The 56,181-nt window shown below is 66.2% G+C and carries 53 protein-coding genes and 1 tRNA gene (1 of these 54 only partly in view); 12 read left to right on the top strand and 42 right to left on the bottom strand.

The features are described from left to right. A protein-coding gene (locus NX780_RS20200; RefSeq protein WP_258829677.1) for a sigma-54-dependent transcriptional regulator crosses the window boundary here: on the top strand, nt 1-589 show its final stretch. It extends 809 nt beyond the left edge of the window; the window shows 589 of its 1,398 coding nt (coding positions 810-1,398); the start codon falls outside the window, past its left edge; it ends in the stop codon at nt 587-589. Next, the gene (locus NX780_RS20195) at nt 586-1,962 is read left to right on the top strand and encodes a sensor histidine kinase (RefSeq protein WP_258829676.1); all 1,377 of its coding nucleotides are present in this window, start codon (nt 586-588) and stop codon (nt 1,960-1,962) included. Before NX780_RS20200 ends, NX780_RS20195 begins: the two co-directional genes overlap by 4 nt. A 54-nt stretch (nt 1,963-2,016) precedes the next feature. On the opposite strand, the gene NX780_RS20190 is transcribed toward NX780_RS20195, so the two are convergent. From NX780_RS20190 to NX780_RS20150, 9 genes are all read right to left on the bottom strand, one after another. Then, the gene (locus NX780_RS20190; RefSeq protein ID WP_258829675.1) at nt 2,017-4,152 is read right to left on the bottom strand and encodes a S46 family peptidase; all 2,136 of its coding nucleotides are present in this window, start codon (nt 4,150-4,152) and stop codon (nt 2,017-2,019) included. An 85-nt stretch (nt 4,153-4,237) separates the two neighbouring features. Next, a complete protein-coding gene (locus NX780_RS20185; protein WP_370663631.1) occupies nt 4,238-5,638 on the bottom strand; it encodes an efflux transporter outer membrane subunit in 1,401 nt (466 codons plus the stop codon). Next, the gene (locus NX780_RS20180; protein WP_258829673.1) at nt 5,638-8,886 is read right to left on the bottom strand and encodes an efflux RND transporter permease subunit; all 3,249 of its coding nucleotides are present in this window, start codon (nt 8,884-8,886) and stop codon (nt 5,638-5,640) included. The genes NX780_RS20185 and NX780_RS20180 overlap by 1 nt, the downstream gene beginning before the upstream one ends. Then, nucleotides 8,883-11,981 carry an efflux RND transporter permease subunit gene (locus NX780_RS20175; protein ID WP_258829672.1) on the bottom strand — a complete coding sequence of 1,033 codons (3,099 nt, stop codon included), beginning with the start codon at nt 11,979-11,981 and terminating at the stop codon, nt 8,883-8,885. Before NX780_RS20175 ends, NX780_RS20180 begins: the two co-directional genes overlap by 4 nt. Before the next feature lie 58 nt (nt 11,982-12,039). Continuing rightward, a complete protein-coding gene (locus NX780_RS20170; RefSeq protein ID WP_258829671.1) occupies nt 12,040-13,371 on the bottom strand; it encodes an efflux RND transporter periplasmic adaptor subunit in 1,332 nt (443 codons plus the stop codon). Nucleotides 13,372-13,639: 268 nt separating this feature from the next. Then, nucleotides 13,640-15,496 (bottom strand): signal peptide peptidase SppA, encoded by a 1,857-nt coding sequence (gene sppA / locus NX780_RS20165; RefSeq protein ID WP_258829670.1) that lies wholly within the window; start codon nt 15,494-15,496, stop codon nt 13,640-13,642. A 30-nt stretch (nt 15,497-15,526) separates the two neighbouring features. Next, nucleotides 15,527-16,996 (bottom strand): sodium:solute symporter, encoded by a 1,470-nt coding sequence (locus NX780_RS20160; protein ID WP_258829669.1) that lies wholly within the window; start codon nt 16,994-16,996, stop codon nt 15,527-15,529. A gap of 108 nt (nt 16,997-17,104) precedes the next feature. Beyond that, nucleotides 17,105-17,557, bottom strand: a complete 453-nt coding sequence (locus NX780_RS20155; protein WP_258829668.1) for a hypothetical protein — start codon at nt 17,555-17,557, stop codon at nt 17,105-17,107. A gap of 115 nt (nt 17,558-17,672) precedes the next feature. Continuing rightward, nucleotides 17,673-19,112, bottom strand: a complete 1,440-nt coding sequence (locus NX780_RS20150) for an NYN domain-containing protein (RefSeq protein WP_258829667.1) — start codon at nt 19,110-19,112, stop codon at nt 17,673-17,675. Between the two features lie 164 nt (nt 19,113-19,276). Between NX780_RS20150 and NX780_RS20145 the strand changes: the two genes are divergently transcribed. Next, on the top strand, nt 19,277-21,184 hold the full coding sequence (locus tag NX780_RS20145) for a PAS domain-containing hybrid sensor histidine kinase/response regulator (protein WP_258829666.1): 1,908 nt from the start codon (nt 19,277-19,279) through the stop codon (nt 21,182-21,184). Nucleotides 21,185-21,199: 15 nt separating this feature from the next. Here the strand turns inward: NX780_RS20145 and NX780_RS20140 are convergent, their stop codons facing one another. Further along, nucleotides 21,200-21,607: a DUF1810 domain-containing protein gene (locus tag NX780_RS20140; protein WP_258829665.1), complete on the bottom strand. Its 408-nt coding sequence runs from the start codon at nt 21,605-21,607 to the stop codon at nt 21,200-21,202. Nucleotides 21,608-21,671: 64 nt separating this feature from the next. Between NX780_RS20140 and NX780_RS20135 the strand changes: the two genes are divergently transcribed. From NX780_RS20135 to NX780_RS20100, 8 genes are all read left to right on the top strand, one after another. Then, on the top strand, nt 21,672-21,893 hold the full coding sequence (locus NX780_RS20135; RefSeq protein ID WP_258829664.1) for a DUF3820 family protein: 222 nt from the start codon (nt 21,672-21,674) through the stop codon (nt 21,891-21,893). A 156-nt stretch (nt 21,894-22,049) separates the two neighbouring features. Next, nucleotides 22,050-22,736, top strand: a complete 687-nt coding sequence (ribA, locus tag NX780_RS20130) for a GTP cyclohydrolase II (protein ID WP_258829663.1) — start codon at nt 22,050-22,052, stop codon at nt 22,734-22,736. Between the two features lie 265 nt (nt 22,737-23,001). Then, nucleotides 23,002-24,462, top strand: coding sequence for a S1 family peptidase (locus NX780_RS20125; protein ID WP_258829662.1), 1,461 nt, complete (start codon nt 23,002-23,004; stop codon nt 24,460-24,462). Next, nucleotides 24,459-25,415: an FHA domain-containing protein gene (locus NX780_RS20120; protein WP_258829661.1), complete on the top strand. Its 957-nt coding sequence runs from the start codon at nt 24,459-24,461 to the stop codon at nt 25,413-25,415. Before NX780_RS20125 ends, NX780_RS20120 begins: the two co-directional genes overlap by 4 nt. 70 nt (nt 25,416-25,485) lie before the next feature. Beyond that, the gene (locus NX780_RS20115; protein WP_258829660.1) at nt 25,486-26,547 is read left to right on the top strand and encodes a sensor histidine kinase; all 1,062 of its coding nucleotides are present in this window, start codon (nt 25,486-25,488) and stop codon (nt 26,545-26,547) included. Continuing rightward, nucleotides 26,535-27,278, top strand: a complete 744-nt coding sequence (locus tag NX780_RS20110) for a LytR/AlgR family response regulator transcription factor (RefSeq protein ID WP_258829659.1) — start codon at nt 26,535-26,537, stop codon at nt 27,276-27,278. The genes NX780_RS20115 and NX780_RS20110 overlap by 13 nt, the downstream gene beginning before the upstream one ends. A 1-nt stretch (nt 27,279) precedes the next feature. Then, nucleotides 27,280-27,735, top strand: coding sequence for a hypothetical protein (locus NX780_RS20105; protein ID WP_258829658.1), 456 nt, complete (start codon nt 27,280-27,282; stop codon nt 27,733-27,735). A gap of 236 nt (nt 27,736-27,971) precedes the next feature. Further along, nucleotides 27,972-29,183: an acyltransferase family protein gene (locus NX780_RS20100; RefSeq protein WP_258829657.1), complete on the top strand. Its 1,212-nt coding sequence runs from the start codon at nt 27,972-27,974 to the stop codon at nt 29,181-29,183. 25 nt (nt 29,184-29,208) lie between these two features. On the opposite strand, the gene NX780_RS20095 is transcribed toward NX780_RS20100, so the two are convergent. The 5 genes from NX780_RS20095 to NX780_RS20075 form a co-directional block, all read right to left on the bottom strand. Then, nucleotides 29,209-29,778 (bottom strand): phasin family protein, encoded by a 570-nt coding sequence (locus NX780_RS20095; protein ID WP_258829656.1) that lies wholly within the window; start codon nt 29,776-29,778, stop codon nt 29,209-29,211. A 136-nt stretch (nt 29,779-29,914) separates the two neighbouring features. Continuing rightward, nucleotides 29,915-30,805 carry an ion transporter gene (locus tag NX780_RS20090; RefSeq protein WP_258829655.1) on the bottom strand — a complete coding sequence of 297 codons (891 nt, stop codon included), beginning with the start codon at nt 30,803-30,805 and terminating at the stop codon, nt 29,915-29,917. Continuing rightward, nucleotides 30,802-31,224: a VOC family protein gene (locus NX780_RS20085; RefSeq protein ID WP_258829654.1), complete on the bottom strand. Its 423-nt coding sequence runs from the start codon at nt 31,222-31,224 to the stop codon at nt 30,802-30,804. Before NX780_RS20085 ends, NX780_RS20090 begins: the two co-directional genes overlap by 4 nt. Beyond that, a complete protein-coding gene (locus tag NX780_RS20080; RefSeq protein ID WP_258829653.1) occupies nt 31,214-31,768 on the bottom strand; it encodes an NADPH-dependent FMN reductase in 555 nt (184 codons plus the stop codon). The genes NX780_RS20085 and NX780_RS20080 overlap by 11 nt, the downstream gene beginning before the upstream one ends. After that, nucleotides 31,758-32,414 carry an HD domain-containing protein gene (locus NX780_RS20075; RefSeq protein WP_258829652.1) on the bottom strand — a complete coding sequence of 219 codons (657 nt, stop codon included), beginning with the start codon at nt 32,412-32,414 and terminating at the stop codon, nt 31,758-31,760. Before NX780_RS20075 ends, NX780_RS20080 begins: the two co-directional genes overlap by 11 nt. A gap of 125 nt (nt 32,415-32,539) precedes the next feature. Here NX780_RS20075 and NX780_RS20070 point away from each other — a divergent pair, with 125 nt between their 5' ends. Beyond that, entirely contained in the window at nt 32,540-33,034 is a 495-nt protein-coding gene (locus NX780_RS20070) for a nuclear transport factor 2 family protein (RefSeq protein WP_258829651.1), read from the top strand. 3 nt (nt 33,035-33,037) lie between these two features. Here NX780_RS20070 and NX780_RS20065 read toward each other — a convergent pair whose 3' ends face one another. From NX780_RS20065 to NX780_RS19935, 27 genes are all read right to left on the bottom strand, one after another. Then, entirely contained in the window at nt 33,038-33,310 is a 273-nt protein-coding gene (locus NX780_RS20065; protein WP_258829650.1) for a hypothetical protein, read from the bottom strand. Between the two features lie 38 nt (nt 33,311-33,348). After that, nucleotides 33,349-34,653 (bottom strand): MFS transporter, encoded by a 1,305-nt coding sequence (locus tag NX780_RS20060; RefSeq protein ID WP_258829649.1) that lies wholly within the window; start codon nt 34,651-34,653, stop codon nt 33,349-33,351. A 77-nt stretch (nt 34,654-34,730) separates the two neighbouring features. Next, nucleotides 34,731-35,249 (bottom strand): 2-C-methyl-D-erythritol 2,4-cyclodiphosphate synthase, encoded by a 519-nt coding sequence (ispF, locus tag NX780_RS20055; protein WP_258829648.1) that lies wholly within the window; start codon nt 35,247-35,249, stop codon nt 34,731-34,733. A gap of 2 nt (nt 35,250-35,251) precedes the next feature. Further along, nucleotides 35,252-35,974, bottom strand: coding sequence for a 2-C-methyl-D-erythritol 4-phosphate cytidylyltransferase (gene ispD / locus NX780_RS20050; RefSeq protein ID WP_258829647.1), 723 nt, complete (start codon nt 35,972-35,974; stop codon nt 35,252-35,254). Between the two features lie 11 nt (nt 35,975-35,985). Next, nucleotides 35,986-36,684, bottom strand: a complete 699-nt coding sequence (locus tag NX780_RS20045) for a hypothetical protein (protein ID WP_258829646.1) — start codon at nt 36,682-36,684, stop codon at nt 35,986-35,988. A gap of 4 nt (nt 36,685-36,688) precedes the next feature. Beyond that, nucleotides 36,689-37,240, bottom strand: coding sequence for an NUDIX domain-containing protein (locus tag NX780_RS20040; protein WP_258829645.1), 552 nt, complete (start codon nt 37,238-37,240; stop codon nt 36,689-36,691). A gap of 32 nt (nt 37,241-37,272) precedes the next feature. Continuing rightward, nucleotides 37,273-37,611 carry a DUF2818 family protein gene (locus NX780_RS20035; RefSeq protein ID WP_258829644.1) on the bottom strand — a complete coding sequence of 113 codons (339 nt, stop codon included), beginning with the start codon at nt 37,609-37,611 and terminating at the stop codon, nt 37,273-37,275. Between the two features lie 9 nt (nt 37,612-37,620). Continuing rightward, a complete protein-coding gene (gene nuoN, locus NX780_RS20030; RefSeq protein WP_258829643.1) occupies nt 37,621-39,126 on the bottom strand; it encodes an NADH-quinone oxidoreductase subunit NuoN in 1,506 nt (501 codons plus the stop codon). Between the two features lie 16 nt (nt 39,127-39,142). Continuing rightward, entirely contained in the window at nt 39,143-40,639 is a 1,497-nt protein-coding gene (locus NX780_RS20025) for an NADH-quinone oxidoreductase subunit M (protein ID WP_258829642.1), read from the bottom strand. Between the two features lie 25 nt (nt 40,640-40,664). Beyond that, a complete protein-coding gene (nuoL, locus tag NX780_RS20020) occupies nt 40,665-42,749 on the bottom strand; it encodes an NADH-quinone oxidoreductase subunit L (RefSeq protein WP_258829641.1) in 2,085 nt (694 codons plus the stop codon). A 39-nt stretch (nt 42,750-42,788) separates the two neighbouring features. Beyond that, nucleotides 42,789-43,097 carry an NADH-quinone oxidoreductase subunit NuoK gene (gene nuoK / locus NX780_RS20015; protein ID WP_027863874.1) on the bottom strand — a complete coding sequence of 103 codons (309 nt, stop codon included), beginning with the start codon at nt 43,095-43,097 and terminating at the stop codon, nt 42,789-42,791. Next, nucleotides 43,094-43,762: an NADH-quinone oxidoreductase subunit J gene (locus tag NX780_RS20010; RefSeq protein WP_258829640.1), complete on the bottom strand. Its 669-nt coding sequence runs from the start codon at nt 43,760-43,762 to the stop codon at nt 43,094-43,096. The genes nuoK and NX780_RS20010 overlap by 4 nt, the downstream gene beginning before the upstream one ends. An 18-nt stretch (nt 43,763-43,780) precedes the next feature. Further along, on the bottom strand, nt 43,781-44,269 hold the full coding sequence (gene nuoI / locus NX780_RS20005) for an NADH-quinone oxidoreductase subunit NuoI (protein ID WP_231059987.1): 489 nt from the start codon (nt 44,267-44,269) through the stop codon (nt 43,781-43,783). Nucleotides 44,270-44,283: 14 nt separating this feature from the next. Further along, a complete protein-coding gene (gene nuoH / locus NX780_RS20000) occupies nt 44,284-45,372 on the bottom strand; it encodes an NADH-quinone oxidoreductase subunit NuoH (RefSeq protein WP_258829639.1) in 1,089 nt (362 codons plus the stop codon). Further along, nucleotides 45,372-47,711, bottom strand: coding sequence for an NADH-quinone oxidoreductase subunit NuoG (nuoG, locus tag NX780_RS19995; protein WP_258829638.1), 2,340 nt, complete (start codon nt 47,709-47,711; stop codon nt 45,372-45,374). The genes nuoH and nuoG overlap by 1 nt, the downstream gene beginning before the upstream one ends. Before the next feature lie 20 nt (nt 47,712-47,731). Further along, nucleotides 47,732-49,027, bottom strand: a complete 1,296-nt coding sequence (nuoF, locus tag NX780_RS19990) for an NADH-quinone oxidoreductase subunit NuoF (RefSeq protein WP_258829637.1) — start codon at nt 49,025-49,027, stop codon at nt 47,732-47,734. Further along, a complete protein-coding gene (gene nuoE, locus NX780_RS19985; protein ID WP_258829636.1) occupies nt 49,024-49,500 on the bottom strand; it encodes an NADH-quinone oxidoreductase subunit NuoE in 477 nt (158 codons plus the stop codon). Before nuoE ends, nuoF begins: the two co-directional genes overlap by 4 nt. Nucleotides 49,501-49,534: 34 nt before the next feature. Continuing rightward, nucleotides 49,535-50,788, bottom strand: coding sequence for an NADH-quinone oxidoreductase subunit D (locus NX780_RS19980; RefSeq protein WP_258829635.1), 1,254 nt, complete (start codon nt 50,786-50,788; stop codon nt 49,535-49,537). Next, nucleotides 50,788-51,381, bottom strand: coding sequence for an NADH-quinone oxidoreductase subunit C (locus NX780_RS19975; protein WP_258829634.1), 594 nt, complete (start codon nt 51,379-51,381; stop codon nt 50,788-50,790). The genes NX780_RS19980 and NX780_RS19975 overlap by 1 nt, the downstream gene beginning before the upstream one ends. Nucleotides 51,382-51,396: 15 nt before the next feature. Then, on the bottom strand, nt 51,397-51,873 hold the full coding sequence (locus NX780_RS19970; protein ID WP_036249088.1) for a NuoB/complex I 20 kDa subunit family protein: 477 nt from the start codon (nt 51,871-51,873) through the stop codon (nt 51,397-51,399). A gap of 3 nt (nt 51,874-51,876) precedes the next feature. Next, complete coding sequence (locus NX780_RS19965) at nt 51,877-52,236, bottom strand: NADH-quinone oxidoreductase subunit A (RefSeq protein ID WP_258829633.1); 360 nt, start codon at nt 52,234-52,236, stop codon at nt 51,877-51,879. A gap of 179 nt (nt 52,237-52,415) precedes the next feature. Next, nucleotides 52,416-52,500 (bottom strand) — tRNA-Leu (locus NX780_RS19960). 249 nt (nt 52,501-52,749) lie between these two features. Next, nucleotides 52,750-53,235 (bottom strand): preprotein translocase subunit SecG, encoded by a 486-nt coding sequence (gene secG, locus NX780_RS19955; RefSeq protein ID WP_258829632.1) that lies wholly within the window; start codon nt 53,233-53,235, stop codon nt 52,750-52,752. A 50-nt stretch (nt 53,236-53,285) separates the two neighbouring features. Then, nucleotides 53,286-54,047 carry a triose-phosphate isomerase gene (gene tpiA / locus NX780_RS19950; protein WP_258829631.1) on the bottom strand — a complete coding sequence of 254 codons (762 nt, stop codon included), beginning with the start codon at nt 54,045-54,047 and terminating at the stop codon, nt 53,286-53,288. Nucleotides 54,048-54,142: 95 nt separating this feature from the next. Continuing rightward, entirely contained in the window at nt 54,143-55,123 is a 981-nt protein-coding gene (locus NX780_RS19945; protein WP_258829630.1) for an NAD(P)H-quinone oxidoreductase, read from the bottom strand. Nucleotides 55,124-55,192: 69 nt separating this feature from the next. Then, nucleotides 55,193-55,648: a hypothetical protein gene (locus NX780_RS19940; RefSeq protein WP_258829629.1), complete on the bottom strand. Its 456-nt coding sequence runs from the start codon at nt 55,646-55,648 to the stop codon at nt 55,193-55,195. Nucleotides 55,649-55,675: 27 nt separating this feature from the next. Beyond that, nucleotides 55,676-55,900, bottom strand: coding sequence for a hypothetical protein (locus NX780_RS19935; RefSeq protein WP_258829628.1), 225 nt, complete (start codon nt 55,898-55,900; stop codon nt 55,676-55,678). Nucleotides 55,901-56,181 lie beyond the last annotated feature (281 nt).

The raw sequence follows: 56,181 nt of genomic DNA, 5'->3' as shown, positions 1-56,181 counted from the left end.
CTACCAGCCGGTCGGCGCCAGCCGCAGCGAGCAGGCCGACATCCGCGTGGTCTCGGCCACCAACCGCGAGCTGGCCGAACTGGTGGCGAGCGGCGACTTCCGCGAAGACCTGTTCTACCGCCTGAACCTGATCACGATCCGCCTGCCGGCGCTGCGCGAGCGGCGCAGCGACATCCCGATGCTGGCGCGCCACATCGCGGCCACGGTGGCGGAGAGCTACGGCCTGGGTGAGGTCACGCTCACCAACGGCGCCCTGGACTGGCTCAGCGCCCAGTCCTGGCCCGGGAATATCCGCCAGCTGCGCCAGACCATGGAACGCACCCTGCTCCTGTCAGGCTCCTCCCAACTGGGCCAGGCCGACTTCGCCGCCGCCGGGCGTCTCGACGATGGCGTCGGCCCGTCCTCCCAGCGCCTGGGCGTGGACGGCATGACGCTGGAACAGGTCGAACGGCGCATGATCGAACAGGCCCTCGACCAGCATGGCGGCAACATCACCCGCGTGGCCAGGGCCCTGGGCCTGTCGCGCACCGCCCTGTACCGGCGCCTGGAGCGCCACGGCCTGGCCGAACCCGGCGGCGCAAGCGAATGAGCCTGCGCCACCGCCTGGGCGGCTACCTGGTGCTCCTGCACCTGCTGCTGTTCGCGGCGGCCGCCCTGCTCCTGAAGGACCAGCCGCTGCTCTTCGTCGGCCTCGAGACGCTGCTGCTGCTCAGCCTTGCGTTGGGCTTCGCCCTGCTGCGCCAGGCCCTCGAACCGCTCGGCTACACGCGCCGCTTCCACGACCTGCTGCAGGACCAGAACTACGCGAACCAGCTGGCGGCGCCGGCCTCGCGCGAGCTCGACGAGCTGGTCACCCTGTTCAACACCATGCTCGCCGCCCTGCACCGCGAGCGCCTGGCCGCCGGCGAGCAGCAGGGCTTCCTCGACCGCCTGCTGGAGGCGACGCCGAGCGCCGTGCTGGTCTTCGATTTCGATGGCGCGGTCAGCCTGGTCAACGCCAGCGCCGTCTCGCTCCTCGGGCTGCACGACGCGCAAGGCAAGCCGCTGAAGGCATGGGTGGATGGCGCGGCCCACTATGCCCCGGGCCTCGATGCACGCGCCCGGGCACGCAGCCGCGACCTGGTCGCCCAGCTCGACGCCCTGCCCGCGGGCGACACCGGCTTGCTCACCGATACCGAGGGTCGGCGCTACCGCGCCCAGCGCGGGCACTTCTTCGATCGCGGCTTTGCCCGCCACTTCCTCATGATCGAGGAACTGACGGCCGAACTGGAAGATTCGGAACGGGCCACTTACGCGAAGCTGGTGCGGGTGCTGGCGCACGAGGTCAACAACACCGTCGCCGCCACCCGCTCGGTGCTCGACTCCCTGCTGTTCTACCGCAGCCAGCTGGGCGAATCTGACGCCGCCGATTTCACGACCGCGATCGAGGCAGTCAAGCGCCGCAACGTCAGCCTGGGCGAATTCATCGAGCGCTTCACGCGCGTAGTCAAGATGCCGGCGCCGGAACTGCGCCCGGCCAGCCTCAAGGCCATGGTCGACGACATCCTGTGGCTCAACCGGGAGCAATGCGCAAGGAGTGGCATCCGGCTCGGCTGGCGCCGCTGCGACGAGACCCCGGCCCTGCCGCTGGACGCCGGCCTGATGGAAGGCGCCTTGCTCAACATCGTCAAGAATGCGATCGAAGCGGTGGTGGAAAAAGGAGCGACCGGCGGCCATGTCGAATTGTCGCTGGAAAGGCATGGAGCAGAAGCAGTGCTGGCCGTGATCGATTCCGCCGACCTGCTCGGCGCCGTGGCGCCGCGCCGGCTGTTCACGCCCTTCTTCAGTACCAAGCAGGGGGGCCAGGGCATCGGCCTGATGTTCGTGCGCGAAGTCCTGACCCGTCACCGCTTGACATACTCGCTCGCGTCGACCGGCCAGGGCGAAACGCGCTTCGAAATCCGCTTCCCGGACGTCCCGTAAAAAAGCCGCCGCGGGATCGCTCCACGCGGCGGCCTTCTCTTGTGATCCCCCGGCTTACTTCTTCGGGTACTTGATCGTCATTTCCTTCAGCAGGTTGTCGGCATGGTCGACTTCCTTCATCAGCCACAGCATGTAGCGGATGTCGACGTGGATGGCGCGTGTGATCTCGCTGTCGAAGTACCAGTCCTTGGTGATCGACTCGTAGGTCGAGTCGAAGTTCAGGCCCACCAGTTCCCCGCGCTTGTTCATCACGGCCGAACCCGAGTTGCCGCCGGTGGTGTCGGCGCTCGACAGGAAATTCACCGGGACGGTGTTCAGCACCGGATCCTTGAACACGCCATAGCGCTTGGCCTTGATGGCGTCCAGCAGCGCCGCCGGCACGATGAACGGATCCTTGTTCGTCGCCTTCTCGACAATGCCTTCGACCGTCGTGAACGGGCCCTTGACCAGGCCGTCGCGCGGCGCGTACGGCGACACGGTGCCGTAGGTCACGCGCAGGGTCGAGTTGGCGTCCGGGTAGACCGGCTTGCCCTGCGACTTCTTCCAGGCGATGACGGCAGCCATGTATTGCGGGATCACGCGTTCCAGGTTGCCGTCGATCTCGTTGCGGCGGTTCTCCAGGCCGAGGCCCGTGTCATGCAGGCGCACGGCCAGCTGGATGAAAGGATCGCTGGATTTGCGGAAGGCCTCCGGATCCTTGCCGATCCAGGCCAGGCGCTTGGCCGTGTCGTCCAGGTCGGTCGCCTTGTACATGGCGTTCAGCGCGGTGGGCGCCGGCAGCAGCGCGTCCAGCCCCTGCGGACGCAGTTTCGCGTCGATGCGGGCATAGCGCGCCAGGGCCGCGCCGTAGCGGGCCTCGTCGACCTGGGGCACGAAGGATTGCTCGAGGCGGGTCAGGCGCGCCTTGATGAAGGACAGGTCGCGCTCCTGGTAGCCGGCCTCGCGCTGGGCGTCCGGCTTCTGGCGTTCCAGCGCCAGGCGGTACAGGGTGCGTGCGCTTCTCAGCAGGTCGCTGTGGGTGGCTTCGAGCCAGGCGCCTTCCTGGCGCGACTGCGCCATGTCCTGGGCGATCACGCCGTCCAGCTCGGACAGCAGGTTCTTCGCCCCGTTACCCTTCTGCTTGTGCCAGGCGCGGAACCCGGCATCCTGCACGTCCTTGATCGCGGCGATGTCCTTGCGCGCGAAGCCGTCGATCAGGCCTTGCGTCTTCTTCAGCACGTTGTTCAGGCTCTTGGCCACGCTCGCGTAGCGCACGTCCCAGGCGGCGTTGCCCATGGTGGCGGCCGAGATCACCGACAGGTCGGCCGTGATGCTGGCGGCGCGGCCCGGCAGTTCGACGTCGCGCGCGAAGCGGATCTCGGTCGGCAGCTTGTAGCGGCTGGTGCGGCCCGGGTAGCCGGCCAGCAGGATCGGATCGCCGTTCTTCAGGCCTTCGGCGGAAACGACCAGGAAGTCCTTCGATTTGTAGGGCACGTTGTTCGGCGACGGGTCGGCCGGTCGGCCGTCCGGGCCGACGTAGGCGCGCAGGAAGGAGTAGTCGCCGGTCTGGCGCGGCCACTCGTAGTTGTCGATGTCGCCGCCGAAGTTGCCGATGCGGTCGGACGGCGCGTACACCAGACGCACGTCGCGGATCATCAGCTGCTTGATGCGGTAGTACTCGAGGCCGCGGTGGAAGGCCGGCACCGAGCAGCGGGTCGACTTGTCGGTTTCGCATTCGGCGATCAGGGACTTGATGCGCGATTCGACCAGCTCATGGCGCTCGCGGCCCGACATCGACGGCGACAGGCCCTTGAGCACGCGGTCGGTCACGTTCTCGACCTTCTCGGTCACGTAGACCAGGGTGTTCGGGCCGCCCGGCAGCTCCTCGGCGCGGGTCTTGGCCAGGAAGCCATTGACGATGTAATTCTTCTCGGGGGTCGAATTGCGCTGGATGGCGCCGTAGGCGCAGTGGTGGTTGGTGACGACCAGGCCGTCAGGCGAGACGAAGGAAGCGGAACAGCCGCCCAGCGAGACGATGGCGCTCATCGGATGCTTGGCCAGGTCGGCCAGCTTCTCGGCCGGGATGGTGATGCCGATGCGCTTGAGTTCGGATTTCAGTTGCGGCAGCTGGTGCGGCTGCCACTGGCCTTCGTCGGCGCCGGCCAAGGCCGAGACGCCCATCAGAGCGACGGGCAGGAACGATTTGAACATGTGACCCCAGGTGAAAAAAATGCAGCCCGGAGTATAACTTTGTTACGTCTGCATGCGGTCGTTTTTCGGCGTAATGACAAGCTGATTACATCGGGTCCTGGCCCACGCGCCACCCGCCTCCGAGCGCCTGGATCAGGCTCACGGCCGCGCCCTGCCGGTCCGCCTGCACCTGCACCAGCGAGCGGCGCGCATTGAGCGCCGTGTTCTGGGCCTGCACCACCTCCGAGTAACTCACCTGTCCCGCGCGGTAGCGGTTCAGGATCTGCTGCTCGACCTTGTCGGCCGCTTCGGACGCGACGCGGCGCAGCTCCTGCTGCTGTTCCAGTACGCGCACGGCGGTGAGCTGGTCTTCCACGTCGGCGAAGGCGTTCAGCACCGTCTGGCGGTAGCGTGCGACTGCCGCCTGGTGGCGTGCCTCGGCCCCGGCCACGCCGGCGCGGGTGGCGCCGGCATTGAAGATCGACTGCGCTGCCGACAGGCCGAGGGACCAGGCCGCGTTCGAGGCCGAGAACAGGTCGGAGAAGCGCGCGCCCCCGCTGCCGAGCGAAGCGCTCAGGCCGATGTTCGGGAAGTAGGCCGAGCGCGCGATGCCGATCTCCGCGTTGGCGGCCGCCACGTCGCGTTCGGCGGCGGCGATGTCGGGGCGGCGCTGCAGCAGGGTCGCCGGCACACCGACCGGGATCGCGGGCACGTGTACCTGCCATGCCGCGGCCGGAGCGAGGGTGAACTCGCTCGGCGCCTTGCCGACCAGGACCGCGATCGCATGCTCGAACTGCGCGCGCTGGCGCTGCAGGGTCAAGGCGTCGTTGCGCGCATTCGCCAGCTGGGTCTGGGCCTGGAGCACGTCGGTGCGGGCCACGATGCCGACGTTGTAGCGGTTTTCGGTGATGCGCAGCTCGCGCTCGTAGCCGGCGATGCTGCTCTCGAGCAGGGTGCGCTGGGCGTCGAGCGCGCGGATCGTGAAGTAGTTGGCCGCCACCTCGCCCTGGGCCGACAGGCGCGCGCTGGCAAGGTCGGCGGCGGTCGCTTCCGCGCTGGCTTGAGCGCTGGTGACGCCCGCACGCAGCCTGCCCCACACGTCCGGCTCCCAGTCGCCGCCCAGGTTCAGGCGGTAGGCCGTGCTGGCGCCCCCGTTGCGCACGCCCGAGCGGTCGGCGCTCAGGCCCAGCGACACGGACGGGAACAGCGCAGCGCGCTCCTGCGCGACGATGGCGCGCGCCTGGGCATAGGCGGCAACGGCCGCCGCCACGTTCTGGTTCGAGACCTCGACGCTGGCGGCCAGTTCGTTAAGAACCGGGTCGTTGAACAGCTGCCACCACGGTCCGCGGTCGAGGGCGTCGGCGGGCGCCGCCGGCACCCAGCCCTGCGCTTCCTTGAAGGCGGCCGGTTCGGGCGTCGCGGGCCGCTCGTAGGCGGGCCCCACGGCGCAGCCGGACAGGGTGGCGGTGACGAGCAGAGCGATGGAATGGAGTCGCATAGTCTTCATTATTTTGCAGGGATCGGGTCTGGTACGTCGGCGTGCCGGGTCAGCTCGTGTTCGTCGGGCTTCCTTGTTCTCAGCTTGTCGAGCAGGACGTAGACGACCGGCGTGGTGAGCAGGGTCAGGAGCTGGCTGGCGACCAGGCCGCCGATGATGGCGATGCCCAGCGGCCGGCGCAGCTCCGAACCTTCGCCGAAGCCGATCGCCAGCGGCAGCGCGCCGAGCGCCGCCGCCAGGGTCGTCATCAGGATCGGGCGGAAGCGCAGGATGCAGGCCTCGCGCACAGCCTCCGTGGCGCTCAGGCCCCTCGCCCGCTCCGCTTCCAGGGCGAAGTCGATGATCAGGATGGCGTTCTTCTTGACGATGCCGATCAGGAGGAAGACGCCGATCAGCGCGATGATCGAGAACTCCATCTTGAACATCAATAGGGCCAGCACCGCGCCCACGCCGGCCGAGGGCAAGGTGGACAGCACCGTCACCGGGTGGATCAGGCTTTCATACAGGATGCCGAGCACGATGTAGATGACGATGATGGCGGCGGCGATCAGGAAAGGCTGTTCCTTGCTCGATTCCTCCGCCGCGCGCGCCGTGCCCTGGAAGCTGCCGCGCACGTTGGCCGGCATGGCGATCTCGGCCTCGGCCGCCTTCACCGCATCCTGGCCGTCCTCCAGGTTGTAGCCGTCGGCCAGGTTGAAGGACACCGTGGTCGCGAGCTCCCCGTCCTGGTGGTTGACCGAGGTCGGCGTCGAGCTCTCGGCGAAGCTGGCGATCGCCATCAGCGGCACCATGCGCGTGGCGCTGGTCGACAAGGCCGATCCGCTGGACGGGTCGCGTGCGGCGGTCAGGTTGCCGGAGGTGGAAGACGTGCCGGTGGACGAGGCGCCGGCGCCTGCCGTCGAGGTGGCCGTGCCGGTGCCGCGCGCCGGCACGTAGACGTCGCGCAGCGCTTCCGGCGACTGGGCATAGCGCTGGGCCACGCCCATGATCACGTGGTACTGGTTCAGCTCATCGTAGATGTTGGCGACCTGGCGCTGGCCGAAGTTGTTGTACAGGGCGTTGTCGACCTCGCGCGTGGTGATCCCCAGGCGCGATGCCGTTTCCTTGTCGATGGTGACGAAAGTCTCGACGCCGTTCTCGGCCTGGTCGGTGTCGACGTCGACCAGGGCGGGCTGGCGCTTCATCGCCTCGGCCAGGCGCGTGGCCCACTGTTTCAGGTCGCCGGCATTGTCGCTCTTGAGCGTGTATTGGTAAGTGGAATTGCTCGAACGCCCGCCCATGCGCAGGTCCTGCACCGGGTTCAGGAAGATCGAGACGCCGGTCACCTTCGCCAGCTGGGGACGCAGGCGGGCGATCACGGCCTGGCCCGACTCGCCTTCCTTGCGCTCGTCGATCGGCTTCAGGTTCATGAACATGAAGCCGCCGCCCGCGCGCCCGCCCCCCGTGAAGGCGACCACCGTGTCGACCGCCGGGTCCTTGCGGATGATGTTGACCAGCTGGCGCAGCTTGCCCTGCATGGCCTGGAAGGAGATGCTCTGGTCGGCCCGGATGCCGCCGTTGATCTGTCCCGTGTCCTGCTGGGGGAAGAAGCCCTTCGGCGCGGCCGAGAACAGATAGACGTTCAGCCCCACCACGAACGCCAGGATGATCATCACGAGGAGTTTGCTGTCCAGCGCCCAGTCGAGCGCGTGTTCGTAGCTGCGCAGCACGCCGCCGAAGCCCTTCTCGGACCAGCGCGCCAGCCTGCCCTGCTTCTTTTCCTTGTCTTCCTTGCGCAGCAGCCAGGCGCACATCATCGGCGTGGTGGTCAGCGAAATCACCAGCGAGATCATCACGGCGGCCGACAAGGTCACCGCGAACTCGCGGAACAGGCGGCCCACCTGCCCGCCCATGAACAGCAGCGGAATGAACACCGCCACCAGCGACAGCGAGATGGACAGGACCGTGAAGCCCACTTCGCGCGCGCCCAGCAGGGCCGCCTTCATGCGGTCCATGCCGGACTCGATATGGCGCGCGGTGTTCTCCAGCACCACGATCGCGTCGTCGACCACGAAACCGGTCGCCACCGTGATCGCCATCAGCGACAGGTTGTTCAGGCTGAAGCCCAGCAGGTACATGACGCCGAAGGTGCCCAGCAGCGACACGACGGTGGCCACGGCCGGCACCACGGTCGCCCGTATGCTGCGCAGGAAGACGCTCACGACCAGCACCACGAGGACGATCGAAAGCACAAGGGTGAATTCGATCTCATGTAATGAGGCGCGGATCGAGTTGGTGCGGTCCGAGGCCACCTGCAGGGTCACGTCGCCCGGCAGCTGCGCCTGCAGCGAGGGCAGCAGCGCGCGCACGCCGTCCACCGTCTCGATGACGTTGGCGTCCGGCTGGCGCGTCACCAGTACGATGACGGCCGGCTGGCCGTTGAACAGGCCGAGGGTATTGATGTTCTCGACGCCGTCGATGACTTCCGCCACGTCCTGCAGGCGGATCGCGGCGCCATCGCGCCAGGCGACCACCAGGTCACGGTACTCGGCCGCGGTGCGACCGCCCTTGCTGCCGGCCGGCTGGGAATAGATCTGGAAACGGTTGCCCGCGCCCTCGATCGCGCCCTTGGGACGGTTGGCATTGGTCGACTGGATGGCGGCGCGCACGTCTTCGCTCGAGACGCCGTATTTGTTCAGCGCATAGGGCAGCAGCTCGACCCGCACCGCCGGCAGCGAGCCGCCGCCGATCTCGACCTCGCCCACGCCCTTGACCTGGGCCAGGCGCTGCTGCACGAGGTTGGAAACGGATTCGTAGATCTGGCCGGGCGAACGGGTCTTGGAGGTCAGCGCCAGGATGATGACCGGCGCGTCGGACGGGTTGGCCTTGCGGTAGGTCGGGTTGCTGCGCAGCGTCGCCGGCAGGTCGGCGCGGGCGGCGTTGATCGCGGCCTGCACCTCGCGTGCGGCCGAGTCGATCTTGCGGTTCAGGTCGAACTGCAGGCTGACGCGGGTCGAGCCGTTGCTGCTGCTCGAGGTCATCTCGTTGACGCCGGCGATCACGCCCAGCCTGCGCTCGAGCGGGGTGGCCACGCTGGAGGCCATGGTCTCGGGGCTCGCCCCCGGCAGCGACGCCGACACCGAGATGGTCGGGTAGTCGACCTGGGGCAGCGGCGAGACCGGCAGCACGAAGAAGGCCGCGATGCCGGCCAGCGCGATCCCGATCGTCAAGAGGACGGTCGCGATCGGGCGCTCGACGAAGGGCCGCGACAGGTTCATGCGCCGACCTCTTTCGGCTTGTTCGGCGCTTTGCCCGTCCGGCGGCGCGCCAGGCGGTCGAAGGCCAGGTAGATCACCGGCGTGGTGAACAGGGTCAGCAGCTGGCTGACGATCAGGCCGCCGAAGATGGCCAGGCCCAGCGGCCGGCGCAGCTCGGCGCCCTCGCCCCAGCCCAGCATCAGCGGCACGGCGGCGAACAGGGCGGCCAGGGTCGTCATCAGGATCGGGCGGAAGCGCAGCAATGCGGCCTGGCGGATGGCGTCCAGCGGCGATTTTCCTTCGTCGCGCTCGGCCTCGATCGCGAAGTCGATCATCATGATGGCGTTCTTCTTGACGATGCCGATCAGGAGGATGATGCCGATGATCCCGATCACGCCCAGCCCCTGCCCCGTCACCCACAGGGCCAGCAGCGCGCCCACGCCCGCCGAGGGCAAGGTGGACAGGATGGTCAGCGGGTGCACATAGCTTTCGTACAGCACGCCCAGCACGATGTAGACGCAGACCACCGCCGCCAGGATCAGCCAGAGCTGGTTCGACAGCGAGGCCTGGTAGGCGCCGGACGCGCCCAGGAAGGTCATCGAGACCGACCCCGGCATCTTGATCTCCTCGCCCGCCTCGCGGATGGCGTCCACCGCCGTGCCCAGCGACACCCCCTCTGCGGTGTCGAAGCCGACCGTGGCCGCCGGGTACTGGGCCACGTGGGTGATCTGCAGCGGGGCCTCGGCTTCGCGGATGGTCGCCACGGCCGACAAGGGCGTCGGCTGGCCGGAACCGGTGCGCAGCTGCAGGCGCGACAAGGCTGCCAAAGACATCGCCTCGTCCTGCTGGGCTTCCAGGATCACGCGGTACTGGTTCGTTTCGGTGAAGATGGTCGAGACGATGCGCTGGCCAAACGCGCTGTACAGGGCGTCGTCGATCGAGGCGGCCGTGATCGACAGGCGCGAGGCGGTGTCGCGGTCGATGTCGATGTAGGCGGCCGCGCCGACCGCGCCGGCGTCGGTGGTGACGTTGCGCAGCTCCTTCTTCGTCGCCATCCGGGCCACCAGCTTCCTCGCCCACTCGTTGACGGTGGCGCTGTCGGCGCCCTCGATCGACAGGCGGTACTGGGTCGGGCCGCTTTCGGCGTCGATGGTGAGGTCCTGGGTCGGCTGCAGGTAGAGCGTCACGCCGGCGACATTGGCCACCCGGTTGCGCAGGCGCGCCATGATGCCTTCCTGGTCGCCGCGCTCCTCGCGCTTCACGTTGATCAGCATGGTCCCGGTGTGCAGCATGGTGTTGTTGGCCGCGTCCACGCCCACATAGGAGCTGACCGATTCGACCGCCGGGTCTTTCAGGACTTCGGCGATGGCCGCCTGCTGGAGCTTGGCCATCCCGGCATAGGAGATCGACTGGCGCGCCTGCAGGCGGCCTTGCAGCTGGCCGGTATCCTGGGTCGGGAACAGGCCTTTCGGGATGACCATCCACAACAGCGCGGTCAGCACCAGGGTGGCCAGCGCGACCAGGAGGGTCAGGCCCTGGCGCGCCAGCACCCAGCCCAGCGCGACGTCGTATTTCTGGATCACGCGGTCGAGGAAGGCCTGGGTTTTCTGCGCGAAGCGGCCCGGGCGCTCTTCTTCATGGCTCTTGAGCCAGCGCGCCGACATCATCGGCACCAGGGTCAGGGACACCACCGCCGAGATCAGGATGGTCACGGCGAGCGTCACCGCGAATTCCCGGAACAGGCGCCCCACCACGTCACCCATGAAGAGCAGCGGGATCAGGACCGCGATCAGGGAGACGGTCAGCGAAATGATGGTGAAGCCGATCTGGGTCGCTCCCTTGATCGCGGCCGCCATCGGTTTTTCGCCCTCTTCGATGTAGCGTGCGATGTTCTCGATCATGACGATGGCATCATCCACCACGAAGCCGGTCGCGATCGTCAGCGCCATCAGGGACAGGTTGTTCAGGCTGTACCCCATCAGGTACATGATGCCGAAGGTGCCGATCAGGGAGATCGGCACGGCCAGGCTGGCGATCACGGTGGCGCGCAGGCTGTGCAGGAAGGCGAAGATCACTAGCACCACCAGCACCACGGCCAGGATCAGTTCCATCTGCACGTGCTCGACCGAGGCGCGGATGCCGGCGGTGCGGTCGCTCAGGATGTCCATGCGCACCGAGGCCGGCAGCCCCGCCTGAAGCTCGGGCAGGCGTTCCTTGATGGCGTCCACCGTGGCGATCACGTTGGCGCCCGGCTGGCGCTGCACATTGAGGATGATGGCGGGCTTGAGGTTGGCCCAGGCGCCGATGCGCACGTTCTCGGCGCTGTCGACCACCTTGGCCACCTCTTCCAGGCGCACCGGGGCGCCGTTGCGGTAGGCGACGATCAGGTTCTTGTAGTCGGGGACGGTGACCAGCTGGTCGTTGGCATTGATCGCATAGGAACGCGTGGGGCCGTCGAAGTTGCCCTTGGCGCTGTTGGCATTGGCCGCCGTGATCGCGGTGCGCAGGGTGTCCAGGCCCAGGCCATAGGAGGCCAGGGCCTCGGTGTCGGCCTGGATGCGCACGGCCGGCCGCTGGCCGCCCGAGAGCGTGACCAGGCCCACGCCCGAGACCTGGCTGATCTTCAGGGCCAGGCGCGTGTTGACCAGGTTCTGGACCTCGGTCAGTGGCAAGGAATCGGAGGTGATCGCCAGGGTCAGCACCGGCGCGTCGGCCGGATTGACCTTGGCGTAGACCGGCGGCGCCGGCAGGTCGGTCGGCAGCAGCGAGCCGCCGGCATTGATCGCGGCCTGCACCTCCTGCTCGGCCACGTCCAGCGTCTGGCCGAGACCGAACTGCAGCGTGACGACCGAGACGCCGGCCGCGCTGGTGGAACTCATGCGCGTCAGGCCCGACATCTGGCCGAACTGGCGCTCCAGCGGCGCGGTGACGGTGCGCGCCATCACCTCGGGGCTCGCGCCCGGGTACAGGGTCTGCACCTGGATGGTCGGGAAGTCCACCTGCGGCAGCGCGGACAGCGGCAGGAAGCGGTAGCCGACCAGGCCGGCCAGGACGATGGCCAGCATCAGCAGGGCCGTGGCGACCGGGCGTTTGATGAACGGCGCAGATGGACTCATCACCAGTCCCCAAAACCGTCGTCGTTCCGGCGCAGGCCGGAGCTCAAGTTCGCCAGCATCATTGCTGCGCTCCCTGCTGGCGACGGCGCTCGCCCTGCCCTTGCTGTCCACCGCGTGCGCCCTGCGGACGATCACCCGGCAAGGTCACCTTGGCGCCATCGCGCAGGCGGTCCGCGCCTTCCGTGATCACCTGTTCGCCGACCTTCAGGCCGGTCAGGATCTGCACCTTGTCCACGGTCGCCTGGCCGCGCGTCACCGCGCGCTGCGACACGGTCTTCTCCTTTGCATTGAGCACGTAGACGAAGTCGCCGTTGGCGCCGTGGCGCAGGGCGGTGACCGGCACGACCACGGCATCCTCGATCGTGTCCAGCTGCAGGCGCAGGTTCACGAACTGGCTCGGGAACAGCTTGTTGTCGGTGTTGGTGAAGCGGGCCTTGGCGCGCACGGTGCCGGTCTGGACGTCGACCTGGTTGTCCAGCGCGATGAAGCTGCCGCTCGCCAGGGTGTCGGTGCGGGTGCGGTCCAGGGCCGTGGCCGGGAGCTTGGCGCCCTGCGCGATACGCCCCTGCAGCGCCGGCACCTGGTCCTGCGGCACGGTGAACTCGACGTCGATCGGAGACAGCTGGGTGATCACCGCCACGCCATTGGCGTCGCTGCTCCCCACCAGGTTGCCGATGTCGACGGTGCGCAGGCCGAGGCGCCCCGAGATCGGCGCCTTGACCTGGGTGTAGCCCAGGTTCAGCTGGGCCACGCCTTCCGAGGCGCGGTCGGTCATGACGGTGCCTTCCAGCTGCTTGACCAGGGCCGCCTGCGTGTCGACTTCCTGGCGTGCGATCGAATCCTGCTCGAGCAGGGTGCGGTAACGGGTGAGCGTCAGGCGCGCGCTTTCCAGCTGGGCCTCGTCGCGCTGGCGCTGGCCGCGCGCCTGCAGCAGCGCCATCTCGAAAGGACGCGGGTCGATCACCGCCAGCACCTGGCCGGCCTTGACCAGCTGGCCCTCCGTGAACTGGATCTTCTGCAGCACGCCCGAGACTTGCGGACGCACGGTGGCCGTCGCCGCGGCCACCACGGTGCCGAGGGCGTCGATGTGCACGGGGATGTCGGTCTGCTCGGCCGTCGCCACGCCGACCGTGGTGGCGGGTGCGCCGCGCCGTCCACCTCCGGGGCCTCCCGCACCGGGGCCTCCCCGCGCGCCGGCGCCAGCCGCGCCCGGCGGACCGCCCGCAGCGCCGCCTGCCGGCTGGTGGGTCAGCCGCCACGCCAGCAGGCCCAGGGCGACCATGGCCAGCACCGCGATCACGGTGCCGATGATGCGCCTGCGCCGCTTGGCTTCAGGCGATGGCGGCGGCGGGCTGGTGAGTGCGGATTTGGGGGAAGTAGTCGGCTCCATGCTGATCCTTGTTGTTTTTGCCAGAGTGCTATTCGTACAAGACGGACCCTCAAAGCCTAGCATGTCACCTACGGGCGATATGTTTCGTAACGTACATTGCGCGCCCCCTTCTGTTACAAAGCCGGGACCGTCTTCACACCGATTTACACCGTTGCCCCCACAATGGCCGCCGTAAACGGAAAACGGGCGCGAAACCTCGTCCGCGCCCGTCTTTCATGTTGTAGCCGGTAGTTACAAACTGGCTACAATTCTTTTCAAGCCAGTTTCCTCATGGGATGTCGCACAGGCAGTGGGTGATGGCGGCGAAGGGTTTGCGGCCGTCCGCTACTTCGTTCAGCCAGGCCATGTCGTGCGCCACCTTGGCCACTGGACCTGCCGGCAGTGCATTCTCCAGCAGGCCGAGCTTCACCTGTATGTTGACCGCCTGGACGGTGGACGCCCCCATCATGTTCAGGAAGCGTTCCAGCTTGCCGATCGGGCGCTCCACGTAGGCCACGCGGTAGTCCTCGCCCAGCTTGGCGCGCCTGGCGGCCGCCTGCAGGGCGTCGCGGTAGCTGCCGAGGCGGTCGACCAGGCCGCGCTCCTTCGCCTGGGCGCCGGTCCAGACGCGGCCCTGCCCCACTTCGTCGATCTTCGCGACCGTGGTCTTGCGGGCCGCGGCGGCGCGGGTGGTGAACTCGCTGTACACGTGGTTGATGCTGCTCTGGACCAGGGAGCCGAAGCGCGGGTCGAGCGGACGCAGCGGATTGTAGGCGTCGGCCAGCCAGGTGGTGGTCACGCCGGCGGTGTGGATGCCCAGCTTGTCGCTCACCTTCTCGGCGGTCGGCAGGATGGTGAACACGCCGATCGAGCCGGTGATGGTGGACGGATCGGCGATCACTTCGTCGGCCGCCATCGAGATCCAGTAGCCGCCCGAGGCCGCGACGTCGCCCATCGAGACGATCACCGGCTTGCCGGCCGCGCGGGTGAGTTCCAGTTCGCGCCGGATCAGCTCCGAGCCGTAGGCGCTGCCGCCGGGCGAATCGACGCGCAGCACCACGGCCTTGACCGCTTCGTCCTCGCGCGCCTGGCGGATCAGGTTGGCGGTGGTGATGCCGCCGACCACGCCCGGGCCGCTCGAGCCTTCGGTGATGTTGCCCGAGGCGACCACCACGCCCACCGCGTCGCCGAAGGGCCTGGGCTGGTGGCGCTGCAGGTAGTCATTGAAACCCACCTGGCGGAAGGACTTGATGCGCTCGTCCCAGGCGCCGCGCTTGACCAGCATCTCGCGCAGCTCGTCGCGGGTCTTCAGGCCGTCGACCAGCTTGGCCTGCAGGGCCACCTTGGCCGCGCTGCCGCCCTGCGCTTCCATCTGCTGCGGCAGGGTCTCGATCCAGCCGGCCAGCGCGCCCTTGGGCAGCTTGCGGTTCTTCTCGACCTGGCCCGTATAGTCCTGCCACAGGGCGTTGTACAGGAAGCTGTCGGCTTCCTGGGCCGCTTCCGAGGGCCCGTTGGCGATGTACGGTTCGGCGAAGCTCTTGTAGGTGCCGACCTTGATCAGGTTGACGGTCACGCCCAGCTTGTCGAGCGCGTCGCGATAGTAATTGCGGCGCCCGCCGAAGCCTTCGATCAGGACCATGCCCATCGGGTGCACGTAGACCTCGTCGGCATGCGAGGCCAGCAGGTAGCGCTTCTGGTCGTAGGTGCCGCCCCAGGCCACCACCTTCTTGCCGGAAGCCCGCACGCGGTCGATGGCCGCGCCGACGTCGCGCAGCATGGCCATGCCGCCGCCGTTCATCTGGTCGAGCAGCAGCACCACGGTGTTGATGCTCTTGTCCTTGGCCGCCGCATCGAGCACGGTCAGGAGGTCGCGCAGGCGCACGGCGCGCTTGCTGTCGCCGGCCACGCTGTCGAGCAGGGTGTCCTCCAGGCTCGACTCGTAGGTCTCCACCAGGTCGCCCTTCAGTTCCAGCACCAGCGCGCTCTTCTCGCCGATCGGCTTGACGCCGCCCGAGGAGAAGAGCATCACGATGAAGATCACGAACAGCAGGAACAGCAGGTTCATGAAGGTGCGGCGGGACACGTCGACCGCATGCCACAGCATGCCGAAGGCGCGTCGCAGCGCACTCAGGGGTTTGAAGGCCATCGAAACTCCGTTGTCAAGAATGGTATCGGCTCAGGCTGATGCCAATGCCGCGCCGGGCTTTTCCCTCTGCGAGATGGCGAACAGGCCGGCAAACACGAGTATGCCATTTACTATGAGCAATTCCAGCCCCAGGCGGTAAGAGCCGAGCAGGTATTCCTGATTGTACTCAAGGAGGGCGCAGAGAATCGGTGCGCCGATCGTAACGTACGGCACCAGGCGGTCCGTCAGCGTGCGGCGCGTCATCATGCCGAAGGCGAACAGGCCCAGCAGCGGCCCGTAGGTATAGGCCGCCAGCTTCAGGATGACCACGATCATGCTCGGGTTGTCGGCCGCCTTGAAGCCCAGCACCAGGAAGAGGAAGAGCGCGGCGAAGCCCAGGTGCACGTGGCGGCGCAGCTTTTCCTTGGCTGCTTCCGTGAGGTCGGTGCGGCGCTTGATGCCGAGGATGTCGATGCAGAAGGAGGACGTGAGCGCCGTGATGGCGCCGTCCGCGCTCGGGAACAGGGCCGAGATCAGGGCGATCAGGAAGATGATCTGCACGGCGGCGGGCAGGTGGCCCATGACCACGGCCGGGAAGATCTTGTCGCCGGTGGCCGTCACGCCCACCGCGGGCGCGTACAGATACAGCAGTCCGCCCAGGAACAGGAAGCTCATCAACACCACCACCAGCACGGCGGTCAGGGTCAGGAGGTTCTTCTGCGAATCCTTGAGCGTCTTGACCGAGATGGTCTTCTGCATCATCTCCTGGTCCATGCCGGTCATGGTCAGCACGATGAAGATGCCGGCCACGATCTGCTTGAGGAAGAAGTTGGGGCTGTCGAAGTCCGTGGTGAAGATGGTTGACAGGCCCTGCGACTGCATGGCGTTCAGGCTGTCGGGGATCGACATCCCCAGTTCGCCGAGCAGGAACCAGACGCAGGCGAACAGGCCGAACAGCATGCAGGTGGTCTGCAGGGTGTCGGTCCAGACGATGGTCTTCACGCCGCCCTGGTAGGTGTACATCAGGATCATGCCGAGGATGACCAAAGTCGTGATCCAGAAGGGGATGCCCAGGCTGTCGAGGATGATGGCCTGCAGGATGTTCACCACCAAATACAGGCGCGCGGTGGCCCCCAGCAGGCGCGAGATGATGAAGAAGCCCGCCCCGCTCTGGTAGGAGCGGCGTCCGAGACGCACGTCGAGGTAGTGGTAGATCGAGGTCAGCTGCAGGCGGTAATACAGGGGCAGCAGCAGGTAGGCCACGGCGATGTAGCCGATCACGTAGCCGATCAGGATCTGGGCGTAGCCGAAGGCGTCCACGCCCACGGCGCCGGGCACGCTGATGAAGGTGGCGCCGGACAGGGTCGTGCCCACCATGCCGAAGGCGACCAGCATCCAGTTGCTGCTCTTGTTACCGATGAAGAAGCTGTCGTTGTTGGCGTTGCGCGAGGTGGCCCAGGCGACGCCGAGCAGGAGGGCAAAATAGCCGATGAGGATTGCGAAGAGAAGTGCCGGGGACATGGGGTTCCAGTGCGGGTTGTCGTTTCGCCCAGCAATATACACCGAAGCGAATGCGCCGGAAATGCAATGTCCTTCGCCCTCCCATGCCCTGCGCTTATGCCCTGCCGCTCAGGCCTCTTCGCCCTTCACCCGCTCAAACGGCCCGATGCAGGCATTCATGGTCTCGTCCGCGCACATCAGGAAGATGGCGTTCGAGGGGTGGAAGCGGATGAAATTGGTGGCCGTGGTGCCGGGCTTCATGATGGCGCCGGCGCAGTCCTTCTTGCCGTTGTCCTTGACGATGCGGTCGTCGAGCCGGTAGAAGCCCCTGGCGCTGGGCTTGTCCGGAATGCGGTATTCGCTCTCCGAGACTTCCTCGGCGCTGGTGACGAGGGTGGTGCCGTCGGCGCGGAAGCGGTAGGTTTCGGAGCAGCCGAGGTCGGGCAGGCTGAGTTTCCAGATGCCGAGGATGGGATGATCGGCCGGTGGCGCCGCAGTCGCGGTATGCGCGAGGCCCAGCGCCGCGCACAGCAGCGCGCAGCGGGCGACGGTGGCGGAAAGGACGGCGGCAGGCACACGCATGGCTGGCTCCTCGCGACAGGCGCTTCGTGCGGAGCGGACACCCCGCCGGTCCGCACCCAGGGCGGACGATGCCATTATGGCATCGCCGCCAGGCTACCGGCGCACGCGCTGCGCCTCAGCCCTGCTCGGGCGTGGTCTTGGGCTTGGCCGGACGGCGGCTGCGCGGCGCCGCCTTGCGGGCCGGCGCCTTATGGGCGGGACGGGCCTGCTTCTTGCGAGCCGCCTTGGCGTCGCTGCCCTCGCCCCCTTCGGCCTCGAGCGCCTCGGGGGCCTCGGCCGGCGCTTCGGCCGGCGCCTGCTCCGGAGCAGCCTCCGGCGCCGGTGCGGCATCGACCGGCGCCTCGCTGGCCCCGGCCACTTTCTTCGCGGCCGGCTTGCGCGGCACGCGACGGCGTTCCTTCACGGGCGCCGGGGCCGGCTCCTCCGCGACGGCGTCAAGCGCCATCTCGGGCGCGGCCGGTGCTTCCGCAACCGGCGGCTCGGCGGCAGGCGCCGCAGGCGCCTCCTCGATCAGTTCCGGCAGGCCCTGCACCGGCTCGGCCTGGACCGCCTCGCCACGGCCACCCTGCTTGCGCCCGCCGCGGCCGCGGCGGCCGCGCTCCGGACGTGCCTCGCCGGCAGGCGCCTCGGTGGCGGCCACGTCGCTGGCCTCCGCCTGCGGCGCGGCTTCCTCGAACGGCGCCTCGGGCACCACCACCAGTTCCGGCGCCGGCATCACGACCGGCGCATTGGCGCTGCGGTAGACATAGGTGCCCGATTTTTCGTCGCGGCCGAACTCGAACAGGCCGCGCGCCTGCGCTTCCTCGAGCAGGTTGCCGAAGGTGCGGAAGCCGAAATAGGTTTCGTTGAAGTCCGGACGGCGGCGCTTGAGGGTGTCCTTCAGCAGCGACGCCCAGATCTTGCCGGTGTCGCCGCGCTCGAGCACCAGGGCGTCGAAGGTCTCGACGACCATCTCGAGGGCTTGCACCTTGCGCGCTTCCAGTTCTTCCTTGCGCTTGTCGTCGCCGGCCGGGCGGCGTCCGCCTCCCTGCCCTTTGCGTGCTTCGGATTCCTCCTTGCGCTTGGCGGCGGCGCGGTTCTTCTCGCGCACCAGGTCGTCGTAGAAGATGAATTCGTCACAGTTGGCCACCAGGAGGTCCGAGGTCGACTGCTTGACGCCGACGCCGATCACCTTCTTGGCGTTCTCGCGCAGCTTGGAGACCAGGGGCGAGAAGTCGGAGTCGCCCGACACGATCACGAAGGTGTCGACGTGGGACTTGGTGTAGCACAGGTCGAGCGCGTCGACCACCAGGCGGATGTCCGCCGAATTCTTGCCGGACTGGCGCACATGCGGGATTTCGATCATTTCGAAATTCGCCTCGTGCATGGCGGCCTTGAAGCCCTTGTAGCGGTCCCAGTCGCAGTACGCCTTCTTGACGACGATGCTGCCCTTGAGCAGCAGGCGCTCCAGCACCGGGCGGATGTCGAATTTTTCGTAGTTGGCGTCGCGTACGCCGAGCGCGACGTTTTCGAAGTCGCAGAACACCGCCATGCTGATGTTGTCGGAAGAAGCCATGAATGATCAGTATCTAATAATGAATGGGCAAACTGACCGGGATTATACGCAACACTTCGCGCGGCGCCCCGCACCGCCTCCTCGCACCGTACAAAGTTGCAGTAACGCTATCGAACCGGACACATTTATAATGTGCGATCGCTGCCACGTCCCGGAATTGCCCCATGCTTTCGCCCGACCTGTTCGAAGCCGTGTTCAACAGCTCGCCAATCGGCACCTACCTGCTGTCGCCCACGCCGGACGCCGTGGTCCTCGCAGTCAACGATACCTTCCTGGCAGCCTCGCGCCGGCGGCGCGAAGAGCTGGTCGGCACCAGCCTGTTCGTGGCCTTCCCGACCGACCCCGACGATCCGGCCTCCACCAGCGAATCCGAGCTGCGCCAGTCCTTTGCCCGCGTCCTGGCCTCGGGCCAGGCCGACCGCCTGCCGGCGCAGCGCTATCCCATCCCGGTCGAGCAGCCGGACGGCAGCATCGTGTTCGAGGAGCGTTTCTGGAGCGCGATCAGCACCCCGATCTTCGACGGGGTTGGCGGCATCGCCTGCATCCTCCACACCACCAATGACGTCACCGAGAAGGTGCGCTCGGAGGCGGCCCTGCGCGAAAGCGAGATGCGCTACCGCGCCCTTAGTTCGGCCGGCCAGGTGGTTTACCGCATGAACGCCGACTGGAGCGAGATGCACGAACTGGACGGACGCGGCTTCCTGAAGGACAGCGTCGGTCCGCGCCAGCTCTGGCTGAGCGACTACGTCCCCGCCGACGAGCAGGAAAGGGTGAACGCGGCGGTCCGGCAAGCGATCCGGACCGCCTCGCCCTACGAACTGGAACACCGCGTGCGGCGCCTCGACGGCAGCGAAGCCTGGACCCTGTCGCGCGCGGTCCCGATGTTCGACGCGGCCGGCCGGGTCTACGAATGGATCGGCGCCGCCAGCGACATCACCGAGCGCAAGGCCGCCGAGGAGAAGCTGCGCGAGGGCGATCGCCGCAAGGACGAGTTCCTGGCCATGCTGGCGCACGAACTGCGCAATCCGCTGGCGCCGATCAGCGCGGCGGCCGAGATCCTGCAGCGCATGCAGCCGGACGAGGCGCTGCTGCGGCGCACCAGCCAGATCATCGGCCGCCAGGCAGCCCACATGACCGGCCTGATCGACGACCTGCTGGACGTCTCGCGCGTCACCCGCGGCCTGGTGGAACTGAGCTGCGCGCCGGTCCGGCTGCAGGATATCCTGGACGACGCGGTGGAACAGGCCACGCCGCTGGTGCGCGCGCGGCAGCAGTCGCTGGCGGTCGCCGCGCCCGCCGGGTCGCCCATCCTGGTGGGCGATCGCAAGCGCCTGGTGCAGGTCCTCGCCAACCTCCTCAACAACGCCGCGAAGTACACACAGGAAGGCGGCAGCGTGCGCCTGGAAGCCGCGGTGGAGGGTGGGCGCATCCGTATCGACGTCGCCGACAACGGCATCGGCATGGCGCCGGAACTGGTGGCGCGCGCTTTCGACCTGTTCGCCCAGGCCGACCGCAGCCTGGATCGCGCGCTCGGCGGCCTGGGCCTGGGCCTGGCCCTGGTCAGGAGCCTGGTCGAGCTGCATGGCGGCGCGGTGGAGTGCGAGAGCGCCGGTCCGGGCCAGGGCAGCCGCTTCCGCGTCTGGCTGCCCGGCCAGGATGGCGCACGGGCGGCGCCCGCGCTGCCGGAGCCTGCCCAGGCAAGGCGCCATGGCCCCATCCGGGTGCTGGTGGTGGACGACAATGTGGACGCGGCCGAAACCCTGTCGATGCTGCTCGAGGCATCCGGCTACCAGGCCCTGGTCGAGCACGAACCGCACGCCGCCATCGACCGGGCCCGGCGCGAGCTGCCGCGCGCCTGCCTGCTCGACATCGGCCTGCCCGGGATGGACGGGCGCGAACTGGCGCGGCGCCTGCGCGCCGATCCCGCCACCGCGGGCGCGATGCTGGTGGCCGTGACCGGCTACGGACAGCAGAGCGACCGCGACCAGTTCCTGGCCGCCGGCTTCGACCATCACCTGGTCAAGCCGGTCGACCTCGGCCAGCTCGAGACGATCCTCGCGACGGTCGGTTGAGCGGCCCGGGCCGGCTCACAGGCGGGCCAGGGGCTCGCCGTCGAAGTACTTGTCGATGCAGTCCTGGAACACCGCCTCGTCCGGCGCCACGTCGGCGAACAGGGTCATCGACGAACGGAACTTCAGCTCGTCCGGATGGCCGAAGATCTCGTCCACCGTGTGTCCGTCGAGACTGTCCACGATGGTGGCGCATTCGCGCAGGCGCGCGCCCAGCACCGGGTGGGCCAGGTAGGCGGCCGCCTCGTCGCCCGAGCGGATGGCGTAGCGCTGCGCCATCTCGCTGCTTCCCAGGCCGCCAAGTTGCGGAAAGATGAACCACATCCAGTGCGTGCGCTTGTGCCCGGATCGCAGCTCCTTGAGTACCGTGGCATAGACCGGCGCCTGCGCCTGGACGAAGCGCTCCAGGTCAAAATCGGTTTCCATCGTATCGTCCTCCCCTTCCGGAGGATGCTACAACGCCCTTCCTGTCTGTTAAAGTGCGCTACGCATGGACACGAATACCGCCCCCCTCGCCCTCCTGCTCGTCCGCGAAATGCCATATGGCAAATACAAGGGGCAGAAGATCGCCGACCTGCCCGGCCACTACCTGGCCTGGTTCGCCCGCGAAGGCTTCCCGCGCGGCGAGCTCGGCCAGCTGCTCGCCCTGATGTACGAGCTCGACCACAACGCCCTGCGCGGCCTGCTCGACCCGCTGCGCAGCGGGCGCTGAACCGGGCGGGGAAAGAGCGGGAATCGTGCCCGCGATGCCTCAGGAGAAACTTTCTAACTGCGTAAGCCAGCGGGGCTACCGCCGGGGCCGCCGCACGGGCGGAACGGATTTCCGGTAAACTAGGCGGTTACTGCAATACGCATCAAGAGACTCGACATGCCCGCCACCTCCGCCAATTCCGCCGCCCCGGCCAACGACCAGCTGCTCGACTACGTGACCTCGTGCGCCCTGCCGACGCCCTGGGCGCAGTTCACGCTGCACGCCTTCGTCGAGCATTCAACGGGCAAGGAGCATCTGGCGATGGTGCTGGGCGATATCGGCGACGGCGCGCCGGTGCTGGCGCGCGTGCACTCGGAATGCCTGACCGGCGACGTGCTGTTCTCGCAGCGCTGCGATTGCGGCGCCCAGCTCGAAGGCGCGCTGCAGCGCATCGCCCAGGAAGGCCGCGGCATCCTGCTCTACCTGCGCCAGGAAGGACGCGGCATCGGCCTGGTCAACAAGATCCGCGCCTACCGCCTGCAGGAAGCCGGCGCCGACACGGTCGAGGCCAACCTGCAGCTGGGCTTCCACGCGGACGCCCGCAACTACGAGCTGTGCAAGCCCATGCTGGAGCAGTTCGGCGTGAAGAAGCTGCGCCTGATGACCAACAACCCGCGCAAGATCGACGCCCTGACCCGCCTCGGCATCGAGGTGAGCGACCGCGTGCCCCTGCTGGTCAACCGCAACGCCTTCAACAACAACTACCTGAACACCAAGCAGGCCAAGCTCGGCCACATGATGACGCCGCCCGCCGTGCCGGCGGACCAGGCGCCGTCTCCGGCCGCCGCTCCCGACGTGATCTGATCCGCCGGGTTTTCCAACCCCTGGGGAAGCACTGATCTATTCATGGCGGCGGCCTCGACCACGAGAAAATGCACCCTGCTGCGTTGTAAATCCTCGCGATACCACGCGGTATCGCTGCGGTTGAGCGCGGCCGGCCAGGCCTTGCCGGGCACATTTTTCGTGATCGATTCCTGCACGCCAGAATAAATCAGTGCTTCCCTAACGCGCGCACCGGGCGCGCTTCCGATGGCAAGATAGGCACTCCTCTTGCCAATGATCGGAATGCATGAAAAGGTTCGCCGCCGCCCTCCTGCTGTCCTGCCTCGCCGCCGCCGCGCTCACGGCGCCGCAGGCCGACCAGGCCAGGGGCAATCGCGCGGCCGCCCGTCCTTCCGTCGCCGCAGCTCCTTCCGCCCCGCCGCCGCACCTGCCGCCGCAGGCGCCGCCCGGCGCCACCCCACCCGCGCCGGCGCCGGGTGAAGTCGACACCCAGGACGCCCTGCCGCCTCCCTCCTCGGCCGCCCAGGACCTGTACTCCTCGGCGCGCGGCGACCTGCTGCAGATCCGCATGCTGCTCAAGAACGGGCGCACCCAGTCCACGGTCGGCTCGGGCTTCCTGGTGGGCGAAGGCGACCTGGTCGTCACCAACTACCATGTGGTCTCGCAGATGGCGCTCGACCCGGACGTCTACACCGCCGAGTATGTCGACACCGACGGCAACAGCGGCCCGGTCGAGCTGATGGCCGTGGACGTGCTGCACGACCTGGCCGTGGTCCGGGTCAACCGGCAAGGCAGCGGCTTCTTCAAGATGCCCGAGCGGGCCCTGAAACTGAGCCAGGGCCAGCGCCTCTATTCGCTCGGCAATCCCCTCGACCTCGGCTTTGCGATCTCTGAGGGCGCCTACAACGGCGTGGTCACGCGCAGCTTCTACGACCAGCTGATGTTCGGCGGCCCGATCAACTCGGGCATGAGCGGGGGCCCCAGCGTGACCGACAACGGCACGGTCGCCGGCATCAACGTGTCCAAGCGCCGCGACGGCGAATCGGTCAGCTTCCTGGTGCCGGTCAAGTATGCCCAGGAGCTGCTGCGCAAGGTGGCGCGCCAGCCGGCGCCGCCGAAGGATTTCAATCCCCTGATCGCCGAGCAGCTGCTGGTGCACCAGCGCGCCATGGTCGACCGCCTGCTGGAGGAGCCGCTGTCGATCAAGAGCATGGGGCCCTACCTCGTGCCGGTGCGCGAATCCGGCCAGCTGCGCTGCTGGGGGCGTTCCAACGTCAAGGCCGAAACGGCCTACACCTCGGACTCGATGAGCTGCGCGATGGAGTCGGCCATTTATGTGTCCTCGCAACAGCAGACCGGCCACGTGTCGATGACCCACCAGTACATCCGCTCGGACAACCTGCATCCGCTGCCCTTCGCGGCCCTGGCCAGCCGCCTGTTCCGCACCACGCGGCTGGGCAGCAGCGCCGACGAACGCATGACGAAACCGGTCTGCACCGAGGGATTCGTGCACACCCGCACCCTGCCGCTGCGCGCCGTCACCTGCGTGCGCGCCTACCGCAAGTTCGAGGGCCTGTACAACTTCACCCTGCTCACCGCAAGTACCGATGCCGCGGAATCGAGCCTGCAAAGCCGCCTGGACGTGGCCGGCGTCTCGTACGAGAACGGGATGCGCGTGACGCGCGCCTTCCTCGGTTCCTTCGGGCGCAACGTCAGGCGCGCCCCCGCGCCCAAGGACAAGCCATGAGTGGGCCCTGGACCGTCGAGATGCTGGCCCGGAACGGCGAAGTGCTGCACCGGCACCGGGCGCCCGCCCTGCCGATCCGGATCGGCCGTGCCTACGACAACGACTTCATCCTCGACGACGAGTACGCCGCGGCCCACCACGCCGTGATCGAGGCGGGACCTGGCGGCGCCCCGGTGCTGCGCGACCTCGGCAGCCGCAACGGCGTCGTGTTCGGGCGCAAGCGCGTGCAGGAGCTCCCTCTGTCCGGCGACACCGTGGTGCGCCTCGGCCACACCTCGCTGCGCCTGCGTTCGGCGGACTTCCCGGTGCCGGCCGAGCTGCGCGACCGCACGATGCACGGCTGGGAGGGCCTGCTCCCCGGCGCCGTGGGCGTGCTGCTGGCCGGGCTGGTGGCCCTGCTCGTGACCTGGCTGTTCGACGCCCAGCCCTTCCAGCTGCTCAACTATGTACTGGCTCCAAGCGCAGGCATCGGCGTGGCCCTCCTGTGGAGCAGCCTGTGGGCTTTTCTCAACCGCCTGTTTGGACGCTACACGCGCCTGGGGCGTCACCTGTTCATCTTCGGCTGCGGCATGGCGGCCCTGGTCGGCTTTCGCCTGCTGGCGGCAATGGCCGCCTATGCCTTCTCCTGGGAGTGGCTGACGCGCTACGGCTCGCACGTGGCGGTGGCCACGGCGGCCGGCATCATCTACTTCCACCTGGCGACCATCAAGCCGCCGCTCCGGCGGCGCCTGCGGGCGCTGTGCGCGGGCGCCGCGGTGCTGGCATCGAGCCTGGTCCTGATCGTCAACCAGCAGCGCCACGGCCGCGTCGCGGACGAACTGTACATGTCGGTGCTGCTGCCGCCGCAGCTGCGCGCCAGCCCCGACACCACCGTGGCCGAGCACATGGCGCAGGTGGAGGCCATGCGCAGGGAGCTCGACGCCGAACGCGGGCACAAGGCCGGCGGCAACTAGGACAGGCAAGGCGCTTTGACAAGCGCGGCCGGATGCTGGAAGATCGGGCATCCCAACAGCCCATGCGCCGATGAACTCCACCCGCAGCAAGATCGCCTTCGGCATCGCCTGGCTCCTGTTCTGGACCCTGATGATGCTGGTCGCGGTCGAGGACTACCGGCGCGACGGCGGTACGGCCTACTGGCAGCCGATGCTGTGGGAAGGCTCCTCGGCGCTGGTGGCGACGCTGCTGCTCTTCATCCAGCGCCGCATCGGCGCGCGCTACAACCACCTGATCGCCACGCCCTGGCGCTGGTTCGCGATCCAGGCCTGCATCATGCCGCTGTACTGGATCGCCTTCGTGCCGCTGGCCTTCGGCATCCGCCATGCCGTGTATTCGCTGGCCGGCAGCAGCTACGACCATGAGCCCTGGGGCCAGGTCTTCGTCTACGAGTCGCTGAAGATCACCGTGTTCGCGGGGCTGTTCACCGTGATCGCCTTCGGCCTCTTGTCCTGGCGCGAGCTGATCGGCGCGAGGCTGCGCGCGGAACAGGCCAACGCCCTGCTGCGCGAAGCCCAGCTGCAGTCGCTGGCGCGCCAGATGCAGCCGCACTTCCTCTTCAATGCGCTCAATACCATCTCCTCGCTGATGCACACGGACGTACAGCGCGCCGACGCCGTGCTGGTGCAGCTGTCGGACATGCTGCGCGCCGCACTGGCGCTGGGACAGCGGCCGCAGGCGGCGCTGGAAGAAGAACTGCGGCTGGCGCGCGCCTATGCCGGCGTGATGGAAGGGCGTTTCGACGGCCGCGCGCAGATCGAGTGGCGCATCGAGGAGTCCATGCTGGGCGTGCCGCTGCCTGCCATGAGCGTGCAGCCGCTGCTCGAGAACGTGTTCAAGCACACCGTCGAGCGGCGACGCGCGCCGACCCGCATCCTGGTCAGCGCCGCGCGCGAGGGCGAGTCCCTGGTGCTGCGGGTCGAGGACGATGCCGGACGGCTCGATGCCGATCAGGCGGGCGAATCCGGCATCGGCCTGGCCAACCTGCGCGCACGCCTGGCCGCGCTGCACGGCGAGCGCGCCAGCCTGGCGCTGAGCCAGCTGGAGCCCGGCGGGGTGCGTACCGAGGTGAGGCTGCCATGCGCATCCTGATCGTCGACGACGAGCGCCCGGCGCGCGATCGGCTGCGCCGCATGCTGGCGCTGGAAGCAGGAATCGACGCCATCTTCGAAGCGGCCGATGCGCACGAGGCGCTGCGCTGCCTGCCCGAGTGCCGGGCGGACGCCCTGCTGCTCGATATCGAAATGCCGGAGCTGTCGGGTATCGACTTCGCAGCTTCGCTGCCCGATCCCGCCCCGCTGGTGGTCTTCGTGACCGCCTACGACGAATACGCCCTGCGCGCCTTCGATGCGAACGCGATCGACTACCTGCTCAAGCCCTTCGACCAGGCGCGCCTGCGGCGTGCGCTGGATCGCCTGCGCGAGCGCTTGGCAGCGCGTTCGCATGGGAAGACGGCTGCGGCCGCAGGCATGCCGCCGCGCCAGCTGCTGGTAACGGAGCGCGGCGCCACTCGCGTGGTGCAGGTCGACGACATCGAGTGGCTGGAGACCGCGGACAACTACGTCGTGCTGCACACGGCGCAAGGGGCGCCGCTGCTGCGGCAGACCTTGTCCGGTCTCCTGGCGCAGCTGGGCGGCAGCTTCGTGCGCTGCCATCGCCGCGCGGCGGTGCGGGTGAAGGCGGTGGAACGGATCGTCCCGCTCGACAAGGGCGATTGCGAGCTGGTGCTGCGCAGCGGCGCTGTCGCGCCATGCAGCCGGCAATTCCGGGCTGCGCTCATGACGGCGCTTGGCCAACAGTCCCGACCGGACTCTGACTCATGAAATGAAAACCTTCACTGCATTCACCATACTCAGTCTATTCATTGTGGGCGCTGGCAGTTCTGCCATCGCGGAGCCCTTGGAGGCGCGGCCGCTTCCGCCTGGTGCGACTCTGGCATGCCAGGGGGCTGTGGATGACTTTGGCGATCGAGGCCGCGCGCCATTCTCGATCAGCTGGCAGTCTTTCAGTGCTCGCCAGGACGTTTCTGCGATCTCCAGTTTCTACGAAAAGATCTTCGGCCGCTCCCCTCAATTGAATCCGCATGGCGGTCTCACGTGGAAATTTGCGGGCGGGCTGATCTACGCAATCTACCCTGTCAGCGCAGGCACGCACTGGTTGGAGTGCCTGGACAAGCGCAAGGACATTGCAGCCGTCATTCTCATCTCCAAGGGCAGTGAGAAAGCTGCCGAGCATACGGACGGGGTCGGGTCTGACGTCCAGGCACGACCTCAACAATGAGAACAACCATGCGCTTGCGATGATGGTCAAGGATAGCGCGGCCCCGAGGCGCCTGTGTATCGCAACACTAGCATTGAGTTCGTGTCCGGATGTCAGACCTGCCCCGGTTCTGCGGCGCCGTGAGCGCGGCTCCGCGTCCGACTCACCCCACCGCAAGTCCGCTTCGCCCCAAACCGCTCGGCAGAAACGCGCGCCTGCGCGATGCTGGCCGCTCATTCGAACAACGAGAGCGAGCCATGAACAATCACGACCTTGCCCCCAGCGCGCGCCTGTACTTCCTCGACTGGGTGCGCATCCTTGCCTTCTTCCTGCTGATCCTCTACCACGTCGGCATGTACTACGTGACGTGGGGCTGGCACGTGAAGAGCCCCTTTGCCAGCAGCGGCCCGGAACCCTTCATGATGCTGTCCTCGCCCTGGCGGCTGGGACTGCTGTTCTTCATCGGCGGCGTCGCGGCCAGCATCATGCTGCGCAAGCTTGGCGCCGCGCCCTTCCTGAAGCAGCGCAGCCTGCGCCTGCTGGTGCCGCTGGTATTCGGCATGCTGGTGATCGTGCCGCCCCAGGCCTATTTCGAGGTGGTCGAGAAGCTCGGCTATGCCGATGGCTACGGCGCCTTCATGGGCCTCTACCTGCAAGGCTATGGCGGCTTCTGCCAGGATGGCTGCCTGGACCTGCCGACCTGGAACCACCTGTGGTTCGTCGCCTACCTGTGGATCTACACCATGCTGCTGGGCGGCCTGGTAGCGGCGCTCGGCCCCCGCTTCGACCGTATCGCAGCGCGACTCGGCGCCCTGCTGCGGGGGTGGAAGCTGATCGTCCTGCCGGCCGCCGTGCTGGCGGTGGCGCGCATCGCCCTGGTCGAGCACTTCCCGACCAACCACGCCGTGGTGAACGACTGGTGCAACCATGCGATGTCCTTCCTGCCCTTCCTGCTCGGCGCCCTGGTGGCGCGTGTACCGGGCTTCTGGAGCCGACCGGCGCCACTCCGCTGGCATGCGCTCGCCATTGTGGCGACCTGCTGGGCCTGTCTGGTCATGTGGATTGCCCAGTGGGAGATCACCCCACCACCGCCGGCGCTGCGCCCCATTGCCTACACCGTGTACGCATTGATGGCATGGTGCGCGACCGTGGCCGCCTGTGGATTCGCGGTGCGCCACCTGGACCATGACAGCCCGGCGCGGCGCTACCTGAACGAAGCGATCTTCCCGGTCTACATCCTGCACCAGACCCTGATCGTGGTGCTGGCGCATGCGATGAAACCGCTGCGCATCGCGCCGGGGCCGGAAGCGCTCATGCTGGTGGTACTGACCACGACCCTGAGCTTCGGCATCTTCGAGCTGGTGCGCCGGCTGGGCGTCCTGCGCCCGCTGTTCGGGTTGAAATTCGAGCGGGCGGCGCAGGCGACTGTGCTCCCGGTGAAGGGCACCGTCGCTCACGCCGCCGGCTAGCACCGGCGACGTGCCACCACCCCGCTCAGTGCGTCGATGCGCCCGCCGGCCGCCCACCCTGGCCGGCGGCCTGCTGGGCGCCCTGGCGCGCCTCCATCTGGCCACGCTGCGCATCGCCGTCGCCGCGGGCATCGCCGTTGCCGCGCACGAAGGGATCGGTGGCGTTGCGCATCGCTTCCTGCTGGGTGCGGATGTTGCGCTCGGTTTCCTCGGCGGCGGTGCGGGCCACTTCATCGACCAGGGCGCGCGCCGTGCGCGTGGTGTTCTGCACGTGCTGCTCGGTCACGCGCGCCAGCTCGACCTGGGCGTCGGCGGCCAGGCGCGAGATGTGCTGCTGGTAGGCGCGCAGCTTCTCGGTGGCGGGCTGGGCGCGGCTCGACGCCGCCGTGAAGATCTCGGTCTGGCGGTCGGCGCTCAGGACTTGCTGGCTGGCCAGCGTGCTTTCTTCCAGCATGGTCTGGACCAGCTGGATGTTCAGGTCGCAGATTTGCTGGAAGGAACGGAACATCGATTTCGACATGTCGTTGAGGAAGGCGGTCTGCGCGTCCATGTGGGTGCGCACGGCCGGACTCACGGATTGCGGAAAGGGATACATCGTCGACCTCATAGTGTAATGGCTTCGAATGGGCACGCCACGGCCGGACGGCTGAGCCGTCGTCCGCAGCACGAAGCTAGAAGGCTAAAGGGACGATGCGGCGCGCGTTTGACCTGCACCAAACGTGCGCCGGTGCTCAATCCTGCGCGAGCGGCGCCGGCAGTGCCGCTCCGCAATCCTTGCAGAAGCGCGCCCCGGGGTCATGGCCGCCGCTGCCGCATTCCTCGCAGGCCAGCACGGACCGGGTGCCATGGCGCCGGTCGACCCGGCGCGCCGTCATCTCGGCCGTGACGATGCCGGTCGGCACCGCCAGGATGCCCCAGCCGAGCAGCATCATGAAGGAGGCGATTGCCTTGCCCAGGGGCGTGTGCGGGGTGATGTCGCCGTAGCCGACCGTGGTCATGGTCACGATCGCCCAATACATTGCGACAGGAATGCTGGTGTAACCGTGTTCCGGCCCTTCGACCACGTACATGACCGTTCCGAGGATCAGCACCGCCATCAGCACCACCGACAGGAAAACCATGATCTTGCGGCGGCTTGCGGCAAGGGCCTCCGCCAGCCGGGTGTACTCTTCGATATACAGGGTCAGCTTGAAAATGCGGAAGACCCGCAGCAGGCGCAGGATGCGGATGTCGAGCAGCGCTTCGCTTCCGGGCACCAGCAGCGACACATAGGTGGGCATCACCGACAGCAGGTCGATCACTCCATAGAAGCTGAGTGCGTAGCGCAAGGGGCGGCGCACCGTGAGCAGCCGGGCCACGTATTCAACTGTGAACAGCACCGTGAAAAACCATTCGAGCCCGTACAGCACTCCGGCATAGGCGCTGCCGATCGAAGGCACGCTGTCGAGAATGACCACCAGGATGCTGAGCAGGATCGCGGCCACCAGGGCAATGTCGAAGGCGCGGCCTGCCGGCGTATCGATGCCGAAGATGACCTCGTGTACGCGCGAGCGCCAGCCCCCCTCCGGTCCGGCGCACTCGACTGGATAGAACGCGTCACGCGCCCCCCGCGCCCGCTTCATCGCGCCGGCGGCCCCTTCAGCTCGACGGTGTTGCCCTCCGGGTCGAGCAGGTAGATCGACGGGCCCTCGCCTTCGGCCCCATAGCGCGATTCGACCGGGCCCGCCTCCACGCCGTGAAGGGCGAGGTGGCGCCGGATCGCGGCTTCGTCGAAGGGCTCCACGCGCAGGCACAGGTGGTCGAGGTTGCGCCCTTCGGTGCCGGGAGCCGCGCCGCCTGCGCGGCCCAGCTTGCCGTCGACGGGCACCATGTCGATCAGGGCCATGCCCGCGCGCAGCTGGTACAGGCCGATTTCTTCCTGGCGCCGCTCGACCGGGCAGCCGAGCACCTCGCCGTAGAAAGCGATCATGTTATCGATGTCCTTGACGCGCAGGACGATGTGGTCGAGTCCCCGCACGGGGATGGCGAAATCATTCGGCATGCTGCTCTACCCAGGTGGCGAAGGTGTCGACGAAGGTCTGGAAGAAGGCGCGGCTGGAATCGTCGATGAGGCGGTCGCCCTCGTACTTGGACGCGACGTTGCCGACGTAGGCTTCCGGGGCCGGCATGCAGGGCATGTTCAGGAAGGGCAACATCTGGCGCAGGTGGTGGTTGGCGCCGAAGCCGCCCAGCGCGCCCGGCGAGACGCTGACGATGGCGCAGGGCTTGCCGGCATAGGCCGCCTTGCCGTAGGGGCGCGAACCGACGTCGATCGCGTTCTTCAGCGCACCCGGCACCGAGCGGTTGTATTCTGGCGTGCAGAACAGGATGCCGTCGGCCTGCCGGATGCGCTCGCGGAACGCCGTGAAGGCGGCCGGAGGATTGTCGGTCTCGTCGTCCTGGTTGTAGAGCGGCAAGTCGCGGATCTCGACGATGTCCATCTTCAGGCCGGCGGGCGCCAGTTCGATCATCGATTGCGCCACCTTGCGGGTGAACGAGTCCTTGCGCAGGCTGCCGACAATGACAGCAATGTTCTTAGTGCTCATCAGTTTCCTTTTCCTCGCGGGTCTTCATCGAGCCCTGATGGTAACCATTTTCACAAGATTGCGCTGGCATGCCCACAGCCGCGGACGCCGCCATCCGTACGCGCGTGCCCTCGTCGAGCAATGCCCTCAGGGCCACGAGCTCGGGCACGGCCTCCACATGCCTGCGTCCGTAATCGAGGTTGAAGCCGTAGTCGAAGCCGGGGGCGTTGAGGCCCTGGTTGTGCTGCATGATGGTTTCGCACTTGTCCATGGCCTTCACCGCGCGCGCTTCCGGCGTCGCCGCAGCGACGTACTCTTCCCACAGCGCCGCGATGCGCCCGGCCAGCGCCGGGTCCAGGCCGTCGAGCAACTGCCGCAAGCCCGCGCGCTCGGCCTTCTCCTTGTCGTCGTTCGCGTGCTGCAGGACCGCCGGCACATCGCCGACCACGGCTTCCGCCAGGTCGTGGATCACGCACAGCGACAGGACCTTTTTCATGTCGAGGCCCGCGAACCGGTCCTCGAAGACGAGGGCCATGAGGCAAAGCCGCCAGCTGTGCTCGGCCGTGCTTTCCGGCCTGCCGGTGGAGCTGTGGCCGCTCCTGAGCACGTTCTTGAGCGCTTCGGCGGCCTGCAGGAAGCGCAGGCGTCCCGCCAGCTGTGCATCCATGTTTCTCACCATCGTGGAAGTGTTTGGCCGACAAGTCTACCGCGACAGCGCCGCCTGTGACAAAGCGCGCATTTCCGGCAGATGCGGGCAGGCTATAGTGGCAAATCCGGAGAATGAGGAAGACCATGTTCAAGCGCCTTGCCACGATCGCCGCCGTCCTGTTTTCCGCCGCCGCCATCGCCTTCCTGGCCCGCCCGGCCGGGGCGACACAATGGGACGCCGGCGCCCGCGCCGCCGACGAAGCCTACTGGGCCGCCTACAACCGGGGCGATGCCGACGCCATGAACGCCTGGCTCAGCCTCGACGTCGAGTTCTACCATGACCGCGGCGGCAAGCTGATCGGCAAGAAGGCGCTGGCGGCCGCGAACGACGGCATGAAGACCAACAAGACGCGGCTGCGGCGCGAAGCGATTCCCGGCACCGTGCGCTTCTATCCGATGCGCGAGGGTGACACGGTCTATGGCGCCATGGTCGTCGGCGAACACCGTTTCTATGCGAAGGAAGGCGGCAAGCCGGAGGAACTGGTCGGCCGCGCCAACTACACCCACCTGATGCGCCTCGAAGGCAATCGCTGGCGCATCGCGCGCATCTTCAGCTTCGAGCACGTCGACGCGCCGTAGACGTCAGATCCGCAAGCGCCTGCGCTCCTCCACGAAGCGTTTCACCGCGGCCTTCGTCATGACGACCACCGGGTCGCCGTGCCAGGCGTAGAGATAGGGTTCCCCGCCCTGCCGGTCGGTCAGCTTGGCCGACAGCAGGAAGCGGGTGCCGACCGGATAGCGCTCCGGGTCGCACAAGGCGCGGGCACAGTGCACCCGCAGCGAGGTCGCATAGGCCTGGCCCGACACCGGCCGGATGATCACCCGGCCGCTGCGCGGATCGATGATTGACTCCACCGCGACCTCCCGGTATGCCCAGCTCTCGCGCGCCATCCTCAGGCTTTCGCAGCCGCCAGCGCGGCGGGACGTGCGACCGGTTGTTCGCGGATCGGCAGGTTGACCAGGGCGGCGGCGATCGCCAGCAGGATGTCCGCATACCACATCCAGGTGTAGTCGCCGAAGCGCACGAAGGACAGCCCGCCCAGCCAGGCGCCGAAGAAGCCGCCGATCTGGTGCGACAACAGGGTCAGGCCGAACAGGGTCGCGAGGTAGCGCATGCCGAACAGCTTGCCCACCAGGCCCGCAGTCGGCGGCACCGTGGCCAGCCAGGTGAAGCCGAGCATGCCGGCGAAGAGATAGAAGGTCAGGGCGGTCTTCGGCGCCAGCAGGTAGGCCACGATGATGACGGCGCGGCTGCCATAGATGACGGCGAGCAGCGACTTCATGCGGAAGCGGTTGGCGAGCGCCCCCGCCGCCAGGCTGCCGGCGATATTGAAGAGGCCGATCAGCGCCAGCGCCGTGGCCGACACGCCGGCGCTCAGGCCGCACAGGGCCACTTCCTGCGGCAGGTGGGTGACGAGGAAGGCGATGTGGAAGCCGCAGGTGAAGAAGCCCAGGTGCAGGCACAGGTAGCTGCGGTCGCGCATGGCCTGGCGCAGCTGTTCGGTCAAGGTCATGCCGGGCGGCGGCGGCACCGCCGGCGCGGCTCCCGGGGCCGGCGTTGCCGCGGCTGCCGGAGTCGATGCGGCGGTTGCCACGGGCGGTAGCGACCGCCTGCCGCGCATGCCCAGCGCCAGCGGAATGGTCAGCAAGGTCGTCGCCGCCATGGTCAGCATGGCGATCACCCAGCCGGCGCTGGCGATGATGGCCTGCATCAGCGGGGCGAACACGAACTGGCCGAAGGAGCCGCCGGCATTGATGAAGCCGGAGGCGAAGGCGCGCCGCTCGGCCGGCAGGCGCTGGGCCGTGGCGCCGATCAGGATCGAGAAGCTGCCCGCCCCTGCCCCGGCGGCCGACAGGATGCCCATGCTCAGGAGCAGGCCCCATTCGGATGTCATGAAGGGCGTGGCGGCGGTGCCGATCGCCAGCATGATGCCGCCGATGACGATGACGCGTGCCGGACCGTACTTGTCGGCGATGGCGCCGAACACGGGCTGGGAGGCGCCCCACATGAGCTGGGCGACGGCCATGGCGAAGCTGATGGTGGCCACGCCCAGGCCGGTGGAAGTGTTGATGGGCGACAGGAACAGCCCCGTCGTCAGGCGCGCGCCCATCGTGATCATCAGGATGGCGCTGGCGGCCAGGATCAGCATCCAGGCCGCGCGCGGCGTCATGGCGGGTTGTGCGGGTGTGCTTGTCATGTGCGGCTCCTCGTCGGCGGGTCGGAGTGCCCGTCCGGCGAATTATAGTGCATATGCACGCACATGTCAGAACGTCATTAGCCGAGTTCGGGCGCCTTGACCAGCAGCGACACCGCTTCCGCCGCCATGCCCTCTTCCCGTCCCAGGAAACCGAGCTTCTCGTTGGTCTTGGCCTTGATGTTGACCTGCTGCGGCGACACACCCAGGTCTTCGGCGATGCGCGAGACCATTTGCGGTATGTGCGGCGCCATCTTCGGCTGCTGGGCGATGATGGTCGCATCCACGTTGCCGATCAGGTAGCCGGTCGCCTGCACGCGGTGCGCCACTTCGCGCAGCAGGGTGCGCGAGTCGGCGCCGGCGAACATGGGGTCGGTGTCCGGGAAATGCTTGCCGATGTCGCCCAAGGCTGCCGCGCCCAGCAGCGAATCGATGATCGCGTGCAGCAGCACGTCGGCGTCGGAGTGGCCGAGCAGGCCGAGGCGGTGCGGGATGGTCACGCCGCCGACGATGAGCTTGCGCCCTTCGACCAGCGCGTGGCAGTCGTAGCCGGTCCCGATGCGGAACGGCGGGGTGGGATTCCAGGAAGCTTGTGCCATGATTATTCAGTTGGTTCAGGTTGATGGGCGGCCAGGTACATCTCGGCAATCCGGATGTCGGCGGGCAGCGTCACTTTGAGATTGCGTGGATGTCCTTCCACCAATTTAGGGGCCAGTCCCAGCGCTTCAACCGCGCTGGCGTCGTCGGTGACCGCGGACGGGTCCGTTGCGGCGTCGAGGGCGCGCACCAGCAACCGGTAGCGGAACATCTGCGGCGTCTGCGCCAGCCACAGGCCGTCGCGCGATACCGTGCTCACCTCGCCGGCAACATTGCGCTTGACGGTGTCGACCACCGGCAGCGCCAGCAGGCCGCCGGCCGGGTGCTCTCCAGTTTCGACGATCAGGCGGTCGATCAGTTCCGCATCCAGCCCGGGACGGGCGGCGTCGTGCACCAGCACCCAGTCGTCCGGCGCGACGGCGCCGTGCAGGGCCTGCAAGCCGTTGCGGATCGATTCCATGCGGGTTGCGCCGCCGCACCGCAGGACACTTACGCCCTGCCCGGGCACGATCGCATCGATGACGGGGTCGTCCGCGCTGACGACTACATAGGTATGGGCGATACGTGGGCTCGAAAGAAAAGCGTCGAGCGTGTGGCGCAACATCGGCTTGCCCAGGATGGGCAGGTATTGCTTGGGGCTGCCCGCCGCCATGCGCGCGCCGACACCGGCGGCCGGGATCAGTGCGAAATAGCGAGGGCGGGAAGCCGGGACTGCGGGGTCGTTCATTGCCGGGTTGTTCAAGATGCCTTGGATCGTCGTAGTGGTCGAAGCAACAACTGTACCTCACCGCCGCAAACCTTGCCGAGACGGGCGTATTCCTGCGGCGAATCGATCGCCGCCTGCAGCGCTTCGACCTTCGCCATCTCGTTCTTAATATAGGGCATCCAGCCGCGGTCGACTTCGCGCTGGAGCAGGGCCTGGGCCTGGCCGATGCGGGCGTAGAGGGGCTTGCCCTCGAAGCGCTGGGCCAGGGCGGCGCGCACCCTGGCCTCGACCTTCGGCAGGTAGTCCAGGTAGGTGTTCAGGTGGCGCATCTCGTGCGCCAGCACCTCCTCGTAGGCGCAGGAGCCGGGACGGAACTCGCGGCTCACGTACACGACGATGGGCGGATAGGTCAGCCTGACCTCGATGTGCGGGGCGATGCATTCGTAGCCGCTGGCCGGGTCGGACAGCAGGCGCCCGCCGACATTGATGCTCACGCGCGACTCGGTGCGGGTCAGGCCCAGCACGTACTGGCCGGCCCTCGCCCTGCCCTTCATCACCGTCAGCGAGCGGTAGCCGACGCTGTTATCGATGCGAAAACCGTTCTGCACGCCAGTCAGCACGGACAGGGTCTCGCCGATGCTGTCCTCGCACCGCGCCTGGAAGGCGCTGCGGGGCTGGGCGGAAGCTGCCAGCGCCCAACACAGGAGGACGAGCGCCAGCAGCGTTTTCATTGGTTCAGGCGGGGTTCCAGGCCCCGGACAGGATCTTCTCGAGCCAGAAGGTGCCGATGATGGTTTTCACATCGGTGATCTCGCCGCGTTTGACCATCTCGAGCAGCTCGGGCACGGTGGCCGTGAAGGTCTCCAGGAACTCGCCCTGGTCGAGCTTCTGCTCTCCCGCCGTCAGGTCTTCGGCCAGGAACAGTTCGAGGTGCTCGTCCGAATAGGCGATGGCGTTGTGGATGGTGCAGACGAAGCGCCACTTGGCCGCCGTGTAGCCGGTCTCCTCTTCCAGCTCGCGCTTGGCGCAGGCCAGGTGTTCCTCGCCCGGGTCGATCTTCCCGGCCGGGAATTCGATGAAGACCTGCGAATTGGGATAGCGGAACTGCCGCTCCAGCAGCACGCGGCCATCGGGCAGCAGCGGCAGGATGACGACCGCGCCGGGGTGGCGGATGAATTCGCGGTGGGAGGTGGAACCGTCCGGCAGGCGGACCTTGTCGCGTTCTACTTTGAGGAATGGGCCGTCGTAGGCGACGCCCCCGTCGATGCGGGTCTCGCGCAAATCCATGCGTTCTCCAGTTTGTACTGCGTTACAGGGAGTCAGGCGCGGCGTTTGCGCAGGTAACGCAGGACGAATCCGGGAAACGCCAGCACCAGGAACAGGCAGCCGGTGACCGCGTAGAACTCCCAGTTCTGCGCGAACACGCCGCCGATCCGGGATTCCAGGGCGCGAGCCAGGAAGCCGACGACAAAGTATAAAACAATTAACTCTAACAGGCGCAGCGGGAAGGACTTCGTGCGTGGGGACGATACAGCGCCGTCACCTGGGGTGTTCGGTTTCAGCGGAATGAAACCGAACACGCGCTCGGTGAGGAAAGGCAGGTTGGCGGCCGCGAGTGCAATCGCGACCACCAGCCAGGAGGCCAGGGAGGAATCCAAGGCCTTTGATTACTTCGCGAGGGTTGCCTGCATGGCGCTGTAGCACACCGCCAGCAGCCAGCCCGGAACGATACCCAGCACCACCACGGCCAGGCCGTTGAGCGACATCACCACGCGCATGTCTGCCGGGGTGTTGATCGCGGCGGTGTCCGCGGCTTCGTCGAACCAGATGGTCTTGACAATGCGCAGGTAGTAGAAGGCGCCGACCAGCGAGAACAGCACGGCCACGACGGCCAGCCACACCATGCCCGCATTGGCGACAGCCTGCAGGACCGCCCACTTGGCCATGAAGCCCACCATCGGCGGCACGCCAGCCAGCGAGAACATCAGGATGGTCATGACGATCGCGAACCACGGCGAACGCTTGCCCAGGCCCTTGAAGTCGGCGATGGTCTCGGCTTCGTGGCCGGCGCGCGCCAGCATCATGATCAGGCCGAAGCTGCCGACCGTGGTCAGGACATAGGTGATGGTGTAGTACATGGCGGCGCTGTACGACGAGGCGGCATCGCTGTTGTCGCCGTTGACCACGCCGGTCATCATGCCCAGCACCACGAAGCCCATCTGGGCGATGGTCGAGTAGGCCAGCATGCGCTTGATGTTGGTCTGCGCGATCGCGGTGATGTTACCCACGGCCAGCGACAGCACGGCCAGCACCAAGAGCATCTGCTGCCAGTCGAAAGCCATGCTTGGGAGGGCTTCCACCAGCAGGCGGATCACCATGGCGAAGGTCGCCAGCTTCGGTGCGCCGCCCAGCAGCAGGGTGACGGCGGTCGGGGCGCCCTGCACGACGTCCGGAACCCACATGTGGAAGGGAACCACGCCCAGCTTGAAGGCCAGGCCGGCGACGACGAACACCAGGCCGAACACCAGGATGGTCGAGTTCGCGCCAGCGGCCGAGCTCGCTGCCTGGATGGCGTCGATGTTCAGGGCGCCGGTGGCGCCGTAGATCATCGACATGCCGTACAGCAGGAAGCCCGAGGACAGCGCGCCCAGGATGAAGTACTTCATCGCGGCTTCGGTCGAGATCGCGTGATCGCGGCGCATGGCCACCAGGGCGTACAGCGACAGCGACATCAGTTCCACGCCCAGGTAGAGCGTGAGCATGCTGTTGCCCGAGATCATGATCATCTGGCCGAGCATCGAGAACAGCGCGAGCACGTAGAACTCGCCGCCCAGGTTACCGGACATCATGGCGCGGTCGCCCGCGTACTGGCGCGAATACACCAGGGTCATGGCGGTGGCCACGTAGGTCACCAGCTTGAGCAGGTTGGACATCGGGTCCGACACGTACATACCGTTGAAGGTATAGACGGTGGCGCCGCTGTTCATGTCGGCGAAGGTGAGCACGCCGCAGCCGAAGATGGCGAGCAGGGTCAGCACATACGTCAGGTTGCGCTTGCCCTCCTTCAGGAACATGTCGATCAGCAGGATCGCGGAAGCCGCGATCAGCAGGAAGATTTCGGCATAGACCGGCGCCAGATTGGTGTCGGTCGCTGCTAACAGAGTAGAGTTCATTTCATTCATGGCTTATTTAAGGCACTTTGCTGACTGCGACGTGTTGCAGGAGATCGGTGACCGAGACCTGCAGGGTATCGCCGATCGGCGCCGGGTACAGGCCCATCCACAGGGTGGCGATCGCCAGCACGCCCAGGATGGCGAATTCGCGGCCGTTCAGGTCGGTCAGCTCGGCGACGTGCTTGTGCACCACCGGGCCGAACACGACGCGCTTGACCATCCACAGCGAGTAGGCGGCGCCCAGGATCAGGGCGGTGCCGGACAGCAGGCCGGTCCAGAAGTTGAATTCGACGGCGCCCAGGATGACCATGAATTCGCCGATGAAGCCGGAGGTGGCCGGCAGGCCGGCATTGGCCATCGAGAACAGCACGGCGAAGGCCGCGAACTTCGGCATCGTGTTCACGACGCCGCCGTAGTCGGCGATTTCACGCGAGTGGACGCGGTCGTACAGCACGCCGATGCACAGGAACATCGCGCCCGACACGAAGCCGTGCGAGATTGACTGCATCAGGCCGCCCTGCACGCCCAGGTCGTTGAACATGAAGAAGCCCAGGGTGACGAAGCCCATGTGGGCGATCGACGAGTAGGCGACCAGTTTCTTCATGTCTTTCTGGACCAGGGCGACCAGGCCGATGTAGATCACGGCGACCAGGGACAGCACGATCACGACCGGGGCCAGGTATTGCGAAGCGTCCGGAGCGATCGGCAGCGAGAATCGCAGGAAGCCATAGGCGCCCAGCTTCAGCATGATCGCGGCCAGCACGACGGAACCGCCGGTCGGCGCTTCCACGTGGGCGTCCGGCAGCCAGGTGTGCACCGGCCACATCGGGACCTTCACGGCGAAGGCCATGAAGAAGGCGATGAAGATCAGGATCTGCTCGTTCATCGTGAGCGGCAGCTTGTGCCATGCCAGGATGTCGAAGGAGCCCGACTGGTTGTACAGGTAGATGATCGCGACCAGGGTCAGCAGCGAGCCGAAGAACGTGTACAGGAAGAACTTGAATGCCGCATACACGCGGTTCGGGCCGCCGAACACGCCGATGATGATGTACATCGGGATCAGCGTGGCTTCGAAGAAGAAGTAGAACAGCAGGCCGTCCAGCGAGGCGAACACGCCGATCATCAGGCCCGACAGGATCAGGAAGGAACCCATGTACTGGCCGACGCGCTCTTCGATCACCTGCCAGGCCGCCAGCACCACGATGATGGTGATGAAGGCGGTCAGGGGCACGAACCACAGCGACAGGCCGTCGACGCCCAGCTTGTAGAACACATTGAAGCGTTCGATCCAGCTGGCCGACTCATAGAACTGCATGCCGTGGGCGGCATTGTCGAAGTTCATGATCAGCGGCAGGGTCGGCAGGAAGCTGACCACCGCGCCCACCAGCGACAGCAGGCGGGTGAAGCCGGCGTTCTTGTCGCGGCCGACGGCCAGGACGATCAGGCCGAAGACGATCGGGAGCCAGATCGCCAGGCTCAGGTAAGGAGGAAATGTAGAAATTGACTGCATCATTTTTCGCTTTTCTTATCGAACCCGATTAACCGCGCCAGAACGGGAAGAACCACAGCAGGGTCGCCAGCACGCCGACGATCATCACGAATGCGTAGTGATAGATGTAGCCCGTCTGGAAGGTACGGGTGATCGTCGAGAACCAGCCGACCAGCTTGGCCGAGCCGTTGACCAGCAGGCCGTCGATCAGGCCGCGGTCGCCCACTTTCCACAGGCCGCCACCGACGGCGCGTGCGCCGCCGGCGAACACGACCTCGTTGAACTTGTCCATGTAGTACTTGTTGTCCAGCAGGGTGTGCAGCGGCTTGAACTTGGCATAGAACCAGGCCGGCACGCGCGGGTTGACCATATAGCAGTAGTAAGCCGCGGCAACGCCTGCCAGTGCCAGCCAGAACGGTGCGGTCTGCAGGCCGTGCAGTGCCATCGCCATCGGGCCGTGGAACATCTCGTTCAGTTCGGCCATGGCCGGGTGGCTCGGGTTGACGGTGATGACGCCCTTGAAGAAGTCGCCATGCAGCATCGGACCGATCGCCAGGTAGCCGATGATGACCGACGGGATCGCCAGCAGGACCAGCGGCAGGGTCACGACCCATGGCGACTCGTGCGGCTTGTCGCCCGGCTGCAGGCCGTGGTGGTGGTGGTCGTCGCCGTGGTCGTCATGGGCGGAATCGCTGTGCGATTCCTCCTCATGGTGCGCATCCGAATCATGGCCTTCGCTGTGCTTGACCGGGTGGTTCCAGCGCGATTCGCCATGGAACACCAGGAAGTACATGCGGAAGGAGTAGAAGGCGGTCACGAAGACGCCGGCCAGCACCGCGAAGTTGGCGAAACCGGCGCCCGGCAGGTTCGACGCGTGCACGGCCTCGATGATCGAGTCCTTCGAGTAGAAGCCCGAGAACAACGGCGTACCGATCAGGGCCAGCGAGCCCAGCAGCGAGGTGATCCAGGTGATCGGCATGTACTTGCGCAGGCCGCCCATGTTGCGCATGTCCTGGTCGTGGTGCATGCCGATGATGACCGAACCGGCGCCGAGGAACAGCAGGGCCTTGAAGAAGGCGTGGGTCATCAGGTGGAACACGGCCACCGAGTAGGCCGACACGCCCAGTGCGACGGTCATGTAGCCCAGCTGCGACAGGGTCGAGTAAGCGACCACGCGCTTGATGTCGTTCTGGATGATGCCCAGGAAGCCCATGAACAGCGCGGTGATCGAGCCGATCACGATGATGAAGCTCAGCGCGCCGTCCGACAGCTCGAACAGCGGCGACATGCGCGACACCATGAAGATGCCGGCGGTAACCATGGTTGCAGCGTGGATCAGCGCCGAGATCGGGGTCGGGCCTTCCATCGAGTCCGGCAGCCAGACGTGCAGCGGGAACTGCGCCGACTTGCCCATTGCGCCGATGAACAGGCAGATGCAGGCTGCGGTGAGCAGCGGCCAGCCGATGCCCGGCACGGTCATCTGCGACAGCTTGTCCGCTTGCGCGAACACGTCGGTGTACTGCATCGAGCCCGACGCGGCCAGCAGCAGGCCGATACCCAGGATGAAGCCGAAGTCGCCCACGCGGTTGACCAGGAAGGCCTTCATGTTCGCGAAGATCGCGGTCGGACGGGTGTACCAGAAGCCGATCAGGAGATACGAGACCAGGCCCACCGCTTCCCAGCCGAAGAACAGCTGCAGGAAGTTGTTGGACATGACCAGCATCAGCATCGAGAAGGTGAACAGCGAGATGTACGAGAAGAAGCGGTTGTAGCCTTCGTCCTCGGCCATGTAGCCGATCGTGTAGATGTGGACCATCAGGGAGACCGAGGTCACCACGCACATCATCATCGCCGACAGCGTGTCGATCTGGAAGCCGACGGCCAGCTTGAGCGTGCCGACGGTCATCCAGGTGTAGATGTCTTCATTGAAGGTGGCGCCATCGAGCACCGCCATCAGGGTCTGGACCGAGATGATCAGTGCGATGAGAACGCCCAGGATGGTCGCCGTGTGCGACACCTTGCGGCCGACCACATTGCCGAAGAACTTGGTGCCGAGCAGGCCGGCGATCGCCGAGCCCGCCAGCGGCGCCAGAGGCACCGCCAGTAACATTGAGGAAGAGAGTTGCCCCGCCATGTTGAACCTTAATCGTTATTGTTTATCAAGCCGAGACCATCAGCCCTTCAGGCTGTCGAGGTCTTCCACATTGATCGTGTCCAGATTACGGAACAGGACCACCAGGATCGCCAGGCCGATCGCCGATTCGGCGGCCGCGACGGTCAGAATGAAGAACACGAAGATCTGCCCCGCCGCGTCTCCCAGGTAGTGCGAGAACGCGACGAAGTTCAGGTTCACCGCCAGCAGCATCAGTTCGACAGCCATCAGGAGGATGATGATGTTCTTCCGGTTCAGGAAGATCCCGATCACCGAGATCGCGAACAGGATCGCGCCCAGGATCAGGTAGTGTGCGAGCGACAAAGTCATGGTGCCTCCTTCGGTGCTGCGGCGGCTGCCTCGGCTGCTGCTTTCTGGGCAGCGGCTTCGTCGATCGCGCGCTGGTTGACCGCATCCATCTTGACGATGCGCAGGCGGTCGTTACGCTTGACGCGGACGGCGAGGCCCGGGTCGATTGCTTTGGTGTCCTTGCGCTTGCGCAGGGTCAGGGCGACGGCGGCGATGATCGCCACCAGCAGGATCACGGCCGCGATCTCGAAGCCGTAGATGTACTTGGTGTAGATCAGGAGGCCCAGTTCCTTGGTGCCGCCGATGTTCAGGGCGGCGGCTTCGGCCGACAGGTCGGTCTGGCTGTACGAACGGTACAGCACGGCGGCCATCTCGAGCACGATCAGGGCGCCGACGCCCGAGGCCAGCGGCAGGTAACCCCAGAAGCCTTCGCGCATGCGGTCGATATTAATGTCGAGCATCATGACGACGAAGAGGAAGAGCACCATCACGGCGCCGACGTAGACCAGCACCAGCACGATGGCCAGGAACTCGGCCTTCAGCAGCAGCCAGATGCCGGCCACGTTGAAGAAGGCCAGCACCAGGAACAGCGCGGCGTGGACCGGGTTCTTGGTGGTGATGACGCGCAGACTCGCCAGCACCGTGATGGTGGCGAACGCGTAGAACAGGAAAGTAGTGAATTCCATGACTTTTTCAGCCTCTTCTTATCGGTACTTCGCGTCCGCTTCGCGAGCGGCGGCGATGTCGGCTTCGTAGCGGTCGCCCACGGCGAGCAGCATCTCTTTGGTGTAGTAGAGGTCGCCGCGTTTCTCGCCGTGGTACTCCAGCACATGGGTTTCCACGATCGAGTCGACCGGGCAGGACTCTTCGCAGAAGCCGCAGAAGATGCACTTGGTCAGGTCGATGTCGTAGCGCGTGGTGCGGCGGGTGCCGTCCTCGCGCTGCGCCGATTCGATCGTGATCGCCATTGCCGGGCACACAGCCTCGCACAGCTTGCAGGCGATGCAGCGCTCTTCCCCGTTGGGGTAGCGACGCAGGGCGTGCAGGCCGCGGAAGCGGTTCGACATCGGCGTCTTCTCTTCCGGGTACTGGACCGTGATCTTGCGCGACAGCGCATACTTGCCGGTCAGGGCCAGGCCCTTGAAGAGTTCGGACAGCATCAGGCTGCCGACGATTTCTTTAATCCGATTCATTTTTGTTTGCTTCCTTACTTCACAGGCATCCAGATGTTCCACGGCGAATGCATCCAGAGCGCGACCACGACCAGCCAGATCAGGGTCAGCGGGATGAACACTTTCCAGCCCAGGCGCATGATCTGGTCATAGCGGTAGCGCGGGAAGGTGCCGCGGACCCAGATCATCAGCGAGACCATGATGAACATCTTCAGGAACAGCCAGAAGAAGCCACCAATCGCGCCGAATTGCAGGAAGCTGAACGGAGCCGACCAGCCACCCAGGAACAGGATCGCGCACAGGGTCGAGATCAGGATCATGTTGGCGTATTCGGCCAGCATGAACATCGCGTAGGACATGCCCGAATACTCGACCATGTGGCCGGCCACGATTTCCGATTCGCCTTCCACCACGTCGAAGGGGTGGCGGTTGCACTCGGCCAGGCCGGAGACGAAGTAGATGACGAACAGCGGCAGCAGCGGCAGCCAGTTCCACGACAGGAAGTTCAGGCCCATGTCGGCGAAGCGGCCCATCTGCTGGCTGGTGACGATGTCGGTCATGTTCAGGCTGCCCGTCACCATCAGCACCACCACCAGCACGAAGCCGATCGGGATCTCGTAGGAGATCATCTGGGCCGAGGCGCGCATCGCGCCCATGAACGAGTACTTCGAGTTCGAAGCCCAGCCGGCGATGATGATGCCGTAGACTTCCATCGAGGTGATCGCCATCAGGAACAGCAGGCCGGCGTTGACGTTGGCCAGCGCGGCTTGCGGACCGAAAGGCACCACCGCCCATGCGGCCAGCGCCGGCATGATGGTCATGATCGGGCCGATCACGAACAGGCTGCGGTTGGCCTTGGTCGGGATGACGATTTCCTTGAGCAGCAGCTTGACCGCGTCGGCGATCGGCTGCAGCAGGCCGCCCGGACCCACGCGGTTCGGGCCCACGCGGATCTGGATCCAGCCGATCAGCTTGCGCTCCCACAGGGTCAGGTAGGCCACCAGACCCATCAGCGGCAGCAGCACCACGACGATCTTGAGGACGTTCCAGGCCAGCGGCCAGACCGGGCCGAGGAGGTCAGCCCCGCCGGCGTTCAGCGTATCGATAAAACCGGGCGTTGCCATTATTTGCCGCCTCCTTGTGCAACTGCTTTTTCAACATTGATCGAACCGAACATCGCACCCAGGCCGGCGACGGCCGGGTGGCCGGCGGCCACGCGCACCGCGTTCGACGGCAGGCGCGCATCCACGGTGGCGACCAGCACGGCGCTGCCCGAACCCTGGGTCACGCGGACCGAGTCGCCCGACTGCACGCCGATCTGCTCGGCGACAGCCTTCGACAGGGTCACCAGCGGCGCGTTGGCGTCGGCGGTGCGCTGCAGCGGCTCCGAACGGCGCGACAGCGCGTCGGTGAAGTAGATCGGCAGGTCGGCGACGCGCTCGAGCTGGCCGGCCGGTGCGTAGGTGCCCGCGCTCAAGCCCAGCTTGGCGACGTTGTTCAGCTTGGCCGACAGGTCGGTATTGCCCTTGCCGATGGCTTCGTCGCGGATCGATTCCGAAGTCTCGTAGTCGAAGCCCGACAGGCCCAGCAGGTTGCCCAGCACGCGCAGCACTTTCCAGGCCGGACGGGTCTCGCCCAGCGGACGCACGGTGCCGTTGAAGCTCTGTGCGCGGCCTTCGCAGTTGACGAAGGTACCGGCGGTCTCGCTGAACGGCGAGATCGGCAGCAGCACGTCGGCGAAGTCCATGCCGTGCTTGAAGGCGGACATGGCGACGACCATTTCGGCGGCATCCAGGGCGGCGCGAGCCTGCTGCGGGTTGGCCGCATCCAGTTCCGGTTCCGCGTTCAGCAGCACGTAGGCTTTCTTCGGCGATGCGAAGACGGCTTCGCCTTTGCCGGTGGCGCCGACGATGTGGCCGCCCACGGTATTGGCCGCGTCGACCAGGTAGCCGAAGGAGCAGCCGGTCTGCTCGGCGATCCACTGCGCAGCGGCGTGGATCTTCGAAGCTTGCGGGTGATACGACGCAGCGTTACCGATCAGGACGGCGCCCAGGGTCTCCTGACCAACCAGGCTTGCAGCGATGGCGCGGGCACCCTCCCCTGCCTGCACGTTCTCGAAACCGCTCGGTGCATTCACACCCTTCGCGCCGGCGACGGCCGACACGACTTCCGACAGCGCAGCCAGCCAGTCGCTTGGCGCAGCGATCAGCTTGTTAGCGATCGGCATCAGCAGGTCGTCGTCCGACGCCTGCAGCAGCGACAGCTTGGCGCCGCCCTTGGTGGCGGTGCGCAGGCGGGTTGCGACCAGCGGGTGGTCCTTGCGCAGGTTCGAACCGATGACGAAGGCGCGCTTCAGTTGCGAGAAGTTTGCGATCGGCATGCCCAGCCATGGCGTGACCTGGCCGTCCAGCGCGAAATCGGTCTGGCGCAGGCGGAACTCGATGTTGTCCGAGCCAATGCCGCGGGTCATCTTGTTCAGCAGGTAGAGTTCTTCCAGCGTCGAGTGTGGGGTCGCGACAGCGGCGATGCTGTCGGCGCCGTGCTCGTGGCGGATGTTACGCAGGCCATGGGCCACGTATTCCAGCGCGGTCTGCCAGTCGGTTTCCTGCCACACGCCGCCCTGCTTGATCATCGGGTTGGTGAGACGGTCGGCATTGTCGAGCGCCTCATAGGAGAAGCGGTCCTTGTCCGACAGCCAGCATTCGTTGATGGCTTCGTTTTCCAGCGGCAGCACGCGCATGACCTTGCCGCCCTTGACCTGCACGATCAGGTTCGAGCCCAGCGAGTCGTGCGGCGCGATCGACTTGCGGCGCTGCAGTTCCCACGGACGTGCCGAGTAACGGAACGGCTTGCTGGTGAGCGCGCCGACCGGGCACAGGTCGATCATATTGCCCGACACTTCCGAGTCGACAGTCTTGCCGACGAAGGTGGTGATCTCCGAGTGCTCGCCGCGGCCGACCATGCCGAATTCCATCACGCCGGCCACTTCCTGGCCGAAACGCACGCAACGGGTGCACTGGATGCAACGCGACATCTCTTCCATCGAGATCAGCGGGCCGGCCTCTTTCGGGGCCACCACGCGCTTCTCTTCGGCATAGCGCGAACCGCTCTTGCCATAGCCGACGGCCAGGTCCTGCAGCTGGCATTCGCCGCCCTGGTCGCAGATCGGGCAATCCAGCGGGTGGTTAATGAGGAGGAACTCCATCACCGACTTCTGCGCGTGCACGGCCTTGTCGCTGTGGGTGCGCACGATCATGCCGGGCGAGACCGGGGTCGCGCAGGCAGGCAGCGGCTTGGGCGCCTTTTCCACTTCGACCAGGCACATGCGGCAGTTCGCTGCGATCGACAGTTTCTTGTGATAGCAGAAGTGCGGGATGTAGGTCCCGAGTTTGTTTGCGGCGTCCATCACCATGGAACCTGGTGCGACTTCGACTTTCTTGCCGTCTAATTCAATTTCAACCATTTGTCGTTACCTGACCTGGCTTAAAGGTAAGTGGGCACGAGGCAATGCTTGTGCTCGATGTGATATTCGAATTCCTCGCGGAAGTTCTTGATCATGGCGCGAACCGGCATCGCGGCGGCATCGCCCAGCGCGCAGATGGTGCGGCCCTGGATGTTGTCGGCGATCGAGTTCAGCAGATCCATGTCTTCCGGACGGCCCTGGCCGTGTTCGATGCGGTGGACCATGCGGTACATCCAGCCGGTGCCTTCACGGCACGGGGTGCACTGGCCGCACGATTCCTCGTAGTAGAAGTACGAGAGACGCAGCAGCGACTTGACCATGCACCGGGTCTCGTCCATGACGATCACGGCGCCAGAACCCAGCATCGAGCCGGCCTTCGCGATCGAGTCGTAGTCGAGGTCGGTCTGCATCATGACGTCGCCGCGCACCACGGGCGCCGACGAACCGCCAGGAATCACGGCCTTGATCTTCTTGCCGCCGCGCATACCGCCGGCCAGCTCCATCAGCTTGGCGAACGGCGTGCCCAGCGGGACTTCGTAGTTGCCCGGACGCTCGACGTCGCCCGAGATCGAGAAGATCTTGGTGCCGCCGTTGTTCGGCTTGCCGAGGCCCATGTAGTTCTCGGCGCCGATGTTCAGGATGAACGGGACGGCCGCGAAGGTCTCGGTGTTGTTGATGGTGGTCGGCTTGCCGTACAGGCCGAACGAGGCCGGGAACGGCGGCTTGAAGCGCGGCTGGCCCTTCTTGCCTTCCAGCGACTCGAGCAGCGCGGTTTCTTCGCCGCAGATGTAGGCGCCGTAGCCGTGGTGCGCGTGCAGCTGGAAGCTGAACTGCGAACCCATGATGTTATCGCCCAGGAAGCCGGCGGCGCGCGCCTCTTCCAGCGCCTCTTCGAAGCGCAGGTATTCCTGGAAGATCTCGCCGTGGATGTAGTTGTAGCCCACGGTGATGCCCATCGCGTAGGCGCCGATGGCCATGCCTTCGATCAGCGCATGCGGGTTGTAGCGGATGATGTCGCGGTCCTTGAAGGTACCCGGCTCGCCTTCGTCGGTGTTGCAGACGAGGTATTTCTGGCCGGGGTACTGGCGCGGCATGAAGCTCCACTTCAGGCCGGTCGGGAAACCGGCGCCGCCGCGGCCGCGCAGGCCCGAGGTCTTCAGGTCGGCGATGATCTGTTCCGGCGAGATGCCCTCTTCCAGGATGCGGCGCAGCGCCGAATAGCCGCCACGCTTGACGTAGTCGGCCAGGTGCCAGTTCTCGCCGTTCAGGTCCTTGAGGATCAGCGGATTGATGTGACGGTCGTGCAGGCTGGTCATTTGTTCAGTTCCTCAAGCAGGGCGTCGATCTTCTCGTCGCTCATGAACGAGCACATGCGGTGGTTATTCACCAGCATCACAGGTGCGTCGCCGCAGGCGCCCATGCACTCGCCTTCCAGCAGGGTGAATTTGCCGTCTTCGGTGGTGTCGCGGTAGCCGATGCCCAGTGCATCCTTGATGCGCTGGCCGGCGCGCTCGCCGCCCGACAGGGCGCACGGCAGGTTGGTGCACACGGTGATCTTGTGCTTGCCGACCGGCTTGATGTTGTACATGTTGTAGAAGGTCGCCACTTCCTGCACGGCGATGGCCGGCATGCCGATGTAGTCGGCGATTTCCTGCATGGTTTCCGGCGACAGCCAGCCCAGTTCGACCTGGGCGTGGGCCAGCGAAGCCATGACGGCCGACTGGCGTTGATCGGCTGGGTACTTGGCCAGCTCGCGATCGATTTTCTTGTAGGTTTCCTGCGATAACATAATAAGATCCGAAATTAGTTAGCGGAGGCCCGCCTCACCGGTCGATACTGCCGAACACGATGTCCTGGGTACCGATGATCGCGACTGCGTCGGCGATCATGTGGCCGCGCGACATTTCGTCGAGGCTCTGCAGGTGGACATAGTCCGGGGTGCGGATCTTCAGGCGATACGGCTTATTCGCGCCGTCCGACACGATGTAGATGCCGAACTCGCCCTTCGGGTGCTCGACCGCCGCATAGGCCTCGCCTTCCGGCACATGGAAGCCTTCGGTGAACAGCTTGAAGTGGTGGATCAGCGATTCCATGTTGGACTTCATGTCCATGCGGCTCGGCGGGGCGATCTTGTTGTTGTCGATCATCACCGGACCCTGGTTCACGCGCAGCCAGGCGATGCACTGCTTGATGATGCGGTTCGACTGGCGCATTTCTTCGATGCGCACCAGGTAGCGGTCGTAGGAGTCGCCGTTGGTGCCGACCGGGATGTCGAACTCGACCTTGTCGTAGGCGGCATACGGCTGCTTCTTGCGCAGGTCCCAGGCCACGCCCGAGCCGCGCAGCATGGCGCCGGTGAAGCCCATCGCCTTCGCGTCTTCCGGCGAGACCACGCCGATGCCCACGGTGCGCTGCTTCCAGATACGGTTATCGGTCAGCAGGGTTTCGTATTCATCGACGTAGCCGTCGAAGCGCTTGGTGAAGGCATCCAGGAAGTCCAGCACCGAACCCTGGCGGTCGCGGTTCAGTTCGTCGATGGCTTTCTTCGAGCGGATCGGCGATTCCTTGTGCTGCGGCATGCGGTCCGGCAGGTCGCGGTAGACGCCGCCCGGACGGTAGTAGGCCGCGTGCATGCGCGCGCCCGAGACGGCCTCATACACGTCGAACAGGTCTTCGCGGTCACGGAAGGCATACAGGAACGGACCCATGGCGCCGATGTCGAGCGCGTGCGCGCCCAGCCACATCAGGTGGTTCAGGATGCGGGTGATCTCGTCGAACATCGTGCGGATGTACTGGGCGCGGATCGGGGCTTCGATGCCCAGCAGCTTCTCGATCGCCAGCACGTAGCCGTGCTCGTTGCACATCATCGACACGTAGTCGAGGCGGTCCATGTAGGGAACCGATTGCAGGTAGGTGCGGGTCTCGGCCAGCTTCTCGGTGCCGCGGTGCAGCAGGCCGATGTGCGGGTCGGCGCGCTGGATCACTTCGCCGTCCAGCTCCAGCACGAGGCGCAGCACGCCGTGTGCTGCCGGGTGCTGCGGACCAAAGTTCAGGGTGTAATTCTTAAGCTCAGCCATTATTTCGTCCCGTAGGTTTCTTCGCGGATCACGCGCGGGATGTTCTCGCGCGGTTCGATCGTCACCGGTTGGTAGATCACGCGTTTCTGTTCAGGGTCGTAGCGCATCTCGACATAGCCCGTGATCGGGAAGTCCTTGCGGAACGGGTGGCCGATGAAGCCGTAGTCGGTCAGGATGCGGCGCAGGTCGCCGTGGCCGTCGAACAGGATGCCGAACAGGTCGAAGGCTTCGCGTTCGAACCAGTTGGCGGCGCGCCAGATGCCGGTGATCGATTCGACCAGGGGCATGTCGTCGTCCGGGCAGAACACGCGTACGCGCACGCGCCAGTTGTGCTCCAGCGACAGCAGGTGCACGACCACCGCGAAGCGGGCGCCGTCCCAGGTGCCTTCGCCGTATTGCGAGTAATCGACGCCGCACAGGTCGATCATTTCTTCGAAGCGCAGGGTCGGGTCGTCGCGCAGGGTCTGCATCGACTTGATGTAGTCGGCGGCCTTGACCACCACAGTCACTTCGCCCAGCGCCGAGCTAATCGCAGCGCCCTCGCCCAGTGCGTTTTTCAGGGCGAGTTCAAGGGTTTCGAGTTTCGTCGTCATGGTGTTTCGCTGTTCTTAGCGCGCGATGGTATTGGTGCGCTTGATCTTGTTCTGCAGCTGCAGGATGCCGTACAGCAGGGCTTCCGCGGTCGGCGGGCAGCCCGGCACGTAGACGTCGACCGGCACGATGCGGTCGCAGCCGCGCACCACCGAGTAGGAGTAGTGGTAGTAACCGCCGCCGTTGGCGCAGGAACCCATCGAGATCACCCAGCGCGGCTCGGCCATCTGGTCGTACACCTTGCGCAGTGCGGGAGCCATCTTGTTGCACAGCGTACCGGCGACGATCATGACGTCCGACTGGCGCGGCGAGGGGCGGAACACAATGCCAAAGCGGTCGAGATCGTAGCGGGCGGCGCCCACATGCATCATCTCGACCGCGCAGCATGCCAGACCGAACGTCATCGGGAACATCGATCCCGTGCGCGCCCAGTTGATCAGCTTATCGGCTGTGGTGGTAATGAAACCTTCGTTTAATACGCCTTCAATTGCCATGGCTTATTCCCAATCAAGGGCACCTTTCTTCCAGATGTACCAGAAGCCCACGACGAATTCGGCGATGAACACCATCATCGTGATGAAACCGGTCCAGCCCAGTTCGCGCATCGAGACGCCCCATGGGAAGAAGAATGCCGTTTCCAGATCAAACAAAATAAACAGGATCGCCACCAGGTAGTAGCGAACGTCGAACTTCATGCGCGCGTCTTCGAAGGCCTCGAAGCCGCATTCATACGGGGAGAGCTTGGCTGCGTCGGGGCGGTGCGGACCGAGGATGCGGCCGAGCACCTGCGGGGCAACGCCGACGCCGATGCCAATCAGGATAAAGAGAAGGACGGGGAAGTAATTTTCGAGGTTCACGTGAAGCCTATTTGAACGATCGGTTAATGAAACACTGCAGAGGTGCAGCGCCGAATCGCGCGAACCTGGCCCGGTTGACCGGTTGAATGCCACCAGGACCGTACGATTGATCCTCGTAAAAAAGCCAGCTCAGGCAGGAGAGCGGTTGCTCATCGCCCTTGCTGGCTCTTTCATAATCTTGGTGCCGACGGCGAGACTCGAACTCGCACAGCTTGCGCCACTACCCCCTCAAGATAGCGTGTCTACCAATTTCACCACGTCGGCTGGAGACCAGTATTTTAACCTGCTTTAGCACTACTTTTCAATGCACAAATTGCGCTATCACAAGGAATTTACGCAATTACTCAACATTTCTTTGATGACTGCAAACCTTCCTGCGGCGCCATCGAGAATGAGTGCTATTTAGCGAGACCAATCTACTGCTTTGCGCGGGAGAGCGGCCCGCAGCGAGCCGCATTCTACCGCTAATCGCGAACAGGCGTGCGACGCCTGCCTGGCGATGGAGGACTGCAATTACTTGGTGGCCGGAGCCGGTGCGGCAGGTGCAGCAGGCGCGGCGGCGGCCGGAGCGGCGGTGCTCGGCGCAGGATTGGACACACCCGGGGTTTGCGGGATGTCGTTGACCGGCACGGCCGGGGCGTTGGCGGCGCCGGCGTTCGGACCTGCGCCCGGGACGTCGCTCGGGATGCCGGTGGCCGGCGCCTGCGAGGACGGCACGGTCACGCGCTCCATCACGCCACCGTCGGTGCCCGGACGGGCGCGGTCGTTGCCCACCCAGGCCAGGGCCAGGGTCGAGGTGAAGAAGATGGCGGCGGCGACGGCAGTCGACTTCGACAGGAAGTTCGACGAACCGGAGGCGCCGAACAGGCTGCCCGAAGCACCCGAACCAAAGGCGGCGCCCATGTCGGCGCCCTTGCCGTGCTGGACCAGCACCAGGCCGATGATGGCCAGGGCCGAAATGACCTGCACAACAATAATCAGATTAAAGAAGGTGCTCATTGCAATTCCATTTCCAAGTTAAGACGTTTCAAATACTTATTAATTGTTCTTCACTGCGCGGCGCGCGAGGCCGCCTCGATGATCGCGAGGAAATCCGCCGCCTTCAGGGCTGCGCCACCGATCAGGCCGCCGTCGATGTCCGGCTGCGCCATCAGGTCCGCCGCATTATCCGGCTTCATGCTGCCGCCGTACAGCACCAGCACGTTTTCCGCCGCCTCGGCGTTGCAAGCGCGCAGTTTTTCGCGCAGGGCAGCATGCACTTCCTGGGCCATGGCCGGAGTCGCCGTCTTGCCGGTGCCGATCGCCCACACGGGTTCGTAGGCCACCACCAGCTTGCCGACGGCCGCCGGGCCGACCTGCGCCAGCACCGCGTCCAGCTGGGCGCCGACCACTTCCATGGTCTGCCCTGCTTCGCGCTGCACCAGCGTTTCGCCGACGCAGACGATCGGCGTCAGACCCGCGTCCAGCGCCGATTGCGCCTTGCGCGCCACCAACTCGTTCGTCTCGCCATGGTAGGCGCGCCGCTCGGAGTGGCCGACGATCACGTAGCGGCAACCGAAATCCTGCAGCATCGAAGCACACACCTCGCCGGTATAGGCGCCGGGCTGCTGGCAGGACACGTCCTGCGCGCCCCAGGCCAGGGCGGATCCCGTCAGGATGTCCTGGCACTGATGGAGATAAGGCGCCGGCACGCAGACCGCGCTGGCGGCCTTCGCATCCTGCAAGCCTTCGAGGATACCGGTCAGGAGCATGGCATTGGCCGCGCGGCTGCCGTTCATTTTCCAGTTACCGACGACGAGTTTTGGACGCATACGATCCTACAGTTAAATAACCCGCTATTCTAGCGGTCGAATATGTGGCGGTCAAACAATGGCTGAGCCGCCTACTTTCCTTTTGTATCAATCGCTTAGGCGACTTCCAGCACGATCTTGCCGACGTGCGTGCTCGACTCCATGAGCGCATGCGCAGCGGCCGCCTGCTCGAGCGGGAAGCTGCGGTAAATGACCGGCTTGAGTTTGCCCTGTCCGAACAGCGGCCAGACGCGCTCGCGCAAGTTGCGGGCGATCGCCGCCTTGAAGGCGACCGGGCGGGGGCGCAGGGTCGAGCCGCTGATGTGCAAGCGGCGGCGCAGTACCTGGCCGAGGTCGATCTCGGCCTTCGCGCCGCCCAGCAGCGCGATCAGGGCGATGCGGCCATCGTCGGCCAGGCAGTCGATCTCGCGCGGGATGTAGTCGCCGGCGACCATGTCGAGGATGACGTCGACGCCCTTCCCGCCCGTCAGTTCTTTTACGACTGCGGCAAAATCCTCGGTCTTGTAATTGATGCCGCGCTCCGCGCCCAGCTGTTCGCAGGCGCGGCATTTCTCGTCGGAGCCGGCGGTCGCGAAGACGCGGTGGCCGAGCGCGGCCGCCAGCTGGATCGCGGTCACGCCGATGCCGGAGGTGCCACCTTGCACCAGCAGGGTTTCGCCCGGCGACAATTGCGCGCGGTCGAAGACGTTGGTCCAGACGGTGAAGAAAGTCTCGGGCAGCGAGGCCGCTTCCAGCGGGCTCAGGCCGTGTGGAATCGGCAGGCACTGCTCGGCCGGCGCCGCGCAGTATTCCGCGTAGCCGCCGCCCTGCACCAGCGCGCAGACCATGTCGCCCTTCGCAAAACCGGCCGCTGCGCAGTCGCCGTCGACGATCTCGCCCGCCACTTCCAGGCCCGGCAGGCTTGATGCGCCCGGCGGCACCGGGTATTTGCCCAGGCGTTGCAGTACGTCGGGGCGGTTGATGCCGGCCGCGTGCACCTTGATCAGCACTTCGCCCGGCTTCAGGGTCGGCACCGGGCGTTCGCACAACTGCAGGACGTCCGGCTTGCCGGGCTGCGTGATTTCGATGGCGCGCATGACAACTCCCGTGTTGAAAAAACCGCAATTGTAAGGGAGGGAGGGAAAACCTGCGCGTCCGGTTTCATCTCAAGCGCGGTAGCGGGTGCTGCGGCGGCCGTCGTGCGACAGGTGCGGCAGGCAGGAACGAACGGCTTCCCGCTCGACGCTGTCGCCGCAGCGCGACACCAGGCGCACGGAACAGGAAAAGGGCTCGCCGCCGCACATGTAATAGCTCGGCAGCGGCAAGGGAGGCAGTCCGAAGGCCAAGGACACGGTCGCGGTCTGCAGATCGTCGACGCCGCTGCCGTGCCGATGCAGCGCATCGCGGAGATAACCGGACCAGTACTGCGCCGCAGCGACCGATGCGGGTGTGCCAGGCTGCGCGACGACGCGAAGTAGGTCGAGTTCCACCCGCATGCCGGTTGCCCGCGTCTCCGTATAGAGCACGCCCGGCGCCCAGTAGCCGATGAAGTCGTTGTTACGGCTGACAAAGCTGTCGAGCAGCCCCGCCGCGGTATGCTTGAGCCAGCGTTTGGCGATCATGTCCGTCCCCTTTGGAACGACAGTGTATCAAGCTCGGGGATGCAGTCCCGGACCGACGCCCAACAAGGTATCGCGCCGCAGCCGCAACCGCGTGTGCGGCGTCCGGATGCCCGCGCTCATGCCCCAGGCCGCGGCCCAGCGCAGCGCGCGATCGGTGTCCGGACCGAAGGGCCGGGCCGCCGATGCCCGCTTGAGGGCGGCCGACATGCGCTGCATGGCGTAGAGCTTTTTGGTGGAAACGATCTTGGCCATGGGTCCAAGATACGGTTTCCACCGCGCGGTGACGGTGCCGTACTTAACTCATGGCGCTGTCACCGTTTGCTGTTGGGTCAGGGTGAACTGTCGAGCTGCTTCGCTGTCTGATTGCCATCTCGGTCGATAGCGGAGGCGGCAATGCAAGCGGCGGGCTTCAGGAGGTGGCTGGCACGAGCAAGGCATCTTGACCGGCGCCAGCGTGAGCAATTGCTTGCGTTACTGGGCCCGGCAATCGGACTCGACCGGGTCTGTACCGCCATCGACGGGGCGCGACCGGC

The organism is Massilia agri (assembly GCF_024753255.1).
GTDB classification, from domain to species: Bacteria; Pseudomonadota; Gammaproteobacteria; order Burkholderiales; family Burkholderiaceae_D; genus Telluria; species Telluria agri.
This window is presented reverse-complemented; position numbering and strand designations above follow the sequence as displayed.

What these genes read in the sequence shown, in the direction of transcription:
- NX780_RS20195 (WP_258829676.1), top strand. Translation starts at nt 586, where the DNA reads ATGAGCCTGCGCCACCGCCTGGGCGGCTACCTGGTGCTCCTGCACCTG.
- NX780_RS20190 (WP_258829675.1), bottom strand. Translation starts at nt 4,152, where the DNA reads ATGTTCAAATCGTTCCTGCCCGTCGCTCTGATGGGCGTCTCGGCCTTG.
- NX780_RS20185 (WP_370663631.1), bottom strand. Translation starts at nt 5,638, where the DNA reads ATGAAGACTATGCGACTCCATTCCATCGCTCTGCTCGTCACCGCCACC.
- NX780_RS20180 (WP_258829673.1), bottom strand. Translation starts at nt 8,886, where the DNA reads ATGAACCTGTCGCGGCCCTTCGTCGAGCGCCCGATCGCGACCGTCCTC.
- NX780_RS20175 (WP_258829672.1), bottom strand. Translation starts at nt 11,981, where the DNA reads ATGAGTCCATCTGCGCCGTTCATCAAACGCCCGGTCGCCACGGCCCTG.
- NX780_RS20170 (WP_258829671.1), bottom strand. Translation starts at nt 13,371, where the DNA reads ATGGAGCCGACTACTTCCCCCAAATCCGCACTCACCAGCCCGCCGCCG.
- sppA (WP_258829670.1), bottom strand. Translation starts at nt 15,496, where the DNA reads ATGGCCTTCAAACCCCTGAGTGCGCTGCGACGCGCCTTCGGCATGCTG.
- NX780_RS20160 (WP_258829669.1), bottom strand. Translation starts at nt 16,996, where the DNA reads ATGTCCCCGGCACTTCTCTTCGCAATCCTCATCGGCTATTTTGCCCTC.
- NX780_RS20155 (WP_258829668.1), bottom strand. Translation starts at nt 17,557, where the DNA reads ATGCGTGTGCCTGCCGCCGTCCTTTCCGCCACCGTCGCCCGCTGCGCG.
- NX780_RS20150 (WP_258829667.1), bottom strand. Translation starts at nt 19,112, where the DNA reads ATGGCTTCTTCCGACAACATCAGCATGGCGGTGTTCTGCGACTTCGAA.
- NX780_RS20145 (WP_258829666.1), top strand. Translation starts at nt 19,277, where the DNA reads ATGCTTTCGCCCGACCTGTTCGAAGCCGTGTTCAACAGCTCGCCAATC.
- NX780_RS20140 (WP_258829665.1), bottom strand. Translation starts at nt 21,607, where the DNA reads ATGGAAACCGATTTTGACCTGGAGCGCTTCGTCCAGGCGCAGGCGCCG.
- NX780_RS20135 (WP_258829664.1), top strand. Translation starts at nt 21,672, where the DNA reads ATGGACACGAATACCGCCCCCCTCGCCCTCCTGCTCGTCCGCGAAATG.
- ribA (WP_258829663.1), top strand. Translation starts at nt 22,050, where the DNA reads ATGCCCGCCACCTCCGCCAATTCCGCCGCCCCGGCCAACGACCAGCTG.
- NX780_RS20125 (WP_258829662.1), top strand. Translation starts at nt 23,002, where the DNA reads ATGAAAAGGTTCGCCGCCGCCCTCCTGCTGTCCTGCCTCGCCGCCGCC.
- NX780_RS20120 (WP_258829661.1), top strand. Translation starts at nt 24,459, where the DNA reads ATGAGTGGGCCCTGGACCGTCGAGATGCTGGCCCGGAACGGCGAAGTG.
- NX780_RS20115 (WP_258829660.1), top strand. Translation starts at nt 25,486, where the DNA reads ATGAACTCCACCCGCAGCAAGATCGCCTTCGGCATCGCCTGGCTCCTG.
- NX780_RS20110 (WP_258829659.1), top strand. Translation starts at nt 26,535, where the DNA reads ATGCGCATCCTGATCGTCGACGACGAGCGCCCGGCGCGCGATCGGCTG.
- NX780_RS20105 (WP_258829658.1), top strand. Translation starts at nt 27,280, where the DNA reads ATGAAAACCTTCACTGCATTCACCATACTCAGTCTATTCATTGTGGGC.
- NX780_RS20100 (WP_258829657.1), top strand. Translation starts at nt 27,972, where the DNA reads ATGAACAATCACGACCTTGCCCCCAGCGCGCGCCTGTACTTCCTCGAC.
- NX780_RS20095 (WP_258829656.1), bottom strand. Translation starts at nt 29,778, where the DNA reads ATGTATCCCTTTCCGCAATCCGTGAGTCCGGCCGTGCGCACCCACATG.
- NX780_RS20090 (WP_258829655.1), bottom strand. Translation starts at nt 30,805, where the DNA reads ATGAAGCGGGCGCGGGGGGCGCGTGACGCGTTCTATCCAGTCGAGTGC.
- NX780_RS20085 (WP_258829654.1), bottom strand. Translation starts at nt 31,224, where the DNA reads ATGCCGAATGATTTCGCCATCCCCGTGCGGGGACTCGACCACATCGTC.
- NX780_RS20080 (WP_258829653.1), bottom strand. Translation starts at nt 31,768, where the DNA reads ATGAGCACTAAGAACATTGCTGTCATTGTCGGCAGCCTGCGCAAGGAC.
- NX780_RS20075 (WP_258829652.1), bottom strand. Translation starts at nt 32,414, where the DNA reads ATGGATGCACAGCTGGCGGGACGCCTGCGCTTCCTGCAGGCCGCCGAA.
- NX780_RS20070 (WP_258829651.1), top strand. Translation starts at nt 32,540, where the DNA reads ATGTTCAAGCGCCTTGCCACGATCGCCGCCGTCCTGTTTTCCGCCGCC.
- NX780_RS20060 (WP_258829649.1), bottom strand. Translation starts at nt 34,653, where the DNA reads ATGACAAGCACACCCGCACAACCCGCCATGACGCCGCGCGCGGCCTGG.
- ispF (WP_258829648.1), bottom strand. Translation starts at nt 35,249, where the DNA reads ATGGCACAAGCTTCCTGGAATCCCACCCCGCCGTTCCGCATCGGGACC.
- ispD (WP_258829647.1), bottom strand. Translation starts at nt 35,974, where the DNA reads ATGAACGACCCCGCAGTCCCGGCTTCCCGCCCTCGCTATTTCGCACTG.
- NX780_RS20045 (WP_258829646.1), bottom strand. Translation starts at nt 36,684, where the DNA reads ATGAAAACGCTGCTGGCGCTCGTCCTCCTGTGTTGGGCGCTGGCAGCT.
- NX780_RS20040 (WP_258829645.1), bottom strand. Translation starts at nt 37,240, where the DNA reads ATGGATTTGCGCGAGACCCGCATCGACGGGGGCGTCGCCTACGACGGC.
- nuoN (WP_258829643.1), bottom strand. Translation starts at nt 39,126, where the DNA reads ATGAACTCTACTCTGTTAGCAGCGACCGACACCAATCTGGCGCCGGTC.
- NX780_RS20025 (WP_258829642.1), bottom strand. Translation starts at nt 40,639, where the DNA reads ATGATGCAGTCAATTTCTACATTTCCTCCTTACCTGAGCCTGGCGATC.
- nuoL (WP_258829641.1), bottom strand. Translation starts at nt 42,749, where the DNA reads ATGGCGGGGCAACTCTCTTCCTCAATGTTACTGGCGGTGCCTCTGGCG.
- nuoK (WP_027863874.1), bottom strand. Translation starts at nt 43,097, where the DNA reads ATGACTTTGTCGCTCGCACACTACCTGATCCTGGGCGCGATCCTGTTC.
- NX780_RS20010 (WP_258829640.1), bottom strand. Translation starts at nt 43,762, where the DNA reads ATGGAATTCACTACTTTCCTGTTCTACGCGTTCGCCACCATCACGGTG.
- nuoI (WP_231059987.1), bottom strand. Translation starts at nt 44,269, where the DNA reads ATGAATCGGATTAAAGAAATCGTCGGCAGCCTGATGCTGTCCGAACTC.
- nuoH (WP_258829639.1), bottom strand. Translation starts at nt 45,372, where the DNA reads ATGGCAACGCCCGGTTTTATCGATACGCTGAACGCCGGCGGGGCTGAC.
- nuoG (WP_258829638.1), bottom strand. Translation starts at nt 47,711, where the DNA reads ATGGTTGAAATTGAATTAGACGGCAAGAAAGTCGAAGTCGCACCAGGT.
- nuoF (WP_258829637.1), bottom strand. Translation starts at nt 49,027, where the DNA reads ATGACCAGCCTGCACGACCGTCACATCAATCCGCTGATCCTCAAGGAC.
- nuoE (WP_258829636.1), bottom strand. Translation starts at nt 49,500, where the DNA reads ATGTTATCGCAGGAAACCTACAAGAAAATCGATCGCGAGCTGGCCAAG.
- NX780_RS19980 (WP_258829635.1), bottom strand. Translation starts at nt 50,788, where the DNA reads ATGGCTGAGCTTAAGAATTACACCCTGAACTTTGGTCCGCAGCACCCG.
- NX780_RS19975 (WP_258829634.1), bottom strand. Translation starts at nt 51,381, where the DNA reads ATGACGACGAAACTCGAAACCCTTGAACTCGCCCTGAAAAACGCACTG.
- NX780_RS19970 (WP_036249088.1), bottom strand. Translation starts at nt 51,873, where the DNA reads ATGGCAATTGAAGGCGTATTAAACGAAGGTTTCATTACCACCACAGCC.
- secG (WP_258829632.1), bottom strand. Translation starts at nt 53,235, where the DNA reads ATGAGCACCTTCTTTAATCTGATTATTGTTGTGCAGGTCATTTCGGCC.
- tpiA (WP_258829631.1), bottom strand. Translation starts at nt 54,047, where the DNA reads ATGCGTCCAAAACTCGTCGTCGGTAACTGGAAAATGAACGGCAGCCGC.
- NX780_RS19945 (WP_258829630.1), bottom strand. Translation starts at nt 55,123, where the DNA reads ATGCGCGCCATCGAAATCACGCAGCCCGGCAAGCCGGACGTCCTGCAG.
- NX780_RS19940 (WP_258829629.1), bottom strand. Translation starts at nt 55,648, where the DNA reads ATGATCGCCAAACGCTGGCTCAAGCATACCGCGGCGGGGCTGCTCGAC.
- NX780_RS19935 (WP_258829628.1), bottom strand. Translation starts at nt 55,900, where the DNA reads ATGGCCAAGATCGTTTCCACCAAAAAGCTCTACGCCATGCAGCGCATG.